This window comes from Mesorhizobium sp. M0184 (assembly GCF_040322215.1).
GTDB lineage: Bacteria > Pseudomonadota > Alphaproteobacteria > Rhizobiales > Rhizobiaceae > Mesorhizobium.
Genome location: NZ_JAMYSZ010000007.1, coordinates 55,103 through 107,983, shown reverse-complemented (window position 1 = coordinate 107,983; position 52,881 = coordinate 55,103). Strand labels below are relative to the sequence as shown.

Sequence of the window (52,881 nt, the reverse complement as noted above, 5' to 3'; positions counted from 1 at the left end):
GCTGTAAGACAGTTGTTCACATCGCCTGCACGGTCGGGCGGACCAGGATCTCGTTGAGGGACGTCCGCTTCGGCCGGCTGAGAGCAAAGGCTATGATTTCGGCGATGTCCTGAGCCGGAATTGCAACGTTGTCGCGGTAGTCCTGAGCAGACTTTTTGCTTTCCTCGTGTGTGATGTGGTCGGATAATTCTGTCGCCACCGCACCAGGCTCGATGACTATCACGCGGATGTCTGGCTGGAGTTCGACGCGAAGCGCCTCGGACCAGCCGTTGATCCCCCATTTGGTTGCCGAATAGGCAGCGAACCCGGCTGGAGCTACGCGACCTGCCACAGAAGAGATGTTCACCAGATCTCCCTTCTTGGCGCGGAGTTGGTCAAGGAAAACCTCAGTCACAGTCATGGCACCCAGGAGATTGGTTTCGACCATCTGCCGATGCTCGGATCGCTTGTCCGATCCAAACGGCGCTGTGAGCATCACGCCTGCGTTGTTGACTAGAACATCGGCGCCGCCGAACTCCTGGACGCGCGCGGCGGCTCCAGCGATGGAGTCCCGGTCGGTCACGTCAGCCTGGATCGCGATAGCGCCTTCGCCGAGTTCGTCTGCGAGTGCCGCGACACGCTCAAGGCGCCGCCCTAGAAGGGCTACGCGATATCCTTCTGAAAGAAGCTCACGTGCCAGCGCCTCACCGATTCCGGAGGATGCACCAGTGATTACAGCGACCCGATTGTTGTTATTCATGGTAGTCTCCTTCGTTGTGCTCTCTGGCTGGCCCTACCGATCCGGAAAGACCGGAGCGAGGACCACAGAGGTGGCAGCGCCTCGGACAAGAAGCGCCGCAGGTACCCGGCTAGACTTCAGCCCGTCGGTTCTTGTGGGTTGGTCACCTGACCGGTGACATGCCGGTTCCGCCCTTGGAACTCGTTCCAAGTTTTGCGCCGGTATCGATCATCGCGAGCATTGGTGGGCTCAGACGCGCGCCCTGGACCGTGATCCGGGCAAAGCCGTCATCGATCTCCTTGACATCGGCCGCACTCAACTGGACCTGCAGCGCGTCCATGTTCTGGTCCATCTGGTCCTCCGTTATCGGGCCGGGAATGGGCACGATCCACGGCTTGCGGGCGAGCAACCAGGCAAGGGCGACCTGGCCGGGCGCAGCCTGATGACGTGCGCCTACACGCTGTAGCAGTTCGACCACCGGCCAGTTGGCGCGGCGGGCTTCAGGCGTGAAGCGCGGCAGGTTGGCCCGTAGGTCGGCAGGGCCATGCACGAACATGGGGGTGACTGTACCGGTCAGGTATCCCATGCCGAGCGGGCTCCATGGCACGAACCCGATGCCAAGCTCCTCGCAGGTCGCCAGAACCTCCACCTCCGGATCGCGGGTCCAGACAGAGTATTCATTCTGCACCGCCGTGACTGGCTGCACTTTGTGGGCGCGGCGGATGGTCGCTTCGCCTGCAGCGGACAGGCCGAAGTGGCGGACCTTGCCTTCACGGATCAATTCCTGCACCGCTCCGGCCACGTCTTCGACGGGCACGGTCGGATCGACACGGTGTTGGTATTGAAGATCAATGTAGCCCGTCTTCAAGCGGCGGAGCTGTTGCTCGGTCACTCGCTTGATATTGTCAGGGCGGCTGTTGACGCCTGTGACCTGGCCTTCGGGCGTGATGTCGAAGCCGAACTTGGTCGCGATGATCACCTGGTCGCGGATCGGCGAAAGCGCCTCGCCAACAATATCCTCGCCCAGGAAGGGTCCATAGACTTCAGCGACGTCGAAAAAGGTCACGCCCCGGTCATGCGCCGCCCGGATGATCCGCACGGCCTCCTGCCTGTTCGTAGGCGGGCTGTACATCCCGGCAAAGTTTTGGCAGCCCATCCCCATGGCAGAGACTTCCAGCGAGCCGAGCATGCGACGCTGAAGGTTCGATGACCTTGCACCTGTGGCTGCGGCACCCGATGTTGCCGTTTGAGCTCTCGACTCGGAAAGAGGCAGCAGCGACGCTGCGGCGATGCCTAGCCCAGCGGCGAACAATTTACGGCGGCTTGGCATCTCGGGAGCGCCTGTTTCGAAATCGTCTGCATAGTTCTTCATGGTGCTGCACTGCACCTCCACTGGGTTTGATCAACCTCCGAAACACATCAGCGTTTGCGGCCGTGTCTTCGTGAGTGAGCGCAGAATACGATGGCCGTTCCTTTCAAAAAATGGCATTCGGGTTGATGCGACATTAACCAGAGGTTCATAATGGACAAGGATCAGCTTGATGGGCTTGTGGCGTTTGCGCTTGTCGCCGAGAAGCGGAACTTCACGGCGGCGGCAGAAGCACTCAGGGTTTCGCCGCCTGCGATAAGCAAGATGATCAGACACCTCGAAACTCGCCTGGGCGTCACCCTGCTTACAAGAACGACACGAGCTACGAGCTTGACCGAAGCCGGGGAGAAATTCCTGCAACAGGCGGGACCGGCGCTGGATGCGATCCTTTCCGCTATGAAGGACGCGGGAAGCGCAGCGGACAAGCCTGCCGGTCGTCTGCGCTTGAATGTCCCGCAGACCGTCTATCCGAACTTCCTTAGGCCGCTGATCGCGACCTTTATCGAAAAGTACCCGGATGTGACGGTTGAGATCTTCTTCGAGAACGCTGCCACCAACATATTCGAGCGCGGGTTCGATGCAGGAATACGGGTGTCAGACATCCTTGCCAAAGATGTCGTGGCGCTCAAACTCTTCGGTCCCGTCCGATGGGTTGTGGCTGCTGCACCGGCCTACCTTGACAAGCATGGGCACCCTGAACATCCAAAAGACCTGTTGGCCCATCCTTGCATCTGCGCGGGAGCTGGCAATCGTGTGTACGATCGGTGGGAGTTCGAGACCGACGGCAAGGAATTTGAGGTTCAGGTAAAGGGGCCGCTGATCCTCAATGATGTTCTGCTGGCGATCGATGCGGCCGTCGACGGCTTAGGGGTCGTTTACAGCCCTGAAGAAGCGATCAGCGACAAGTTGACGAGCGGCAAGCTCGAAGTCGTTCTGGACCACTTCACCGGGACAAGCTCGGGTGTGTACCTCTACTACCCGCAGCGGTCTCAAGTTCACCCCAAACTGCGGGCCTTCATCGAACATCTCAAAGGCCTGGAGAAGAGGTAGCGCGAGCTTCCTATTGGACGCAGCTTTCGCTTCCCACAGAACCGCTGTCAACGCGAAGAATATTGACGGCCTTCGTCACCTTGGTGCTGCGGATCGCAATCCAACAACGTCCGCTGTTGGCGCATTTGTTGCCATCTCCGTCACAGCGGCAGTCTTCGAAACGGCACAACGGCGTCGTGGTCAAGGTGCGAGGCAAACAGCGCTTACGATGCGCGTCGAGGAAGACGAACAGGTTTGCGGTGCCGTTGCGTTTGTACTCGCAGTCGTAGCGCTCCAGCCTTCCGGGCGCGGCCGGGATTGGCTGACGCACCTCGCCGATGAGTTGGGTCGGGCTTTCGTCGAAGCACACCACCGGCCGCTTCGGGTCCGGTGCCTCGGCATAGAGGTCGAGCACATCCTCCATGCGCGCGACATACTCCGCGTCAACCTTTGGAATGCGCCACATGTCCTTGCGCCACGGCTTGAGATCGTTCTCGGCCAGGCGCCGGCGCACCGTCTCGCGCGACAGCTGTTCGTGCTCGGTCAGCTTGACGAACGCATCGGCCAGCAGATCCAGTGTCCAACGGGCCCGACCCGGCGGCGGACTGGAGCAGGCGGTGGCCACCAGCAGGGCTTCTTCCTTGCCCGTCAGCTTGCGTTGCGCGGCTGCGCGTGGCTCTTCGCTGAGCGCCGCCTCCAGGCCCATCTCCACGAAGCGGCGCTTGGTGCGGTAGACAGTGGAGCCGCCGACCGCCACCGTTGTGGCAATGGTCTCGTCACTGCGGCCGGCATCGGCAGCAAGCAGGATCTGCGCCCGATTGAGCTTGCGCGCCGGATGCTTGCCGCCTGCCAGCATGGCTGTGAGTTCGTCGCGTTCGGGTTGGTCGAGATCGACGCGATAGCGTACATTCATCCGGAAGGCCTCCTTCGGTTGCGGAGGTTCCGGAAGAATCAGAAAATGTATCAATTAGTTGACGGACGGCCGCCAGACCGACCCTGCTTCACCTAAAAGCAGGGCCAGTACCTCGCCTTCTTCTGGACCTACGGCCTGCTCAACGGTCGCGCGCCGGCCGAACGCGACATGCAGCGCTTCTTCGGCGTCACCGCACCTTCCGTCCATCAGATGGTGCTCGCCCTTGAGCGCGCTGGATTGATCCGCAGGCAACCGGGCCTCGCGCACAGCATTGAACTGCTCGTCAAACCCGATATCTTACCCAGGCTACAACCCATCGAACCCGTCGAATCCTCTGTGCAGAGGTACTAGACGGAATGCTGTGATATCAGGACCACCCACTGCCAATGACCGAACAGGAAATGATCATCAACGCGTTGGGTGTCGCTCCCAGTGTTGACGTCGCGCTGGAGGCACGCCGGCGTATCGACTTTCTCGGCACGTATCTGCGTGCATCGGGGCTCAGCACCTATGTGCTGGGGATTAGCGGCGGGGTGGATTCACTTGCCGCGGCCCTTCTGGCTCAACGGGCCGTTGAGGAACTGCGAGCGGCTGGATACGACGCCAAATTCCTGGCCGTTCGGCTCCCGTATGGCAACCAGGCCGACGAGAGCGACGCCCAGCGGGCTTTGGACACCATAGGGGCGGACGAAGTGCATCGGGTCGACATCAAGCCGGCTGCCGACGCAATGCTAGATTCGATCAAGCGGGCTGGTGTCGAGTTCGGCGACGCAGGCCGCGAGGATTTCTTGCTTGGCAACATCAAGGCGCGTCAGCGCATGATTGCCCAGTTCGCGCTCGCCGGCGCCAGCCGAGGACTGGTCATCGGCACCGACCATGCGGCCGAGGCACTGATGGGCTTCTTCACCAAGTTCGGCGACGGCGCCGCCGATATCCTTCCTCTTTCGGGGCTAAACAAACGCAGGGTGCGAGCCTTGGCCGCGCATCTGGGCGCTCCGCCCGAACTCGTCGACAAGATCCCGACCGCCGACCTGGAGAACCTTGTCCCGCTTCGTCCTGACGAAGATGCCCATGGCGTCACGTATGAACAGATCGACGATTTCCTCGAAGGCAAGGAAATCGACGAGGCCGCGCGGACGCGGATTCTTCATGTGCATTCCAGCACGGCACATAAGCGCGCGCTTCCGGTGACAGCGATTGCGCTAACACTCTCGCCATGACGGCATTGGCAATAGTTCCATGATACCGTTTCGTGGTCAGCACCTCGTGGAGATTGCTTCCGCCATGTTGGCAACCGCATCGCTGAGCACTTTGACGGCATGAACAGCCGGACCCTCGATAACATTCCGCACTCGGGTTTGCTACCTTCGAGCGCCTGAGCAGGTTGGCCGATCCGACGTAGGCGGCGACGCCATCTGCAAGCACGATCCTCAGGTGAAAGGGCTCTTGCGTGAGGTCGCCGCCGCCATAGTCGATGATGCGCGTCGTCGCCTTTTCCAGGCGAAGTCTAGCCTCGGCGCACCCCGAGAGTTGGGAGGCATCCCTTATGGCGAGGACGCGCTCGATCGCTTCCGTCGTCTCGAATAGTTCTGCGGCCAACGCGACATGCAGCGCTTCTTCAGCGTCACCGCGCCTTCCGTCCATCAGATGGTGCTCACCCTCGAGCGGGCCGGATTGATCCGCAGGCAACCGGGCCTCGCGCGCAGCATTGAACTGCTCGTCAAACCCGATATCCTACCCAGGCTACAACCCATCGAACCCGTCGAATCCTCTGTGCAGGGGTACTAGACGATGTTAGCCTTTCCGGCTGCGCTCGACGAACTTGTTGAAGCGGCTGGTCTTTCCGCCGCTGGTCTCATCCTGGTAGAGGAACGCCAGTTCGTTCTCATCGAAGATCCTGAAGAACTCGTCCCATTCAACGGGCTCGAACGTCTCTTCAGGCTCGCCGAAGTCGATGCGCAGTATGCCGCCCTCGCCCTTGGTGCGCACCACCGCCGGCCGCCCGTCGCGATCCTCGGCCCAACGGCGGATTTCGTCGTGATCGGTGGTCGTCTTCGATTCAGACATCGCAATCTCCCTTCGATTCCACCGCAGACCGCGAGACCCCCGCGTTGCCGGTCTGCCTCCACACAACCAGCAGATGCATCTCTGCCCGGCATGTGCGCGCGGTTGGTCGAACATTGCTCCTAACACCAAGCAGCCTTCGATGTTCCCACGCCTGGTTGAACCTACCCCGGCGAGCCTCCTGAACTTTGTTGAAGCAAGGGAACAAACCTTTCGCCCGGAAGTTTGGGGCGGCAAAGCCATTCGTATGAGGAGTTGTCGTGAAACGTATACTGGTCACGGGAGGCTGCGGTTTTATCGGCCGCCACGTCGCCCAGGAACTCGTTGAACATGGCTATGGGGTTTCAATTCTCGATGCGCTGCTGGACCAGGTGCATGGCGGCGAGGCAATCAGCCTGCCGCCAGGCGCCAAGCTGATCAAAGGCGACGTTCGCGATCACGACGCCATCGCAGAGGCGGTCGACGATGTCGACGCGATCATTCACCTGGCGGCTGAAGTGGGCGTCGGCCAGTCCATGTACGAGATCGCCCGCTATGTCGGCGCCAACGACCTCGGCACCGCCACGTTGCTGGAGGCACTGATCAAACGGCCGATCGAACGGATCGTCGTTGCGTCGTCGATGAGCGTCTATGGCGAGGGTCTCTATGCCACGCCGGACGGCCGGCGCATCGACAATGCAAGACGGCAGCCGGACGACATCCGCAGCGGCCAATGGAATCCCCTGTCGCCGGAAGGTGAAGTCCTGTTGCCGCTGCCGACCGACGAGCAGAAACCGGTCGACCTCGCCTCGATCTACGCGCTGACGAAATACGCCCAGGAACGCGCCGTGCTGATCTTCGGCGAAGCCTATGGCGTCGATGCGGTGGCGCTGCGCCTGTTCAATGTCTTCGGTGCCGGACAGGCACTCTCCAACCCGTATACCGGCGTGTTGGCGAACTTCGCCTCGCGCATCGCCAATGGCCAGCGGCCGCTGATTTTCGAAGACGGCGAACAGCAGCGCGACTTCGTTCATGTACGCGATGTCGCCCTCGCCTTCCGGCTGGCGCTGGAACAGCCCCAGGCGCGCGGCCACGTCATCAACATCGGCAGCGGGCGGGCCTACGCGGTCAGCGAGGTCGCCCGGCTGCTCGCCGAAGCGATGGGCGTGCCTGGACGCCAGCCGGAAATCCTCGGCAAGGCACGCTCCGGCGATATCCGCAACTGCTTTGCCGACATCTCCAAGGCGCGCGAACTGCTCGGCTTCCAGCCGCAGCACCGGCTGGAGCATTCGCTCGGCGATTTCGTCGCCTGGGTGCGTAACACGGTCGCCATCGATCGCAGCGCCGAGATGAAGCGGGAACTCGAAGCGCGAGGGCTGGTATCATGAGACCGGATTCACGCAATTTTCGCGAAGCGCCCGTCGCCATTATCGGCGGCAGCGGCTTCATCGGCTCGAACCTCGCCGACAGCCTGTTGTCGGACGGCGAGCCGGTGCTGGTCATCGACAATCTGAGCCGTCCCGGCGTCGAGCAGAACCTAGAATGGCTGACGCAAAAGCACGGCAACCGCCTCGCCGTCGAAATCGCCGATGTCCGTGACGCCGAGGCGCTCGCGCCGTTGGTGGCAGGCTCGAGGGCGGTTTTCCACTTTGCCGCGCAGACCGCCGTCACCACGAGCCTGGTTCGGCCGGACGAGGATTTCGACATCAACCTGCGCGGGACGTTCAACGTCCTGGAAGCCGCTCGCCGCAGCGGCAAGCGCATCCCCGTCGTTTTCGCCAGCACCAACAAGGTCTATGGCCGCCTCGCCGACCTTGCTATGCGCGAAGAAGACGGCAGATACGCGCCTCGCGACGCGGGCGTCCGAGCGCACGGCGTCGACGAGACGCGCGGCCTCGATTTCTGCACGCCCTATGGCTGCTCCAAGGGCGCGGCGGACCAGTATGTCCTCGACTACGCCAAGTCATACGACCTGCCGACGGCGGTGCTGCGCATGAGCTGCATCTATGGACCGCGCCAGTTCGGGACGGAGGATCAGGGTTGGGTCGCCCATTTCCTGCTTAACGCGTTCTCCGACCGGCCGATCACCATCTACGGTGATGGCAAGCAGGTGCGCGACATCCTCCATGTTGCCGACGCGGTCGCGGCTTATCGCGCCGTGCTCGACCGCATCGAGGCGATCAAGGGCCAAGCATTCAATCTCGGCGGCGGACCGGCAAACGCCGTCAGCCTGCGCATGCTGCTGAAGGAGATTCGCGACATAACGAAACGGGACGTTCCGATTCGTTACGACCGCGAACGCACCGGCGACCAACCGTTCTTCGTCGCCGACACGCGCGCGATCGAGGCGGCGCTGGGGTGGAAAGCGCACGTCCCGTGGCAAAACGGCATCCGCGACCTCGCCGACTGGCTGCAGCGTCATCGCCTCGACCCGCATCCCGAACCGGCGAGGTACGTGGCATGAGGGTCGCTCTGGTCAATCCGTCCTGGACGTACCAGGACAGCATCTATTTCGGCTGCCGCCAGCCGCATCTGCCGCTCGAACTCGGCCATTCGAAAGCGCTGCTCGAAGCAGCCCGCCACGAGGTGCTGATGCTGGACGGGCAGATCCAGAAGCTCGACAACGCCGCGCTCGCCGATCGCGTCGCCGCATTCGAGCCTGACATGACCATCGTCAGCACCGCGCCGACCTACCTGTTCTGGCGCTGCGCACCGCCCGAGTTGCGCGTGCCGGCCGATTTCCTCAACCATCTTGCCGGGCGCGGCGGTCGCACCGTCGCCGTCGGGCCGCATGGCTCGGCGACGCCGACGCCGACTTTGCGCAAGCTTGGCGTCGACATCGTCGTGCGCGGCGAATGCGAGGAAGTGGTCGCGGAACTTGCCCGCCGCGACGACTGGAGTGCGGTGCCGTCCACCGCCCACTTCGAGGATGGAGAACTGGTCTCGAACGGCGGCGTGCATGCGAGCTCGTTCATCGATCACCCAGCGCTCGAATGGCCATCAGACTGGATTGCCGCCCATTCGCACCATCATCACCGCTTCGACGACGACCAGGTCGGCTTTGGAGCGGAGGTCGAGGCGTCGCGCGGCTGCCCGTATAATTGCAGTTTCTGCGCCAAGATCGATTTCCGCGATGCCTATCGCCGCCGGAACCACGAAGCAGTGATCGCCGAGATCGACCGGCTGATCGCACAGGGCGTCGGCTACATCTATTTCATCGACGAGATCTTCCTGCCGCAAAAGGCATTGCTGGAGGCGCTGGTCGATCGTGATGTGAAGTTCGGCGTGCAGACCCGTATCGACCTCTGGAAGCCGGAATTGCTGAAGCTGCTCGGTGCCGCCGGCTGCGTCTCGATCGAGGCGGGCCTCGAAAGCCTGACGGTGGAAGGCCGCGCCATGCTGGCAAAACGCTGCCGTTTGGGCACCGAGGAGCTGGCCGCGTTGCTGGTCGACGCAAGGCGCCACGTGCCGTTCGTGCAGGCCAATCTGATCGGCGTGGTCGAGGACGATCCCGCGCTCGTCGATTATTGGCGGAAGCACCTGATCGACAACGGCGTTTGGGCCAACGAACCGGTGCCGCTCTATCCTTATCCGAGTTCGCCGAGCTACCGCGAACTTTGGGGCGAGCCGGACGATCTCGCCTGGGAGCGCGCGCATGAACATTATCTCGCATCCTTCCGAACGTTCAGCGACATCCAGGAGAAGCGGCCGCGTCCGCTGGCCGAATTGGAGGCCACATGTTGCGGACACTGAGCCCGCGGCCGCGGCGTATCCTGATGACTGTCGATGCGGTTGGCGGCGTCTGGCGCTATGCGCTCGATCTGGCCAGGCAACTGGTCGCCGGCGGCGACAGCGTCGTGCTTGCCGGGCTTGGTCCGGAACCGTCCAGGCAGCAGGCCGAGGAGGCCCAGTCATTCGCAACGCTGACATGGCTCAACACGCCGCCCGACTGGATGACCCGCAACGAGCACGACCTCGACACATTGCAGCAGGAGCTGCACCCGCTCATACGTGACTACGCCGTCGAAATCGTCCATCTCAACGCGCCGACGCAGGCCGCGGGGCTCGACGTGCCCTGCCCCGTCGTGGCGGTGTCGCATTCCTGCGTGGTGACATGGTTCCACGCCGTCAAGGGACAGGCGGCGGACGGCGAATGGGCTTGGCAGAAGCACCGCAACCGGCGCGGTCTCGACAAAGCAGGAATGGTCGTTGCGCCCAGCCGCAGCCATGCCGACATGCTCGAAACCTGCTACGGGCCGATCGCGCGCCTGAGCGTCGTCGGCAACGGGGCGCGGCCCGGCGCGAAGAGCGAAAGACGGGAATCGGTCGTTTTCGCCGCCGCGCGCTGGTGGGACGAAGGAAAGAATGCGGCGGTGCTGGACCAGGCCGCCTCCCTGACGCAATGGCCGGTCTTCGTCGCCGGCTCGCAGCAAGGGCCGGACGGCCAGCATGTTGGCTTCAGTGGCGCCGTTCCCCTCGGGCCGGTGCCACATGAGGAAGTGCGCTCGCTGATGGGGCGGGCCGGTATCTTCGTATCGCCGTCGCTCTACGAACCGTTCGGCCTGGCCACGCTGGAAGCCGCAATGTCGGCAACGCCCTTGGTGCTCGCCGATATCGCGACCTACCGGGAACTGTGGGACGGCGCGGCCCTGTTCTACGACGTGCGCGATCCGGGCGATCTCGCCAGCTGCATCAATGGCCTTTGCGATGACGCGCAGCGCCGGCGAGAACTCGGTGAGGCGGCGGCGCGCCGAAGCCGCAGATTTTCACTGGCAAGGCAGGCGACCGCCATGCGCGGCGTCTACGACAAGGCGGCCCTGGCCACCATGGCGGATAATTGATTATGCGATTTTTATTCTACACCCATTCGATCGTTTCCGACTGGAACCACGGCAACGCACATTTCCTGCGCGGCATCATGCGCGAGCTGGTCGCGCGCGGGCACCAGGCGATCGCGCTGGAACCCGCCGACGGCTGGAGCCGGTCGAACCTGGTAGCCGAGAAAGGGTCCTTCGCGATCGAGCGATTCCGGAAGGATTTCCCCGAGTTGATGCCGGTGACCTACGATGCCGCTTTCGACCACGAAGCCTGGATATCCGATGCCGATGTGGTGATCGTGCATGAGTGGACCGAGCCGGACCTTGTTGCGCGGCTGGGCAAGGCGAAAGCAACTGGCGGCCGTTTCACGCTGCTGTTCCACGACACGCACCATCGCGCCATCTCGGCCACGCAAGCGATTTCTGCCTTGCAGCTTGAACATTACGACGGCGTGCTCGCCTTCGGCGAGGCGCTGCGGGAAAGCTATCTTCGCGCCGGATGGGGCAAGCGGGTCTTTACCTGGCACGAGGCAGCCGATGACCATCTGTTCGAGCCCCATCCTGAAATCGAGCGCTGCGCCGACCTGATCTGGATCGGCAATTGGGGCGACGACGAGCGCAGCGCCGAAATCAGGGAATTCCTGGTCGAGCCGGTGCGTGAGCTCGGATTGAGCGGCACTGTCCACGGCGTTCGCTATCCACGGCAAGCGCTCGCCGACCTTGCGGCCGCCGGCCTGCGCTACGAAGGTTGGATCGCCAACGCCGACGTGCCGAAGGCGTTTGCAGCAAACCGCATCACAGTGCACATCCCCAGGCGTCCATACCGCGAAAGCCTGCCCGGCATCCCGACCATCCGCATGTTCGAGGCGCTCGCCTGCGGCATCCCGCTCGTTTCGGCGCCGTGGTCCGATGTCGAACGCCTGTTCAGGCCCGGCGTAGATTTTCTGTTTGCAAACAACGGTTCCGAGATGCGGCGTCATCTTCGCGCCGTGCTGCACGACGCGGATCTCGCCGCTTCTCTGGCGACATCGGGCCTCGAGACCATCCGCTTGCGGCACACATGCCGGCACCGGGCGGATCAATTGTTCGGCGTGCTCGCCGAATGCGGGCGCCGCCAAGCCGCCGACACGATTCTTGCAACGGAGGCCGCCGAATGAAGATTGCATTTTACGGGTCAAGCCTGCTGTCGTCCTACTGGAACGGCGCGGCCACCTATTACCGCGGGCTGCTCAAGGCTCTGGCCAGGCTCGGCTATGACATCACCTTCTATGAGCCCGATGTCTACGATCGCCAGAAGAACCGCGACATCGAGGCGCCGGACTGGTGTGCCGTCGTCGTCTATGAGGCGACCCCACAGGCGCTGATGCAGGTGGCGGCGCGGGCGGCGGAGGCAGATATCGTCGTCAAGGCGAGCGGCGTCGGTTTCGCCGACGACGCGCTGTTGCGGGCGGTGCTCGATCACGCCCGTGCCGGTGCGCTCACCGTATTCTGGGATGTCGATGCGCCGGCGACGCTTGGCCAGTTGCGCGACGAGCCCGACCATCCGCTGCATCGCGCGCTGCAGGAAATCGACCTCGTGCTGACCTATGGCGGCGGCGACCCGGTGGTCTGGGCCTATCGGGCAATGGGGGCGGCCGAATGCGTGCCGATCTACAATGCGCTCGATCCGGAAACGCATCATCCGGTCGGCAAGGACATGCGCTTTGCCTGCGATCTCGCCTTTCTCGGCAACCGGCTGCCGGACCGCGAGGCGCGCGTCGAAGCCTTCTTCCTCGACCCGGCCGGCCGCTCCGCCGATCAGCGCTTCCTGCTCGGCGGATCGGGCTGGGGCGACAAGCAGATGCCCGCCAATGTCCGATGGCTCGGCCATGTCGGCACGCGCGACCACAATGCATTGAACGTCACGGCCAAGGCGGTGCTGAACATCAGCCGCGACAGCATGGCGGCCAATGGCTTTTCACCTGCGACGCGCGTTTTTGAGGCGGCGGGCGCCGGCGCATGCCTCATCACCGACGCCTGGCTCGGCGTGGACCTGTTCCTGAAACCCGGCGAGGAAATCCTGGTCGCGCGCGATGGCGAGGACGTCGCCGAGATCATGCAAAGCCTTAGTGCCGAACGGGCTAAGGCGATCGGGACATCGGCGCTTCGGCGCGTGCTTGGCGAACATACCTACACGACACGTGCCGTTTTAGCCGACGCCATCTTCAGGCGCCATTTCGAGCGTCCGACCGTGGAGGCGGCCGAATGACAAAGCCGCTCGACATCGTCTTTCTTGGCCTGTCGCTCTCCTCATCCTGGGGAAACGGCCACGCCACCACCTTTCGGGGGCTGCTTAAAGGTCTCCACGAACTCGGCCACCGCGTCACTTTTCTCGAACGCGACGTGCCGTGGTACGCAAGTCACCGGGATCTGCGCGATCCCGATTTCTGCGCCTTGCGCTACTATGAAACGATCGATGATCTTCGCCGCAATTTTGCGCGCTGTCTGCGCGATGCCGATATCGTGGTCGTCGGCTCCTTCGTTCCCGAAGCCCCTGAAATCATCGACGTCGTGGCATCGCTGTGCACGGGTCAGTTCTGCTTCTACGACATCGACACGCCGATCACGCTGGCAAAGCTTTCGACCGATGATTGCGAGTACATTGCCAGGCGGCAGGTCCCGTATTTCGACGTCTACTTCTCCTTCACCGGCGGGCCGACGCTTGCCCGTCTGACAGCGGAATTCGGCGCGAGGCGGGCCGAGCCACTCTACTGCTCCGTCGACCCGGAACGGCATCACGGAACCGGTGATCCAATCCGCTGGGATCTCGGCTATCTCGGCACCTACAGCCCCGATCGCCAGGCGACGCTGGAGGCCCTGCTGTTCGAACCGGCGCGTCGCATGCCGGAGCGCCGCTTCGTCGTGGCAGGCTCGCAATATCCGCGCGAAATCGCCTGGCCGGACAATGTGGATCGCATCGAACACCTGCCGCCGGCAGATCACGCCGCCTTTTACAGCCGCCAACGCTACACGTTGAACGTCACGCGCAGTTCCATGATCGCGGCCGGATGGTCGCCCAGCGTACGCCTCTTCGAGGCAGCCGCCTGCGGCACGGCGATCATCAGCGATAGCTGGGCCGGACTGGACAGCCTGTTTCCAGAGCGGACGATCCACACGGCGCGCAGGACCGAGGACGTAATCGGTATCCTGTCTGGGGAATCCGACGGCGCCCGGCTTGCCATGGCCAGGCAGGCGCGCGTGCTCATCCTCGCAGCTCACACAAGCATCGCAAGAGCCCGCGAATTCGTTTCGCTGCTGGCGCAGACCAAATCGCCACGTTCTGTTCTCGATCTGGACGTCGAGAGCGCAGCATGACCCGCAGACGGGAGAAGATAGAGATGCAGCTATCAAGAAAGGCGCAACGGACCAAGACCGTGCTTGTCGCCGGCGGCGCAGGTTTCCTCGGTTCGCATCTTTGCGAGACAATGCTCCAGGCCGGCTGGCGCGTGATCTGCGTCGACAATTTCCTTACCGGCCGCATGGAGAACATAGCATCGATCGCCGATCGTCCGGATTTTCGGCTGATCAAGCAAGACATTTGCCGACCGTTGGAGCTTGGCGAACCGGTTGACCGCATCTTCAACATGGCGTGCGCGGCCTCGCCACCACGCTATCAGGCCGACCCGGTCCACACGACACGGACTTGCGTCATCGGGACGCTCAATCTGCTGGAGCTCGCCGCCCGTAATGGCGCCCGCTTCCTGCAGGCGTCCACCAGCGAAATTTATGGCGATCCCGAACAGCATCCGCAGAAGGAAGACTATGTCGGCCACGTGAACTGCATCGGGCCCCGCGCCTGCTATGACGAAGGCAAGCGCACCGCCGAAACCTTATGCTTCGATTATTTGAGAATGGGAAAAGCCGATATCCGTGTCGCGCGCATCTTCAACACCTATGGTCCCAGGATGGACCCTGCGGACGGACGGATCGTTTCCAATCTGATCATGCAGGCACTCGAGAGACGGCCGCTGACGATATTCGGCGACGGGCTGCAGACCAGGTCGTTCTGCTACGTTTCCGATCTGGTCGACGGCTTGATCCGGTTGATGGAGGTCGATCCCAACCCGCGCCAGCCCGTCAATCTGGGCAATCCGGGGGAGTTCACCATCCTGCAATTGGCGGGCCTGGTGAGAGGCATGACCGCCACCAAGTCGGACTTGAAATTCCTGCCGCTGCCGCAAGACGATCCTCGCCGTCGGCAACCCGACATTTCCCGCGCAAGGAAGCTTCTCGGCTGGTCGCCCAAAGTGCCGCTCAGGCAAGGTTTGATGCGCACAATCGGCTATTTTGCCGAGCTTGAGACGGCGCAGATGGTCGACAGAAGACGTCGAATTGCCGCCACCGTGCGTTCTGCATCAGGCCGGCTGCAAAACCTGCCGGCCTGAAGGCAATATTTGCCACGTTCCCTTCGGAGATCACGGTCGTTTCGGGCCGGTCGTCGGTCACTTTTTCTCGTCGCGGGAACAACCCGTCCAGCTTTTGGTTCTGCCAAGGTACCGGCATGGAGACGATTGTGCATCCGAAGCGATCCGCCAAAGACATCGAACAAATGGCCGCAAAGGAGACGGCTGCCTTCCTGCGGCGCGCCTCCATCACCTATCTGGAATGTTGTGTGAGCCTGATGATGACGCACCTTCAGCGCGAGGAGGTAGCGGCCATCCTCGAAAAGGAAGCGGATATGCTGCGCCGGCTGGACTGATCCCGCTCGAGCGGCGGCAGGTCGCCTTGGCTTTCCAGGAAACGAATCAGCGCGGCAGCGTAACGTCTTGCCGCGGCCGCCAGCCGGATCTGTTCCCGATCATCGCCCGATCGCTCAGCCATGCTCCACAAGCCAAGCTGGAAGGCGAGATAGCAGGGCTCGTAGTAGTGGACCAGATTGGCATCGACGGGACGAGACGTAGTCGCCTCGACAGCTTTGCACAGTGCCGCAGTCGCTGCGTCGGCGAGGCTGTACTCGACACGGGCGCCGGCAATGTCCCAGGCGATGTCCTGGCAGCCGACCAGATCGTGCGACCGACAATGGTCGAGTGCGTCCGTCTTGATCAGCGTTCCGCCGCGCGAAAGGATGAACTCCCACGGATGAAGCCGCCCGTCGATTTCGACCCGCTGCATGGTCTTTGGTGGAGCCTGTTTCGAGAACCAGTTCCGCAGCTCCGCCGCGCGGCTTTCGCCCAAAGCCTCGCTTGTATTCTGCACGGCCATGTCGGCAAGCGCCTCCAGCGAGGCGCCCGGTTCGGAGGCGGGCAGATTGGCTGCGCGCCAGGACAGATAGCGCGCGAGATGAGCGACCATTTTTTCTTTCGAATGCCTTGCCCGCTCCAGCGTTGTACCGTCGATCCAGCGTTCAACGAGAAAGCCATGGCACAGCCCGGCGATGTCCGGGCCAAAGCCTGCGTCATTCAGGCTCCTGGCAGTCTCGGCCTTGTGCATTCCGATTTCACCGAGGCCGACGAATTTGACCGACCATTTTTCCCGGCCCGCAGAAGCAAGAAACTTTCGCCGCTCGAAGCTGCGGTGGACGGGTGGCCAACGATCCAGCGAGCCATAGTGCAAGCGACGCCACTCTCCGGCGGATGTTTCGGTCAGGCTGGCCGCTGTGCGGCCGATCGTCCTGGCCACCCAATCCCGCAACGTCGGGACAGCGGATCCAGCGGGGAAAGTCCGTTCGAAATCCACGCTGTGTTTTTGGCAAACCGTCCATGCCTCTCGACTGTCCGCCGATGCCTCGGGGCCCGGCCCACCCGAATGGCTGGGGAACAGATGGATGCGCCCGGCATCGATATCCAGCGCTTGCAGCCATGCGACGACTGCGTGAAACGAGCTGCCGGACAGGCCCGGGCCCTCATCGACGACAGCGAAATGGGCCGATGGCCTTGTCCTCCAGCCGCCGATCAGTTCCGGATCGGCGGCAAGCCGCCTGCGAAACGGATGGCCGGTTGGACGGACGCTGACGGGTGCCGGCGCGCCGATGGCTGCCGCCACCATCGCTGCCAGCCCCAGGCCGATGCTGCGGATGCCGATTAAGCATGTGTTCGCATCGAGACCCGACTGCCGTGCGGCGACGAAATAGCTCTCCGGATAGAGCGCGTAATGGGCGTAGCCCTCGGCCGTGCCGATGAGGATTTCGCCATCGCAATCGAGTTCGGCCAGCATTCGCGGCACGTCGGCATCGACCGGGCCGTCGATGGCGAATCCGGCCGCCCACGATCTGCCCACGTCCCGGGCCAAGCCGACCAGGAGATTTGCGCCCGCGATCCGCTGTCGGGAATTCCTGTCCATGCCGTTGGCCTCGAATTCAGCATCGGCAAGGCCCTGGACCAATTCCGAGATATTGATGAACAGGCCGACCAGGGCTGCGTGCCGTCCGATCCCGCTTGGCATATCCGCAATGTGCCCGGCTGCTTCGCAGGCCGAGCCGCGAACATATCGCGCGCTCTCAATTCGCTTGTGGTCGCCATAGACGATCATTGTCCCTTCCCGGTTGGCCTCACTGCACAACTCGGCGAGCGCTACTTTGATCCACCATCGGTTGCACGATTTTTGCAGCCGGCAAGGAACAATCAGCGAGGCAGACGGTTTGGCACGAAGAACTTACCTTCAACAGCATAGGCAGCGGTTTCGTGGGATCGAAGAAAGTTCGGATCGGAATAGTCGGCGTCGGCAACTGCGCCTCCTCCCTTGTTCAGGGCATCACCTATTACCGCGACGCAAGGAGCAATGAGCCCATACCCGGGCTGATGCATGCCGATCTTGGCGGCTATCATGTCAAGGACATCGAAGTGGTCTGCGCTTTCGACGTCGCCAAGGGCAAGGTCGGACGCGATGTGGCAGACGCGATCTACAGCGCGCCGAACAATACTTTCCGCTTTGCCGATGTGGCGGCTACCGGCGTTCGCGTCGAACGCGGGCCGACACTGGACGGCATCGGCAAATATCTGCGCGACGAGATCCAGGAGGCCGACGAACCCGTCGCCAACATCAGCAAGATCCTCGCCGAAAGCGGCGCCGAAATCCTGGTGTCCTATCTGCCTGTCGGTTCGGAGGAGGCAACGCGCTTTTATGCCGAGTGCGCGCTCGAGGCGGGCTGTGCCTTCGTCAACTGCATACCCGTCTTCATCGCCTCGCGGCCGGAGTGGCGCCGGCGCTTCGAGCAGCACGGCTTGCCGCTGATCGGCGACGACATCAAGAGCCAGGTCGGTGCGACGATCGTCCACCGGCTGCTCGCCAACCTGTTCCGCGAGCGCGGCGTGCGCATCGATCGCACCTACCAGCTCAATTTCGGCGGCAACACCGACTTCCTCAACATGCTGGAGCGCGAGCGGCTGGAATCGAAGAAGATCTCAAAGACGCAATCCGTCACCAGCCAGATCGACGTTCCCTTGGAGCCCGGCAACATTCATGTCGGGCCAAGCGACCACGTTCCATGGCTGACCGACCGAAAGTGGGCCTATATCCGGGTAGAAGGCACGACCTTCGGCGGCGTGCCGCTGAATGCCGAGCTCAAGCTGGAAGTGTGGGATTCGCCCAACTCGGCCGGCGTCGTCATCGATGCGGTGCGTTGCGCCAAGCTGGCGCTCGATCGCGGCATCGCGGGCGCGCTGACCGGTCCCTGCAGCTATTTCATGAAATCGCCGCCCGAGCAGTTCACCGACGCGGAAGCCCGCCAGCGCACGCTCTCTTTCATCGCGGGCAAGGACGAGCCGATGCTCGATGCCGCGGAATGACGACGACGTTCTTTCTGGTGCGCCACGCCGCGCACGACAATGTCGGCTGTTATCTTGCCGGACGGATGGCCGGCGTTTGCCTCGGCGAAGCCGGCAAGGCACAGGCCTCGCATCTGGCAGACCGCATGGCACGCGAGGCGATAGCGGCAATCTTCTGCAGCCCGCGCGAACGCACGCAGGAGACTGCCAATCCGATCGCGCTCGCCTGCAATGCCGGTGATATCGTGATCCGCGAGGAACTCGATGAGATCGACTTCGGCACCTGGTCGGGAAAGACCTTCGAAGAGCTGAACCAGGATGCCGACTGGCGGGTGTGGAACGACCAGCGTCAGCAGGCGAGAACACCGAGCGGCGAGACCATGCTGGACGTGCAGCAACGCGTCGTCTCATTGATCGAGCAGGTCCGCGGCACCTACCAGAACCAGGGCGTCGCACTGGTCAGCCATGCCGACGTCATCAAGGCCGCCGTGTGCAAGGTGCTCGGCCTGTCGCTGGGAAACTGCTTTCGCTTCGATATCGACCCAGCGTCGATCACCACGGTTGTTTGGGGGGACTGGGGGTCGAACCTGATCAGACTCAACGAAGCTGCCTGACGAGGAATTGCCGGATGCGCATGGTCATTTTCGGTCTTACCGTGACATCGTCGTGGGGCAATGGGCACGCCACGCTGTGGCGCGGATTGATCCGGGCGATGGCCGGGCTGGGCTGGTCTATCACCTTCTTCGAACGCAACACTCCCTATTATGCCGGGACGCGCGACCTCGACCAGTTGGATGGCGGCAACCTCGTCCTTTATCAGGATTGGGAGGACATCCAGCGCGTTGCCGAGCAGGCGATGAATGAGGCCGATGTGGTCATCGTCACCTCCTATTGCCCCGATGCCGTGAGCGCGTCGCGCCTTGCCCACCAGGCCTGCCGCGGGCTGAAGGTGTTCTACGATCTGGATACGCCGGTGACGCTGGCGCGGATCGAACAAGGTGAGCCTCCGGCCTATTTCGGGCCGGAAGGGCTTCGCGATTTCGATCTCGTGCTGAGCTACACGGGAGGAACCGCGATCGACGCATTGAGGTCGATGCTGGGTGCGCGCCGCGTCATGCCGCTCTACGGCCATGTCGATCCAGAGCGACACCGGCCCGCCCCGCCCAGGCCGGAGTTTGCCGGCGACCTTTCCTATCTCGGGACCTATGCGGCAGACCGCCAGGCCGGGGTCGAGAGGCTGCTGGTCAGTCCGGCTGCACGCCTGCCGGAGCGCCGCTTCATCATTGGCGGCGCACAATATCCGCAGGAATTCCCGTGGAGCGACAATATTTTCTTCGTCCGGCATCTGCCGCCGGCCGACCACCCCGCCTTCTTTTCATCATCACGGCTGACCCTGAACGTGACCCGCGAGGCGATGGCCGAAAGGGGCTGGTGTCCTTCCGGCCGGCTGTTCGAAGCCGCCGCTTGCGGTGCCGCGATGGTGAGCGACACATGGCCGGGACTGGAGGCCTTTTTCCGGCCCGGCGAAGAGATCGTCGTGGCGAACAGCACCGACGACGTGGTCGCCGCGCTCGACCTGTCCGACGCCGAGCTTGGCGCTATCCGCCGCCGAGCGCGCGAGCGGGTGCTGGACGAACACACCTCGGCGCGGCGCGCGAAGGAATTCGACCGCATCCTGTCCGATGCACTGCACGGCTCCACGCATGGCGAGCAGTTGAAGGAGGCAGTTTGATGTTGGGCATCGTGCCCGCAGCCGGACGGGGAAGCCGCATCCAGCCGCTCGGCTTTTCGAAGGAGCTTCTGCCGGTCGGCAGCCGCATCGACGGCAACACCGAGCGGCCTTGCGCGGTCAGCGAATACCTGGTGCGCCGCATGGTGCGCGCGGGGGCCGACAAGATCTGCTTCGTCATCGCCTCGGGTAAGTCGGATATCCTCGAATATTATTCTGCCGGCTATGCCGATGCGACTGCGCTGTTTGTGGTGCAGCCCTCTCCGGTCGGCCTTTGCGACGCCATCTTCCGTGCCGCGCCGCTCGTCACAGCCGATGAGACCGTTCTGGTCGGGTTGCCCGATACGATCTGGTTTCCCGAAGACGGCTTCCTGGCCCTCCCGGACGACGGCCTGTCCTTCCTGCTGTTTCCGGTGGACCAGCCGGAGTTCTTCGATGCCGTCGTTGTCGACCAGGAGGACCGGGTGAAGCAAATCCAGGTCAAGCAGCAGAATGCCCAATCGAACTGGATCTGGGGTGCGTTCAAGATGCCCGGCCGCACCCTTCACCAGCTCGCCGCGCTGTGGCGGGAACGGGACCGGTGCGACGAATATATCGGCACGCTGGTCAATGCCTATCTCGCCGCCGGAGGCGATGCCTATGGCATCAAGGCTGGCACCGCCTATGTCGACGTCGGCACCTTCAACGGCTACCGCACCGCACTTCGCCTGCTTGAAAGCGCCGCCGGTACCAAGGACGACCAAGTCGCCATTACGCTGCCCGGCCACCAGCACGTCCCTGTCCTCGCAGGCGAAGGAGGCTAGCCATGCTGCATTCCGATGCCGAAATCCGCCGCCGTATCGATGCGCTCGGCCCATGGTTCCACAATATGGAACTGGCCGGCATCGAAACCGCTCCCGACCATTTCCTCGGCAACTATCCGCTGATCAAATGGCGCAAATTCGCCGACGCGATTCCCACCGATCTTTCCGGCAAGGCGGTGCTCGACATAGGCTGCAATGCGGGTTTCTATTCGATCGAGATGAAACGCCGCGGCGCCGGTCGCGTGCTTGGCATCGATTTCGATGAGGCTTACCTGGCGCAGGCGCGCTTTGCCGCGGAGGTAGCAGACTGCGACATCGAATTCCGGCAGCTCTCGGTCTACGACGTCGGCGCCCTGCATGAGCGGTTCGACATCGTGCTGTTCATGGGCGTGCTCTACCATTTGCGCCATCCCTTGCTCGCACTCGATCTGATCCGGGAGCACGTCGCCCGGGACCTGATGATCTTCCAGTCGATGCAGCGCGGCAGCACCAACGTGCCGGCGCTCGAGCAGAATTATCATTTCTGGACCCACGACCTGTTCGACCGGCCGGAGTTCCCAAAGCTGCATTTCATCGAGCATCGCTATGCCGACGACCCGACCAACTGGTGGATTCCCAATCGCGCTTGCACCGAAGCCATGCTGCGCAGCGCCGGCTTCGAGATCGTCCTGCAACCGGAGCAGGAGGTCTATTTCTGCCGCACCGCCGACGTGCCGGCCGGTGGCGGCGTCGTCTACCCGTCGAAAGGACAAATAAATGATTGAAGCCGCGATGATCTGGAACGAGCCCAACAACAAATCCCACTGGGATCCCGAGCTCGACCCCGACTGGAGCCGCTTCGCCAACATGGCAATCCTGGCCGCCGACGCGATCGCGTCGGAGAATCCGGCCTTGACCAAGGTCCTTGGCGGCATCTCGCCGATCGATGCCGGTTTCATGACACGGATGAAGGAGTTCGACGTGCTCGATCATGTCGATGCTGTCGCCGTGCACGGTTTCCCGCTCGACTGGAACCTCTGGCAGATCCACGAATGGCCGCAGAAGATCGGGGAGATTTCGGCTGTCACCGATCTTCCGGTATGGGTCAGCGAGGTCGGCGTGTCGACCTTCGGCGCCGAGGAGGTACAGGTCTGGGGCCTGCGCCGGACCGCGGAATTGCTGATCGGCAACGCACCGCGCATCCAATGGTACAGCCTCTACGACCTGCCGCGCGAGTGGGAAGCGACGACGCGCCATCGCGAGGCGGAAGGCTCGTCTTACTACCGCCATTTCTACATGGGCCTGCTCCGCCAGGACGGCACGCCAAAGCCCGCGCTCGAGGAGTTCCTGCACCACACGCCGGCAATGGGACTGGTGCAGTGGTTCCATTTCGAAGATCACCGGCTGGACGACGCCGTTGCCTGGATGAAACGCCTCGGCGTCACCAATCTGCGCACCGGGCTTTCCTGGGCCGACAGTTTCAGGCCCAACGCACTTGACTGGTTCGACAGGCAGATGGAGGCGTTGGCCGACTTCGACGTGACGGTCACCTTCTGCTTCACGCCGGAACACCGCGGAATGATGCCGCACCACAGCAGTCCGCCGCTGGTGCCGGAGGAATTCGCCGACTTCTGCGCGGCAATGACGCGCCGATATGCCGGCAGCATCGCTGCCCCTTCGGTCGGCAGGCTGCGCGCCTCCGCAGCGTGAGGAGCTTCGGCTCTCCAGCCATGACGCTCACCGTCCTCAACGTCGCCTATCCCCTCGCCCCGGTCGGGCCGGATGCGGTCGGTGGTGCCGAGCAGGTGCTGTCGATGCTCGACCAGGCGCTCGTACAGGCCGGACACCGCTCGATCGTGATCGGCTGCCAGGGCTCGAGCGCTGCGGGTGTCCTCATCGAGACGCCGGCCGAACCGGGCGTGCTCGATGAAGCGGCGAAGCGCCGGGCACAGCGTGCTCATCGCGCCGCAATTGCTACCGCACGCGCTCGCTGGCCAATCGACGTGGTCCATTTGCACGGTATCGATTTCGATGCCTATCTGCCGGGCGACGGGCCGACATTGGTGACCCTGCATTTGCCGCTCGACTGGTATCCGGCCGACGCTCTCAATCCGGCGCGGGAGGATCTGTGGCTGCATGCGGTATCGGCGGCTCAGCAAAGAACCGCGCCGCCGGGAGCCAGGCTGATCGGGCCGATTCCCAACGGAGTGGACGTCGACGCGCTGAGCGAACCGCAGGCCAAACACGACTTTGCGCTCGTGCTCAGCCGCGTCTGCCCGGAAAAGGGCATCCATCTGGCGCTGGACGCAGCCAAGAAGGCCAGAGTGCCGCTGGTCATCGGTGGCAAGGTCTATCCCTACGAAACGCACACAGCGTATTTTCGCGACGAGGTCGAACCCCGGCTGGACGACCGGCGCCGCTTCCTTGGTCCGCTCGGCTTTGTCGCCAAGCGGCGCCTGCTGAACACGGCCCGCTGCCTAGTCATCCCGAGCCTTGCCGCGGAAACCAGTTCGCTCGTCGCCATGGAGGCGCTCGCCTGCGGCACCCCCGTGGTGGCCTTCCCGAATGGCGCACTGCCGGATGTGATCGAGCACGGCAAGACCGGGTATCTGGTCGGGGATGTCGACGAGATGGCCGAAGCCATCGCTGCCGCACCCAGCCTGGACCCCGAGACCTGCCGAGCCGAGGCGCGGCGGCGCTTTTCACTCGACCGCATGGTTTCCTCCTACATGGACGCCTATCGGGCGCTGGCACGGCTCGGCACAGACAGCGGGCAGCTCGCGACGGCAAAGTGAGCGCGACATGCTCCGCAGTGAGATCATCGACGATCCGGCGGACCTCGAAGCCCTCGAGCCGCACTGGTGGGAACTCTGGTCGCGCAGTCCCTCGGCGACGCCGTTCCAGTCTCCCGCATGGTTGCTGCCATGGTGGCGGACATTTGCTCCCGGCGAGCTAGCGACGGTCGCCATCTGGCGTGGCGACGATCTGGTCGGCCTGGCGCCACTCTATCTGGAACGCCACGACGCCGGCGCGCGATTGCTTCCGCTCGGCATTTCGTTGAGCGACTATCTGGATGTCCTTTGTCTTCCCGAGATCGCCGAACCGGTCGGCGCAGTCATCGGTGGCGCCGTTCTTTCCGTCGGCTGGTCACAGTGGATCTTGCAGGACCTGCCTCCCGGCGGCGCCGGCCTTGCCATCAGGCATGCCGCGCTCGAATCATGCCAAGCCGTCGGTCACGCCGCTTGCCCGGTGCTCGCCCTCGCCGGCGACCAGACGCTTCAAGGCTGTGTTCCGGCGCGGCGGAGGCGCCAATTGCGCCGCGCCCACAGGGCCGCGTCGAGACGCGGCAGTGTCTCCATCGAACCCGCTTTGTCCGATCCGCAGACATTCCTCGACCACCTGATCCGCCTTCACCGCGCGCGCTGGGCCGGACACGGCGACGGCGTTCTGTCCGATTCCCGCGTGGAAGCATTCCACCGTCAGGCGCTGCCGCAGCTGGTCGCACAGGTGCTTGCCCGATGCTGGCTTATCACGATCGGTAACGCGATCGTGGGCGCCTATTACGGGTTCCATCATCGTGGCCGCGCTTGCGCTTATCTCGGTGGCTTCGATCCGGCCTATGCCGAGGAAAGTCCCGGCGCGCTGCTCATCGGCCAAGCGATAAGGCAGGCGATCTGCGAAGGCGCGGAAGAGTTCGATTTTCTGCGCGGACAAGAGGCCTACAAGTACAGCTGGGGCGCCGTAGACCGGTGGACGATGCGCAAGATCTGGACGCGGAGCAAAGGGCGATGAGCGCGACCCAGCCGGAATCTCGGCGGTCGACATCAGCAAGGCGGGTGCTGGAGGAGTGCATGGCAGACGGTGCCGGCGTCGAAGCCGTCATCGCAAGGCTGGCTCTCCGTTTCGAGACAGGAATCGATGCTGCAGAATTGGCGAAGATTGCGCAAAACACGCACTCGGCTGACCCGCGAAACACGGCAAAACTGCAACGGATTGCGGACCTGCTTCGGCGCAGGCCCGAGATCTTCGCCACGCTGCGCAAAACAGGTGGTGCCGTTCGGCACGAGCGTGGCGAGGACGAGACCGACGATGCGGTCGTCAAGCGGCTGGCGGCCGGGTTTGACGCGGCGGCGGCGATCTCCCCGGCGGCAAGCGTCCAGCTGTCATCGCTGGGCAATGAGGAAAAGCTCTCTGCCGCTACGGCTGAGATCGTTGCATGGCTGGAGAGGCGAGGCTTTACCGGCACTGACCGCGACATACTGGATATCGGCTGTGGTATAGGTCGGTTCGAACAGGCGCTCTCCGCTCTGTCGCACCGGATCGTCGGCAGCGATATATCCCCAGCGATGATCTCGATCGCCCGCCGGCGATGCGCCGGGCTCGGCAATGTAGAATTCCGCCCTACGCGCGGTTTCGATCTTGCCGATTTTTGCGATGCCAGCTTCGACCGCGTGCTGGCCGTCGACAGCTTTCCCTATCTAGTGCTGGCCGGCCTTGCGGAGCGACATTTCGTGGAAATCGCGCGCGTGCTGAAGAGGCCGGGCATGGCCGCGCTTTTGAATTATTCATATCGCGGATCGCCGGCGCTGGATCGCGCCGATGTCCATAACTTCGCCAACGCAAATGGCATGCAAGTCCTCGTCGACGGCGAAAAGCCGTTCCGGCACTGGGACGGCGATGCCTTCCTGCTTACGATTTCCGGCGGAACATTGCGGCCCAACGCTGGTTCGGATGCCGAACGGGAAAAGCCGCTATTCGACGGTATGAAGGAGGACAAGATGGCGTCCGGAAGCAAGAAGCACATCGGTCGCGGCAGTCACGGCAAAGGCGCTGGCGCTGGCGCGATGACCGATCTTCCCAAGGACAAGATCGGAGAGAACGCCGTTCTGTCCAACAGAGACAAGAAGCAGCACACCAAGGAGCGTGGGCTCGACGGCAATCGGGTCAAGTCCGAGCAGTACCAGGATCATTCAGCGGATCGGCGGCCTGAAGACTGATCGTTGCGGCGGCATATGGCTTGCAGCCGGCGAGCAATTGAAACGCAGCGAGAGCCCAACCGCTGACGAAGCTGTGCAAGGACCGAAGCCGGTCGCATGGATGGCCTGCAAATTCTTGCAAACTCGCACTGTTGCCAGCAGAGTGAGGTGAAGGGACCAACATTTGCCAAGAGAACGCGATGTCTCGCTCAAGGGAAGATTCCGTCAGCACGCGTGCCGATCTGACGATAGACCGGGAAATCGCTTCCTTGCTTGCGGCCATCGAACAGGAAAGGGTTCCTGACCGGCTGACCAAACTTGCGATCGAGTTGCAGCATGCGCTTGTCGAAAGGCGCTTGCGAGACCAGCAACTAACGTGACGTGTATTAGCGGCGCCTCTCGGCTTCGAAGTCCAGTTGTCCTTCGGACAGATAGCTGCGCCTTTCCATCAGGGTTTGCGAGGAGCTTTCGCCAAGGTATTCCAGCACGCCGGCGCGTGCCCTGTTGAGCCGGCTCTTCACGGTTCCCACCGCGCAACCGCATATTTCGGCCGTTTCCTCATAGCTGACGCCCAGAACGCCTATCAACATCAGAACCTCGCGCTGGTGCTCAGGAAGGCTCTGGATGGCCTGGTGGACCTCCTTGCCCTGCACGGACCATTCCTGCGTCGCTTCCGAGATCGGCCGCAGCGAAGCGCAGTCGAGCAGGCCGGGCGCTTCCCTCACCGCGGCCCTGACACGCGTGTAGTAGGTGTTGCGCATGATCGTGAAGAGCCATGACTTCATGCGCGTTCCAGCTTCGAACTTGTCAATGTTAGCCAAGCCCTTGGTCAGCGTCTCCTGGACCAGGTCGTCGGCATCATCGGGGGTGCGGCAGAAGGTGCGGGCGAAAGCCCTCAAAGCGGGTATGAGGTCGACGATGGAAACTTCTTCGGTTTCGCGAGTCGCCAAGGCGTAGGCTGTAGGTGGCAATGGTCCAGCTCCCGTCCAGAATGAGTTCGTGAGCGCAGACCAGTTAAATGCATTGGGCGAAAGATCGTTCCGGCTGGCGAAAATCACCCGGTCCAGGAACCGGAGCGGCTTGGCTGGGCAATCCCGGCCGACGGCGATATTTTTGACGGAACAACCGTCGGGATCGCGGAGTTGGAATCTAGGCCGTCCGAAAATCCGGGGCGCCGCCATTGGCGTGTCGAAACGCGATTTTCGCAGCGAGCCTGGGCCGCCACCTCAAGGACAGTCCGCCACCTCAAAACAGGAGGAACCCATGGCAGGAAACAAGCACGCCAAAGGCAAAACGCCGGCCGATAGCGACCTTGCCAACGATCCCGGCATCGGCAGTTCCAAGGGCACGATCAAGGAGGGCGACCGGCTCGATCAGGGCGACAACACGTTCGAAGGCGATGTCGAGAACGACACCACGCCTCAAGGCGGTATCAATCCCCGGCAAAAGATGCGGACCAACAAATGACGCCAGCATCGGCCGGCGCACGATCGAACAAACCCTCTGCAACCCGTGCAGCAATCCCGCGTTAAAGAGCATGGGCCTCGCGTCCGCCCAGCGTTGATGCGACAGGCTCTTTCGCGGAGACACAGATGACAAAAAAATCGTTTGGCCGCCCCGTTCCAATTCTCGTCGGCCTTGGTTTCCCTCGCCATGTCGAAAATATCTGGCAGGCCTATGACGTCTTGAACGAATGGCCGAGTCGCGGCCCGGCGCACAAGGCGGCGTTCGACGCCTGTCGCGCCGGGCTGGCTGACGAGGTCGATGCCGAGACCGTGCGCGCGGCATTCGAAGCATTCGCCCGCAAGGCGGGCATTCTGGCGCACGATGTCGCCGCCGAAATACCAGCAGGCACCAATCCCACTGCGGTTCGCGACGTCGGCTAAAATGCCCAGCAGGCCATGTGACCCGCTGAGGCTAATTTATATCAAGGGTGGTTAAATCGGGAGGACCGCCATGCTGGAGATAAAGTTCGATGCTCCGGTTTGCATCTACTTCGGCAAGCCGGGACGATCGCGAATGGTCAGCTCCGTTTTCGAGGCTTCTTACTGCCTCAAAAGCGAGAAATGGCCTGCCCGCAATGCCCCGTTGTCGCTGATGGCGGGAGATGCATTGGATGGCGCCCAGATCGGCCAGATTACGGCAGCGGAAGCCCGCGAAGCATTTATCGACGCGGCTTTGGAAGCGAAGATTCTTGTCGAAGGCGAGCCGCATGACACACATGCCCGGACAGCCTTCATGCCGGACGGTGGGTGAACCGGCAGGCTGCTTCCCCGCAGAGCCGTTTATCGCGAATGGCTGGCTTCCTCGGCCTTTTTCTCCTGCTGCTGCCTGAGGACCTCGTCGGTTCCGACCAGCTTCTTCGATCCGCCGGGGATCGCGGTGGAAACAACGGCCGGCGGGTCGCTTGCGGGGAAAGAATCCTCCAGACCCGCCTGCAGCTGGTCTTCCAGCGTCTGCGGCTCTTCCGAGCGGCCAGGGGTCCTTCGGGTGTCTACATTCTCCAGCGGCTGTGTCATGTCCGGTGAAGACCTGACTTCTCGAATCCAGCCATAGAGCTGTTCGATGGCAAATTCCTTCATTGTGTCGAAATCGGCCTTTTCGTCACGCGATGCCTCGATTTGATCAACCATGGTCTTTTCGAACCGTTCGAGGCTCTCGCTTCCACACGCTCGGCAGAGACGCACCAGCGCCTCGCGCAGTATGAGTGGCGCAAAGTGCGCCGTCGCCTCAAGCCTGAGCTGCTGCAAACGCTCCGGGGTAGCGGCTTGGAACTTCGACATGTTCGACCTCTCGCCTTGTGGAGCATGTCAACGAAAATTGTCGGCGGATGTTCCATCGGTGGTGGCCGGTGCATCGCTTGATCCTCAGCGGTGCGCGCCACCACCGACTGCCATGCGGATACCGAGACCGACGACGAAGCAGCTGTGCCGGATGACCGTCCCGGCCGCCCGCTATGTAGAACCCATGCGGCTACTTCGGCCCGGATTCGCCAGATGCCTTGGTGCCATCGTTGGACCTGCCGGCATTTCGCATCATCTTGAGTGCTTCGTCCCTGGTCAGGCCGCACCTGCGGGCAAAGAAATTGACCTCATAGGCCTGCTCGGCCGACAGGCCGTCTTTGGCATGCACTCTGCGCTTGTGTTTGCGTCCGCTCATACAGGCTTGATCCCGTGAGACTTAGCCTCCCCAACTCACATCGGGCCAACCGGTTCCCCACTGCTTCGTCGCTGCGCAGGCTTTTCAGGCGCCGTCGGGCCGGCCGACCTTGTCCTTGAGTTCGTTCAGGAATGCGAGCAGCGCGTCCTCAGGATCGTCGGCCGCTTCGGTCAGCATATCGATGCCCCAGCGGCCGAGGACAGCCTCCTGGACGATGCTCGGCTGCGACATGAAGATGAAGGATTTCGGGCGATTCTTGTCATAGCCGGAGCGGCGCCAGGTCTGCCAAAGCCGGTGCAGCAGCAGACGGATGTTCATGTCGGACATGCTGTAGCCGATGAACAGGATGGTGCGCCCGAGCGCGTCGGCCCGAAATTTCACGTCGAGCGGCGAATCGAACGACAGCCGGTCGAAATAGTCGGTCTCCGCCAGGACCAAAGATTTGTCGTCGTCGAAATCGCCGTGGAATTTGATGATCTGCGTCACCTCGCCAGTGGCCTTGGGCAAATCCTTCGCATTGGCCACTTTCACAAAGGGCCGGCTATGGATCTCGAAGGCAACTTCGAGATTTCGGTCGTAGTTTGTCGTGTAGATGATCGGAAAATCGAGCGACACGATGAGCTTGTGGATCGCCGAGCCCTGCACTTTCTCCCGCGAGACGCTCCATTCACGATCCATCCAGCTGCGCAAAGGGCCGAGGCTCCCCTGCTTCAGCCGGTAGTATTCGGCAAGCGCCTGATAGCTGGCCTCCGGCGCACCGATCGTATCCTCGTCCAGACCGAGCTCTTTTTGCATGTGTTCGATGAGCTTTTGCCAGGACGGCAAGCCGACGCTCATCGACACCCCGGCTCCAACGAACAAGATCGCTCGCCGCTCTTTTACCGATTGAGCCAGTTGCTCGACTGCAGACAGCATTCGACACAACTGCGAAAAGCGCCGCTCCGTTCCAGCCGAACCCGGACCACCGGGAATAGATTTACTTCCAACGTGCGTGCGAACACTCGGATCGGCTGTTCCGAGCGCCCGGCCGCCGACTTTGGCCAACCGAACCCGACATTTATTTTCGTTGCATTTGGCACTTCTGCGCCGCTCACGCGTTGGAGAGTGTTCAACAAACACGGCGCAGCTGCAGCTAATGGAGCTCTGCGCCAACGTCGGCAAACTCGACAGCCAATGAGGCAAGCGCGACTGGTGGCGGCGAAAAATAGGGTGCCTGGCAAAACGGGAAAGAGGCCATTGGCTGCGATGCTGGGATGGACGCTGCTGGCAGGCTTCGCGCTGACTACCGCGGCGGTTGCTCAGTCAACGTCAAGTCCTGCGATAAATCCGCCTGCCGCAGCTGCTCCGCCCGACGACGGCCAGTGGGCGATGCCGGCAAAGAACTACGCCTCGACCCGCTACAGCGAACTTGCGGAGATCACCGAAGACAACGTCAAAAACCTGCAAGTGGCCTTCACCTTCTCGACCGGCGTCAACAAGGGCCAGGAGGCTGCGCCCCTCGTCGTCGGCAACACGATGTACATCGTGACGCCGTTTCCCAACATCCTCTATGCGCTTGACCTTACCAAGCCCGGCGCGCCGATGAAGTGGAAGTTCGAGCCCAATCCCGAGCCTGCGGCGCAGGGCGTTGCCTGTTGCGACGTGGTCAACCGCGGTGCAGCCTTCTTCGAAGGGCGCATCTATTTCAACACGCTCGATGGCCACACGATCGCCGTCGATGCGGCCACCGGCAAACCGCTCTGGAACACCCACATCGGCAACATCAACATCGGCGAGACCATCACCATGGCGCCGCTGGTGGTGAAGGGCAAAGTGCTGGTCGGCAATTCCGGCGGCGAAATGGGCGTACGCGGCTGGATCAAGGCGCTCGACGCCAGCGACGGGCACGTCGTCTGGACGGCCTACAATACCGGCCCGGACGCCGAGGTGCTGATCGGCCCCGATTTCAAGCCGCATTACGACATGGACAAGGGCAAGGATCTCGGCGTGACGTCGTGGCCGCCCGACGCCTGGAAGATCGGCGGCGGCAATGTGTGGGGCTGGATCTCCTATGACCCGGACCTAAACCTGATCTTCCATGGCACCGGAAATCCCGGTCCGTGGAATCCGGATCTGCGGCCCGGCGACAACAAATGGACCGCCGGAATCTTTGCCCGCGATCCCGACACCGGCGCAGCCAAATGGTTCTATCAATGGACCCCGCACGATCTGCACGACTACGACGGCATCAACGAACAGGTGCTGCTCGACATGACCTGGCAGGGCAAGCCCCGCAAGGTGCTGGTCCGACCGGAACGCAACGGCTACGTCTATCTGTTGGATCGCACCACCGGCGAGGTCCTGTCGGCAGTCCCCTTCGGGCCAGTCAATTCCAGCACGGGCGTCGACCTCAAGACCGGCCGGCTGATTGTAAATCCGGACAAGAAGACCGGCACCGGCAAGGTCGTGCGCGACATCTGCCCGACCGCATCGGGCCTCAAGGACTGGCAGCCTTCGGCATTCTCGCCCAAGACCGGTCTGCTCTACATCCCGCACAACAATCTCTGCATGGACGAAGAGGGCGTCGAGGTGAATTACATCGCCGGCACGCCCTATGTCGGCATGAACGTGCGCATGATCCCGGGGCCGGGCGGCAATCGCGGTGCTTTCACCGCCTGGGATGTCGCCGCCGCCAAGCCGGCGTGGAGCCTGAAGGAGAACTTTCCGGTGTGGAGCGGCGCCGTCGCCACCGCCGGCAACGTCGTGTTCTATGGCACTATGGAAGGCTGGTTCAAGGCGGTCAGCGCCAGGACCGGCGAACTGCTGTGGCAGTTCAAGACGTCGTCCGGCATCATCGGCCAGCCGATCACCTATCGCGGCCCGGACGGGCACCAATATGTCGCGATTCTTTCGGGCGTCGGCGGCTGGGCCGGCGCGATCGTATCCGGCGATCTCGATCCGCGCGACGCCACCGCCGCGCTCGGCTTCGTCAACGTCATGAAGGATCTGAAGGATGTAACCACGCCGGGAGGTACGCTGTATGTGTTCCGGCTCCCTTGAGAAGATCGGCCGAGTTGCGCGCGCACGGCGAAAATCTTCCCGGCGGTTTGGCGCCGCGGTCGGCGCACTGGCGCTCTCGCTCGTCGCCGCCGTTGCCGATGCGCGCGAATTGAGGATCTGCGCCGATCCCAACAACATGCCGTTCTCCAATGCCGCCAGGCAGGGCTTTGAAAACAAGATCGCCGAACTCGTCGCGACGGAGCTTGGTGCGACTGTTTCCTACACGTGGTGGGCACAGCGGCGCGGCTTCGTCCGCAACACGTTGAAAGCCGGCCTGTGCGATCTTGTGCCCGGCACGCCCGCCAATCTCGAGATGCTGCGCACGACCGCGCCCTACTATCGGTCTTCCTATGTGTTCGTGACACGCAAGGATGCGCCCGAAATCACGTCCTTCAACGATCCTCGCCTGCGCGATCTGCACATCGGCGTCCAGCTGATCGGCGATGATGGCGCCAACTCGCCCCCCGTCCAGGCGCTTGGCCGTCGTGGCATCGTCGGCCATCTCATCGGTTTCCCCGTCTATGGCAACTATTCGGCGCCGAACCCGCCAGCGCGCATCATTGAGGCGGTCGCGAATGGCGACATCGATATGGCCGTCGTCTGGGGGCCGTTGGCCGGCTACTTTGCATCCAGGCAGAAGGTGGCGCTGCGGATCACGCCGGTTTCGCCGCGCGTGGACGGCCCGCAACTGCCGATGATCTTCGACATCTCGATGGGCGTGCGCCGTGGCGACGATACGCTGCGCAGCGAGGTGAACGCCGCCCTGACCAGACACCGCGCCGAGATCGACGCGATCCTGGCGACCTACCAGGTGCCCCGCCTCGATCCTGTCGGAGCGCCTTGAAATGAAGCGAGGTCTTCTCTTGCTGGTGTTCGCAATCCTCGCGGTTGCCGCTTGCCAGCGTGAGGAACGCGACACGCGTCCACAGTCGGCGCTCGGCTCGGGCGATCAACCGGCAGCCGTGACTGCCCTCGAGCCGGGCGGCCAACGGCCGACCTCGTCCGACAGCAAGGCCGGCGTGTTCGAGGCCAACGCCTTCCACCTCAGCGAGGGCAAGCGTCTGTTCAACTGGTTCAACTGTTCCGGCTGCCATGCCAATGGCGGCGGTGGCATGGGCCCGGCGCTCATGGACCAGAAGTGGCTCTATGGCAGCTCGATCGAAAGCATCCACGCCACGATCAGGGACGGCCGGCCCAACGGCATGCCGAGCTTCCGCGACACGATCCCGGATGACCAGATCTGGGAGCTTGCTGCCTTCGTCCGGGCGCTGAGCGGCAACGCACCGTCCGCCGCCGCGCCGGGCCGCGACGACGACATGATGCCCCATCCGTCCGAAAATCGCCTGCCGGATGCCGCGACTCTGGGGAAGTCGCCGTGAACCGCCTTGTTTGCAGCGTGTGCTGCGGCGCAGCCTGCATGCTGCTCCTTGCAGGATGCAGCGGCTGGCAATCCGCGCTCGACCCAAAGGGCCCAGCCGCGGGCGAACTCGCATGGCTGATCTGGTTCTTCACCGCGCTGTGCACGGTGGTCTGGCTTCTGGTGATGGCCGTGCTGATCGTGCCATTGGCCCGGCGCGCGGCGCCGCTCGGCGACCCGCTTGTCCTCGACGCTGCCGCCGAGCGCAGCAAGATGCGAATTGTCGTCGCCGCACTCGCCGCTACCGCCCTGATCCTGGTCGGCCTGACGCTGCTGAGCTACTTCGCTAACCGGACGCTCGCCGCCATCGGCTCGGATGCGGCGCTGACGATCCGGGTGACCGGGCATCAATGGTGGTGGGAGGTGCGCTACGAAAACGATCAGCCGAACCGCATCCTGACGACCGCCAATGAAATCCACATCCCGGCGGGCGAGCCGGTGCGGCTTGTGGTGACCTCGACCGACGTTATCCATTCCTTCTGGGTGCCGAACCTCTCGGGCAAGCTGGACCTTATCCCCGGCCACGAGAACGTTCTCGATCTGAAGGCGGACAAGCCCGGCGTCTATCGCGGGCAATGCGCCGAGTTCTGCGGCGCGCAGCATGCCAATATGAGCACCTTCATCATCGCCGAACCTCGGCCCGTCTTCGATGCCTGGCTGAACGATCAGCTGCGGCCGGCGGCCGCCCCCGTGTCGGCCGAGGCCAAAACCGGCCACGACCTGTTCCTCAAACGGCCATGCGTGATGTGCCACAAGATCGGCGGCACCATCGCCGGCGGCACGGTCGCCCCAAACCTCACCCATATCGCAAGCCGGCAAACGCTCGCTGCCGGCACGCTGACAATGAGCCGCGGCAATCTCGCAGCCTGGATAGCCAATCCGCAGGGGATCAAGCCAGGCGCCCACATGCCCGTGGTGCGACTGGACGGGGACGAACTGAATGCGATCGTCGCCTATCTCGAGGGCCTGAAATGAGCAGCGCCGACCTGGCCCGTGAGCGTCGGCTCGCCGGCGAGCGAGCAGCGGCCGGCAAAGGAGACCTGGCCCCCGAGCGCGACGGTCCTCGCGATACCGGCCTCGACGACTCCAGCCTTGACCGCTGGCTGGCGCGGACATGGCAGACGGCGCCGGGCATCATCGGTGCGCTCTCGTGCGTCGACCACAAGATTGTCGCGCGGCGCTACCTGATCACCGCTTTCGCCTTCCTGTGCCTCGGTGGCCTCAGCGCCGTTGCCATGCGCATCCAACTGTCGGGCCCGGAGCGCGGGCTGATCGGGCCCGACCGCTACAACCAGCTGTTCACCATGCATGGCGTGACCATGATGTTCCTGTTTGCAGTGCCGATCGTCCAGGCTACCGGCATCTACCTCGTGCCGCTGATGGTCGGCACCCGCAACATCGCCTTTCCGCGCCTCAATGCATTCAGCTTCTGGATTTATCTCTCCGGTGGCCTCTTCGCCTGGGTGTCGTTTGCACTCGACATGGCGCCCGACGTCGGCTGGTTCTCCTACGTGCCGCTGTCCGGTCCTGAATTCGGGCCGGGCAAGCGTTCCGACGTGTGGGCGCAGATGATCACCTATACCGAAGTGTCATCGTTGGCGGTCGCGGTTGCCACCATCGTCACCGTGCTGAAGCAGCGTGCGCCGGGCATGTCGCTGGACAAGATTCCGCTCTATGTCTGGGCGATGCTGGTCACCTCCTTCGTCATCGTGTTCGCCATGCCGGCGGTCATGATCACGTCGACGTTCCTGATCCTCGACCGCCTGGTCGGCACCCATATCTTCAATCCCGCCGAGGGCGGCGACGTATTGCTGTTCCAGCACCTGTTCTGGTTCTTCGGCCACCCCGAAGTCTACATCATATTCCTGCCGGCTACCGGCATGGTGTCCTCGATCATCGCCGCTTTCGCCCGGCGTCCGGTATTCGGCTATCTGGGCATGGTACTGGCCTTGATCGCGGTCGGCTTTCTGTCGTTCGGCCTGTGGGTTCACCACATGTTCGCAACCGGTCTGCCCAAGCTCGGCGCGAGCTTCTTCACCGCCTCGAGCATGCTGATCGCCATCCCGAACGGGCTGCAGATCTTCTGCTGGCTGGCGACATTGTGGGACGGACGCCCGATAATCAGAACGCCGCTGCTGTTCGTGTTCGGTTTCTTCTTCACGTTCGTCGCGGGCGGCCTGACTGGGGTGATGCTGGCGTCGGTGCCATTGGACCTGCAAGTGCACGACACCTATTTCGTGGTCGCGCATTTCCATTACGTGCTGATCGGCGGGTCGGTGTTCCCGCTGCTCGGCGCGACCTATTTCTGGTTCCCCAAGATCACTGGCCGGATGATGAGCGAACGTCTCGGACGCTGGCACTTCTGGCTTGCCTTCCTAGGCTTCAATGCGGCGTTCTTTCCGATGCACATTGTCGGCCTGTGGGGCATGCCGCGGCGGGTCTACACCTATCCGGTGGAACTCGGCTGGGGCAACATCAACCTGTTCATCACAGCCGGCGCGGTCATCCTGTTCCTAAGCTTCGTTCTGTTCACTATAAACCTGGTGTACAGCGCCTCGAGGGGCGCCCCGGCCGGGGACAATCCCTGGAATGCCGGCACGCTGGAATGGGCGACGAGCTCTCCACCGCCGAGCTATAATTTCGCTCGGATCCCGGTGGTTACCCACGCCGAGCCGCTCTGGGCCGAGCGTGACACGCTGCCTGTCGCGACCGGGCTTCGCGTCGACGCGCGCGAACTTGTCATTTCGACCGTGGCAGAGGCGCATCCAGATGTGCGCGAGAAGTCGGCGACGCCGTCGATCTGGCCATTGTTCGCCGCGCTCGCCGTCGGCGCCACCTTTCTCTATTCGATCTTCAGCCCGTGGGCGGTGGTCTGGGGAGCCGGGCCGATCGCCATCACTTTGATCGGTTGGTTCTGGCCGAAAGGCGATCCGGAGGATGAGGAATGAAACAGCGTCCTGCCGCCGATCTTTCCAAACTCCCGACCTTCGGGATCGGACCGCGCAGCCCGACCTGGTGGGGCACTCTCGCCTTCATGGCGCTGGAGGGCACCGGCTTCGCGCTCGCCGCAGGCACCTATCTTTACCTCGCCTATCTGTCGCCCAAATGGCCATTGGGCGTGCCGCCGCCCAACCATTGGCCGGGCACCATCGTCACGCTGTTGCTGCTCGCCAGCGTGGTGCCCAATCACATACTGAACCGCTACGCCGAAGCCTGTGCCATGGTGCCCGTGCGCATCGGCCTGATCGTCATGTCGCTGCTGGGTATCGCACCGCTTGTCGTGCGGTGGTTCGAATTTCCGGCCCTCAACATTTATTGGGATACCAATGCGTACGGCTCGATGCTGTGGGTCCTGCTCGGCCTTCACACAACGCACCTGATTACCGACGTCGGCGACACGCTGGTGCTGACGGTCCTGATGTTCACGCGCCATGGCTATAGCGGCCGGCGTTTCGGGGACGTTGGCGACAACGTCTTCTACTGGGATTTCGTGGTCGCGACCTGGATCCCGATCTATCTGTTGATCTACTGGATGCCGAGGCTTGACTGAGATGCGTGCGCTTCGCTTGGGCACATCATGGGGCGGGCTGTTGTCCGGGCCTTTGGCCTGGGCGGTATCGACGCAGCTGAATTATGCGTTCGTGGAGTGGCAGTGCGCCCACGGTATTCCCGTCATACCGGTCATTGCGCTGGTGCTGACAGTGCTGGCCTCGCTCGGCGGCGTGCTTTCGTGGCGGGCGCGACAGCAAGGTGGCGCCGCCTTTAAACCGGATCGTACGCGCGGCACCGAGCATTTCGTCGCCAATATCGGCATTCTCAGCGCGGTACTGTTTGGGCTGGTAATCGTCATGCAAGGCGCGGCTTCGCTCATTGTTGACGGCTGCCTACGATGAGCTTCGACGCGCTCTTCTCGACCTCGATCTGCTACGGTGCCGGCGCCCCGCAGGCCGGCTGGACGCTGGCGTTGCCGATCACGCTGCCGCTAACCATGGTCGCACTGCTTTACGCGGCAGGCGCCTTTCGGCTGTGGCGGCGGAGTGCCCGCAGCCGCCCGTTGCGGTTGCGGCAAGCCCTGCTGTTTGCGACCGGCTGGGCCATTTTGGCGGCAGCACTGGTCAGTCCGCTCCACGCATTCGGTGAGCGCGTTTTCACCGCCCACATGATCGAGCACGAGCTGTTGATGGCGGTGGCGGCACCCCTGCTGGTCGCCTCCCGTCCGGCGGCGGCGATGATGTGGGCATTGCCGACCAAGCTGCGGCTGGCATTTGGCGCAGCCGGGCAGGCGAAGGTGCTTCGAACCGTTTGGGCCGCCGTCAGCCGCCCTCTAGCCGCGACCTTCCTGCACGGCGTCGCGATATGGGCGTGGCACGTTCCGGCGCTGTTCGAGGCGGCGCTTGCACAGGGTGTCCTGCATTATGCGCAACATGCCAGCTTCTTCGGTACGGGGCTGCTGTTCTGGTGGGTGCTGCTGCCGCGTTCAGGCCGCGAACAAGCCTACGGCAGCGCAGTCATGCACCTCTTTTTCACCTCGCTGCACACCGGCCTGCTCGGGGTGCTGCTGCTGGTCTCGCCAAGGCTGTGGTACCCGGTAAACGCAGCCGGCGCGGAATTGTGGAGCCTTAGCCCGCTCGAGGACCAACAGCTCGCCGGCTTGGTGATGTGGGTTCCGGCCGGCCTGATTTATGGCGGAGCCGCGTTGCTGCTGGCCGGTCTGTGGATTCGCTCAAGTGGACAGAGAAGACGGGAGGCGTCGCATGCGCTCCAGGCTGTCTAAGCTGGTCATTGGTGCCGGGACGGCGATTGCCGTGCTGGCCGCAGCTTGGGCGGCGCTGACGTTGTGGCCGGAGCGCCTCGTCAGGGTCGCGCATAAGACGGACAATGCCCCTAGCAGCATCGGCGTGCGCGCAACATCGCGCTTCACTCCGTCCGGACCCATCCTCGGCGCCGCGGCAATTGTCGTGCTTGTTGCAGCCCTGGCCGGGATCGCGTTGTACTTCGAGCAAAGCCGTCGAGTGGAGCAGAAGGCCGACAATGCAACCGGCGGTGTTGGCGCCCGCGCCATACCAATCATCATGGCCAATGGCTGTGCCGGATGCCACACGATCACCGGCGTGCCCGGCGCGCAGGGACTGGTCGGTCCACGCCTCGACGCCAGCTTGGCCACCCGGGTCTATATCGGCGGCGTATTGTCCAACAACCCGCGAAACATGGTCCGTTGGATACGCGCCGCAAGAGAGATCAATCCGCACACGGCAATGCCTTCGACCAGAATTTCCGAGCAGGAGGCGCGGGATATCGCGGCCTATCTCTATTCGCTGAAATGAAAGTCATCGCTCATCCCGGCAGCTGCACGCGGCCTGTCTTCACCAGTCGATCGCAGGCCGAGTGATCATCAGCCAGAAAATCCCGAGTACCGCAGCGAAGGCGGGGAAGCCGAAGGCGAACCACAGCCAGAAGAGCCGATGATAGCGCGGCGGCAACGGCGCGCCTGCAGCGGCGGCTTGCGATGCCAGCTTGCGCATCTCCATTTGCATCCAGACGACCGGGAGCCAGAACATTCCGGTGAAGATATAGAGCGCGATCGAAAGTACGATCCAGCTCTCCGACAGCGAGTAGCCTGCCTGCCAGGCGAGCGCAGCTCCGGTCAAAGGCTGCGCGACCACGGCCGTCGCGGTGAAAAGGAAGTCGGCGACGACGACGATACGCGCCACCGCCGCAACCGTCGCGGCATTGCCGGTCCTGTGGGCGAGCAGCATGAAGAAAGCGATACCGGCGCCGGTACCAAGCAGCACGGATGCGCCGATGACATGCAGAAATTTCAGCAGGAAATAGAGCATCAACGCTCCTCCAGCACTGCCAAGGCCACAAAGTGCAGCACCAGGATCGGCAACACCTTGAGGAACGGCCCGAGCGGGTCGTTCCACAGATCGGGGCTCAGGAAGCTTCCGACGACCAGGTAGAAGAGCGAGAGCGCGATGCCGCCATAGAGGCCTTTTCGCGTCGCTGGCCGCCAGGCTAGGAGCGCGCCGACGGCGATGTCGGCAAGAGCACCGGCTATCACGGTCGGCGCCGACAAGATGCCAGCCCCCGTGCTTTGCATCAGCTCGATGCCACCGTTATAGCCGGTGGTCAGCGACACAATACCCGTCACGATCCAGAAGAAGGGCAGGACGACGAAGATCGCAGGCTTGATGAAATACAGCCGGGCAAACCATTTTTCCTGCACCGTTGCCGGATTGAGCGCGAGGAAGCCCGCCAGGGTTTGCGGGCGTATGCCGGTCGCGGCGGTCCAGTCCGAGGGATCTCCAACCGCTCCTCGGGCGATCTCTCTGGCCGCGTTGGTGCGCATCGGTGGACGCCAGCCGAACATCGCGGCAAGGTCGCCGAGGCGGTAGAGAAGCCTTGCAACAGCCGCCGGCAAGACAAACCTGGCTGCAGGAGCCCAGCCGAGCCATCGGCGATAGCTGCCGACGACCTCGTCCATGCTCAGCTGTTCGGGACCGACAAGTTCCAACACGACGCGAGACGGACTGTCGGGATCGAGAAGGAAGACGACTGTTGAGACCACATCGTCGAGTAGTACCACCTGGAGCCGGCCGGTGCCGGGCATGGACGGCAGCACCGGCAGCGAGGCGAGACCCCTAAACAATGCGCTGGCCCCAAACACCGGCCGGCCGAGCACCACGGACGGGCGCAGGATCACCCAATCCAGATCAAGCGCCATAAGCGCTTGGTCGCCGGCCAGTTTCGTCGCCGAGAATGCCGAAGGCTGCGCCCGATCGACGCCTATCGCCGAGAAGTGGATTACCCGGGCAACCCCTGCCCGCGCACAGGCGAGGAAGAGTGCTGCCGCCGCATCGCGATGGACTTCGCGCGTCTTTTCGCGAGGGCTGTCCTGCAGGACGCCGGCACAATTCACGACGGCGTCGACACCCCTGAGATGCGGTAGCCAGTCTTCGGGCTGCAGCGCCGCCGCCATGTCCAGCACCAGCAATTGATAATTGCCGGCCCGGTTTGCGCGGGGGCTGCGGACCAATCCGATCACCTCATGCCTTTCGGAAAGAAGGCGTGCGACGACGGAGGCACCGATCAGGCCGGTGGCGCCGGTAACCAGGACTTTCACTGGACCCCATTCTCCGACGGCGGGAAAGTATCGTTCATTCCGGTTTATCGCCCTCGATACTCCCCTTCATACCGGAAAGTTCTTCCGTCGTGCATAACAACCGCGGCCGCGCCGGGTCGGAGATGTCGAGCTTGTCCCAGGGAATGCGGTACACGCTGTCGCGACCGCGCAATCGAAAGACGTCGAGGACCGCAATGCCGATAGCCGAAGCGGACAGACGCTCGAAGGCCGCGTAGATGCCGACATGGTACTCGGTAACCACCAGGTCGTCGCCATCCGGTTCGGCGCGTATCTCCTCGATACGGCCGATGCTTTTGCCGCGCTGCGAAAGCACATTCCTGCCAGCCAATTGCTCAAGATTGACGGTGGCCATCATCCAGCTCCCGGAATACGCCCAATGACATGATCGCGCAGCCAGTCCTGCCAGTCGAAAATCGCCGTTTCGCGGACGTCGATATCGAACTCGATGTCGACGCCGATGTCGCGCACCTTGTTCCAGGCGATGTGGTGCGGCTCGGCATGGCGCTTGCCGCCGAGCCTTGCCGCAACCCGCGCCATCCAGCGCCCGGGTCGCTCGCCAAGCCGACGCCCCAGCGTGATCGAGCCGAGCTCGACCGCAACGATTTTAGGCGGCTCGCCTGGCCTGAGCTCGGCCACCAGCCCGTCGACCTTGCCGATCTTGACCTGCTCGCGGTCGACCACTTGCTTGTCCAAGATGTCGCGCAGCAACTTCATCACGTGCCTCCGAATATCTGCAAAGGAATGGTCACGATCGCGAGCACGAAACCGAGCGCGATGATGAAGATGACCGCGGCATTCGCTATCATGCCATTGCGGTGCTCGCCGACATAACGCTCGTCATTCAGCAGGAAGAGGAACGGCACCACGGTCAGCGGCAGGCTGGCGGCCGTCAGCGCCATGGAAAAGATGGTGAGCTTCAGCGGATCGAGGCCCAGTGCGATCGGAATGGCGGCGAGAACCAACAAGATTGTATAGACGGTGCTGAAACCCGGGTCGTCGCGCGGTTTCAGGTTCTCGCCCCAGGTCCAGCCGAAACCCTGCGCCACAAGGTAGGCTTGCTGCAGGCCGATTTCGAGCACGGCACCGAAACAGGCAATGCCAAGTGAAGCGACGAACAGGACGAACCCCCAGAAACCGAAGATCTGGATCAGCATCAGCGGCAGTTGGTGGTAGTCGTCGACCCGCTCTATGCCGTGTGCTGCCAGAACGAGCGCCGCCACAATCAGCACACCCATAGCGATTGTGCCGCCAAAACTCATGCCCAGGCCGGCAATCGCCCGATTTGCTCCGAGATAGCTCTTGTCCCACTCGTCCTCGATCGCTCCCGACGAATAGAACATGAACAGATAGGGCGAGATCGACGCACCAAGAATGCTGACCGCCATGAACCAGTAGTTGGCCGCGTCGTGATCCGGCAGTGTGGGCACGGCCCCGGCCGCGACCTGCCCCCAATCGGGCTTCAGCATGACGGCGCCAACCACGAAGCACAGCGTGACCAGCCCGAGGATCGCGACGCCTTTTTCGATGAATCCGAACGTGCCTTTCCAAAGGAACAGCCATGCCAGAAAAGCGACCGGCAGCGCCCACCACTGAAAGCCGATGCCGGTGGCGAGCTCGAGCGCAATGGCAACACCGCCGATTTCGGCTGCCATGACCAGGAAGTTGACCAGCAAGGTCGCAAGCAACGGCCACAGAAAGGCGTTGAAGCCAAACCGTTCCCGGATCCCGTCGGCGATGGTGTGATGGCTAACTGCGGCGAAGCGTCCGGCCATTTCGACCAGGAAGATGATGCAGATCGTGCCCAGGACGACGGCCCATATCAGCTGAAACCTGAACGCCGCGCCGGCCTGAGCGGCGGTCGCCACTGATCCGACCTCAAGAAAGCCGCCAACGCTGGTGACGACGCCGAGCGATATTTCGAGCAGCTTCTTCATGATTTCGGCGCGAAATATTTCGCGTAGGACGTGCTCAGATCGGCGGCGGCGGCCCGCAGATCCTGCTGCGCGTGTTCCACTTCCGAGCGGTTGCCGTTCTGCACGGCCGTCGCCGCGCGCATTGCCGTTGCGGAAAGCCGTCCAACCGCCATCGTCAGACCGGCTTGCCCGCTGGGCTCAGGCGACTTGGCGGACTGGATTTGCGCACCGGCATCGGCGAGCGCCTTGCCGACCGATTGCAAAGTGCGCGACGTGTATTCCGACGGGGCTCCCCCAGCGATCCAGCTCTCCAGGACCAGCGATGCAGTCTGTGTGGCGGAAGCCGCGGTTTTCGACTGCTGCTCGACCTGGTCGGAAGGCGAGCATGCCGTCAATACAAATATTATCAGCAGCAAGCACGGGCGGTCTGGTCGAAGACCGACGGCTGTAACGGCATTTACAATACGTGCTTGTAGCGTTGCTGCCACACGATTGTTCTCCCCGCACTAAGCGACTTCGGCGCGAAGTTTGATCTAGAGCGCTGGGTGATCAGGTCAACTGAACCGCGATGAACGGCGCTGGCACCGCGGAACAAACCAGCGATCGCCGGATTAGGGGATGAGGAGGCAAAGGCCATGGACAGGGAAGAGCGTATCCGGCAGCGAGCCCATGAGATCTGGGAGCGCGAAGGCCGTCCGCAAGGACGTGAGCGCGAGCACTGGGATCAGGCCGTGCAGGAGATCGAAGCTGAGGGTTCCGAGGCCGAACGCGGCCCGGTCGTGCCCGATCCAACGGTCGAGGCCGGCTCCGATCCGGAGGCACGCGGCAGCAAGCGGCGGCGAGGGACATGAGGCCGATGCCTCGTTTCGTCGCCTGGATCGTGGTCGTACTGGTCGTGCTGTTCGCCGCCTGGCTGATGATCGGGCGCGACAGAACCGGCGGCGGAGGTCAGCCCACGCCGCACGCAATTGATCAAAATGGATAGGAGCCGACATGACGGGAACCGATACTCATCCTGAACAAGACCCGGCGGAAGGATCGCGATCGATAGTGGAAAAGCAGCTCCGCAAGGAGCAAGGCGGCGAGGGTCAAGATCGCAAAGCCGAGCCAGCTTCCGACAAATCCGGCAGCAAGACCAAGACGCCTTCGGAAGCGCGCAAGAAAGGCTCAGGCTTGGATTGAGCCGGCCGAAAGCGGGCTCACACTGCCGTTTGCCTCGAAATAATGGGGATAGCGCTCCCGGACGATTTCGAGCACCTCGAAGATGCGGCGAAGATGCGTTCGCATCGCCTCTTCCGCGGCAAGGGCGTCGGCCTGCTCGAGCGCATCGACGATCCGCCGATGTTGGCCGAGAACCACCGACATGCTGTCGAGGCGCGGGAAAGACAGGAAGCGGAAGCGGTCCATGTGCAGCTTCGCCGCGCTGATATCGGCCCAGATTCCGGGGAAGCCGGCATGGCTGGCGATGTGCTGATGGAACAGCTCGTCCGACTTGAAGAAGCGCCTGTCGTCCGCGATGGAGGCGAACGTCTCCTGGACCGCCAGTTCGCCTTTGAGCACGGCAAGCAGGTCGGCACGGCGCGGGCTCTCGACCGCGCGCTTGATCAGGCCGACTTCGAGCGCTTCGCGCAGAAACTGCGATTTCTCGAGATCGGCAATCCGCAGCGGTGCCACCATGCTGCCGCGCTGCGGATAAATGTCGATCAAGCCAAGACCGGCCAGCCGGGCGAGCGCCTCCCTGACCGGCGTGCGGCTCACGCCGAGGGCTTCCGACATCGCCTTTTCAGAAATCAGCTCGTGCGGCTTCAGGCGGAAGGTCAGGATCTGCTCGAGCAAAACCTCGAACGTCCTAGCCGCAACTGAAGCGCCAGGGGCGGTTTCGCCGAGCCGCCCCTCGGTGATGGTCCGCATTCCCAAAAGCCCTGCCATCGGCGACCCCTTATAGGCTCTGCAGCTTCAAGCCGTTCATGAAATGCCTGCGCAAGCAGCAGCGCCGACGTTATTCCTTGCGCGGAGAACCGCCGATGCGCGCCAGCAGGCCGCCATCGACGCGTACGACCTCGCCGGTGAGGAAGGAGGCATCGTCGGACAGCAGGAAGGCGACGACTGCGGCAATCTCTTGCGGCTGGGCGGTACGGCCGAGCGGATGCATATTGTCGAGGATGCGCAGGATCTCGTCGGGCTTATCGTTGAGCTTGACCGCATCCCGCAGCATCGGCGTGTCGACCGCACCCGGAGCGACGGCATTGACGCGCACGCCGAGCGGCGCATAGTCGACGGCCATCGATTTGACCAAGCCGATCAGGCCGTGCTTGGCCGTGCTGTAGGCCAGAACCCCTTCCTGGCTGGCCAGACCCTGCACCGAGCTCATATGGACGATGGCGCCGCGGCTTTGCCGCAGCAGCGGCATCGCCGCGCGGGAGAGCAGGTAGGCAGCCTTGAGGTTGACGTTCATCACCTCGTCCCAAAGCGCCTCGTCCGTGGTCTCCACCGTTCCGTAACGCTGGATGCCGGCATTGTGGGAGAGCATGTCGAGCCCGCCGAACGCGGACCGGGCAAGCTCGACGGCGCGGCCGCAGGCCTCAGTGTCGGCGGTCGAGCCGAGCACGGTGTGCACGGTCACGCCGCGCGCCGAAAGCTGCGCCGCGACCTCATCCAGCTGATCGCCCGCCCGGTCGAACAGGATCAGGTCGACGCCTTGCTCGGCCAGTCTTTCGGCGACAGCACGGCCGATGCCCATGGCCGCCCCCGTGACCAGTGCGCGTTTTTTGAACTCAGCCATTTATCCTCCCTCGAACAGTTGCGCAGGAACTGCCATGGTAGTCGACGGCCGCCACTTGACGTGCTCTTTCCACCGAGCCGGCCCAAGCGGGTTCGGCATCATGTCGATCCTTGCATGAAAGCCAGCGTTTCCGCGCGCGTCGGTGCGCCAAGACGTCCGCCAAAGCGCAGGCATTTCAGGGCGGCGGCGGCGCTGGCCACTGCTATCGCCCGCTCTTCGTCCCAACCTTCGGCCAGGCCGAGAGCGAAGGTGCCGTGGAACACGTCGCCTGCCGCCAGAGTGTCGACGGCTTCGACCCGCGGCGACGGCAGATGACGGACGTCATTGCTGCCCGAGTAGCGGAACACGGTGCCGTTCGCGCCATCGGTGACCGCCACGAAGGCGCCGGTCCGTTCGCCGAGAATGGCGACGGCAGAACCGGCGGATATCTCCGGACCGCAAAGGATGCGTGCCGCCGGCAGCGAAGCAACGACATGCGAGGCGAGCGGCAGCAGCCGGTCGAGCACCGGTCGCGACGCGACATCGGCGTCAAGGATCGCCGGGATGCCGCACTCGCGAGCCTTCGCCAGCGCCAGGGCCGCGGCTCCGGGCCAGCGGACATCAACCAGCACGGCGTCGAAGCGGGAAAAATCCGCGGGCGGAAGACGGTCAGGATCGGCTTGCGTGACTGCATCGTAGAAGGGCACAATCATACGCTCGCCGGCGGCATCGACCAGGATCGTGGCAATGGCCGAGCGGCCATCTTCAACCCTGCGCACCAGCGAACAGTCGACCCGCTCCGCCTCCATCTGGCCGATGACATCGCGGCCGACAGCATCGTCGCCGACGCTTGCCCATAGCCAGACCTGCCCGCCCTGGCGGCTGGCCGACGCGGCGGCACTTGCCGCCATGCCGGCCGCGATCTGCACGGCCTCGCTTGGCAGGAACTTGCCGGCGCCGGAGGGCAGGACATCGAGGCGCAAGATCGTGTCGTAGGTGAGCGCGCCGACGCAGAGCAGGCGGGGCGCCGTCATTGCAGCCGGTAGCCGCGCTGATGGGCAATCGCCGTCATCACGCCTCTCAATTCGGCAAGGCCGCGAAGACGGCCGATCACGGGGTAGCCGGGATGGGTGTGCCGCGCAGCGTCATCGATCAGCTCGTGGCCATGATCCGGGCGAAACGGCAGCAGCGCCGCCGGTTCGCCGGCGTCGCGGCGGCGTTGCTGCTCGTCGAGCAAGATCGAGACCACCGAGACCATGTCGACATCGCCGCTCAGATGCTCGGATTCCATGAACGAGCCGTCCGGGTCCTTGCTGACGTTGCGCAGATGCACGAAGTTTATCTTGTGCGCAAAGCGCCTGGCGATGGCGGGCACGTCATTGGCCGGGTTGGCGCCCAGCGACCCCGTGCACAAGGTGAGGCCGCTATGGGCCGATGGCACGGCGTCCAGGATAAGGGCGATGTCGTCGGCGTTCTTGACGATCCGGCACAGGCCGACGAGATCGCGCGGCGGATCGTCCGGGTGGATCGCCAACGTGACGCCCGCCTCTTCGGCCGCCGGCAGCACGTTTTCGAGAAAACGGACGAGGTTCTCGCGCAGCCGGTCGTGCGACAGGCCCGATTGCTCGGCCACCACTTCGCGCAATTCTGCTATGTCGTAGCGCTTGAAGGCGCCCGGCAGGCCGGCCATGATGTTGGCGAGCAGACGCTCTTTTGACGTATCCGGCGTCGTCTCGAACCATTCGCTCGCCCGCTGGAGAACATCGGACGCATAGTCGCGCTCCGATCCCTTGCGCTGCAGCATGTAGCAATCGAACGCGGCAAGCTCGTGCATGTTCATGCGGAGCGCCCGTCCACCGCCCGGCAGCGGCGCAGCCAGGTCGGTCCGGGTCCAGTCGAGGATCAGCATAAAGTTGTAGCAGACCGTGCGCACACCGCAGGCGCCGAGATTCCGTAAGGTCTGCCTGAAATTGTCGTAGAGCCGGTCGAGATCGCCGCGGCCGAGCTTGATGTCCTCGTGCACGGGCACACTCTCGACGACGCTCCATTTCAGGCCCATCGCCGGATCCGCCTCGATAAGCGCCTGGCGCTGCCTGATAGCGTGGATCGGCCAGACTTCGCCGTAAGGGATGTCGTGCAATGCTGTCACGATGCCGGTTGCGCCGGCCTGCCTTGCGTGGGCAAGCGTTGCCGCGTCGCTCGGACCAAACCATCGCCACGTCTGCTCCATTCGACCTCCAGCTGCGGAATTTCTCGATGAAGACCGCTGGTGTATTGGATACTACCATGGTAGTCAATTTTGCCTGTGTCAGCGTTCGGGCGGCCGCCCTTTAAAAGATTACAACGATACGTGGCGTTCAGATTGAACGGCTATTCAAGGTCCGAGTTTCGGCTGGCCCAAATCGCGCCGCGTTCGAACATCGTGCGCATTTGCGGCACGGCGAACTCGTCGGCGGTGTGCCCGAGCGCGCTGTAGAAGACGCGGCCCTTGCCGTAGCGGCGCTTCCAGACAACCGGCATGACGACGCCGGCGATGAAATCGAGATGCTCGCCGGTGAAAGTAGTCGTCGCCAGCACCTCGTTGGTCGGATCGACATGCATGTAATACTGCTCTGAATGGTAGGCGAAGCCGTCGATGCCCTGCATGACCGGATCGCCTGGCCTGGTGATGTCGACGTGATAGTCGATGATGTTGCCGGGATGGGCGACCCACTGGCCGCCGGTCATGAACTGGTATTCCGGCTCGTTGCGGAAGCTGTCGCACATGGTGCCGTGAAAGCCCGCAAGGCCGGTGCCGGCCCCGACGGCGCTGGTCAGGTTTTGCAGCTCCGGCTTTTCGATTGTCGACATGGTGATCACCGGGACAATGAGATCGAGCTTGCCCAGCTGCGGATCGGCAAGTGCCGAAGTCCCCTGCTCCAGCTGCACGTCGAAGCCGTTGCCGGCCAGCATCTCCTTGACGATTTCGGCGCTTCGGGCCGGGGTGTGACCTTCCCAGCCGCCCCAGAAAATCAGTGCCGTCTTGCTCATCGCATTATTCCCTATTCCAGAATTCCGAAAGGCAGGTCGGCCTGCATCGGCGCCGGCCGGGCGCAGCCATATCTCAGGTCGATACGCTGGCCTATCTCTGCTGAAGAGATGATCGATTCCATGATTTCCAAGACATGGAGGGAAAGATCGAGGCTGGCGCGGTGTTGCCTGCCGGAGACGATCGCCTGCGCCATGTCGGCAAGGCCGAGGCCCCGGTAGTTGCCGTCGCCATAGGAATGGATCTGATTGGCCACCTTCCAGTCGCCCTTGCGCTGGCTGGTCCTGATGTCGCCCTGGAACTGGTTGGGATCGGAGACGATCATCGAGCCCGTGGTTCCGTAAAGTTCGATGTGATTGTGTTCATGCTTCCAGACGTCGAAGCTGGTGGTGATCGAGACCGCGGCGCCATTCTCGAATGCGAGCAGGCCGGAAATATGGGTCGGCACCTCGACCCGGATGGTTTCGCCCTGGCGCGGTCCAGAACCGATGGTGCGGGTGGCGTAGGATGACTTCGCCTGCCCGGTCACGGATTTTACCGGACCCAGGAGATTGACCAGGCAGGTCAGATAGTACGGTCCCATGTCGAGCATCGGCCCACCGCCGGGCTGATAGTAGAAATCCGGATTGGGATGCCAGAGCTCGTGGCCGGGCACCTGCATGAAGGCAGAGCCGGCGACAATGGTCCCAGCCGTATCCTCATCGACCAGCCGCCGCGCCGTCTGGTGGGAGCCGCCAAGAAAGGTGTCGGGTGCGCAGCCGACGCGCACGCCCTGTTCGCGCGCGGCCGCGACCAGCCGCTCGGCGTCGCTGAGCGTCGTTGCCAGCGGCTTCTCGGAATAGACGTGCTTGCCATGCCCGACAGCCTGCAGGCCGACCGGCACATGATGCTGCGGCGTCGTCAGGTTGAGCACGATCTCGACGCGCGGATCGGCCAACAGCGCGTCGACCGGCATGGCAGCCAGGCCGTAGGCCGCTGCCTTGGCCTCGGCCGCCGTCCGGTTGACGTCGGCGACGCCGACAATGTCGAGCACCGGGAATTGTGGCGATGCCTTCAGATAGGCATCCGAAATGTTGCCGCAGCCGATAATGCCGACACCGATCCTCCGCATGGGCTTCTCCTCAAAAGGCGGCATTGATGAAACAGCAGAACTCGTTTGTCACCCCCCTTTCGGCCAGACGACGTTATCCCGTGACAAGGATATACCTCGAGAGCCTCAGAACCGCCGCCCGATCACAATCGCGCGCCTATGCGCGAGCCGCTTGCTTTCGAGGTCGAACGGCCGGTACTCAGCAACATTGCTTCATGTAGCTTGCTCGACATTTTTGATGCCGGCTTTAGAAGGACGCACATGATCCGCCCACAAGGAACCATCGCACCGATCCTGACGCCGTTCGAAAACGACGGCCGCATCGCCCGCGACCTCTGGATATCCCACGCCAAATGGGTGCTGGATCAGGGAGCGCATTTCCTGTCGCCGTTCGGCACCACGGGCGAGGCCTTGTCCGTCTCGTTGCGCGAGCGCATGCAAGCGCTGGAGTGGCTGGTCGAGGCCGGCATTTCGCCAAGCCATCTGATGCCCGGCACCGGTGTCACAGCACTTGCCGAGACCGTCGAGCTGACGGCGCATGCCGTCGGGCTCGGCTGTGCCGGGGTGATGGTGCTGCCGTCGTTCTTCTATACGGCCGCCGGCGACAACGGACAGGCCCGCTACTATGGCGAGCTGATCGAACGGGTGGCGAACCCGGCGATGAGGATGATCCTCTACCACATCCCGCAGAATTCCGGCGTACCGGTGAGCCCGGCGCTGACCGCCCGCTTGAGCCAAGCGTTTCCGGATGTCGTGGTGGCTTACAAGGACAGCGCCGGCGATTGGAACAACACCGCGGCGGTCATTGCGGCAGCTCCAGGGGTCGCGGTGTTCCCGAGCTCGGAAGCACAGCTGACGAAAGGCCTCGCCAACGGTGCTGCGGGGTGCATCTCGGCGACGGTCAATCTGAATGCCGCAGCGATCCGGGCCCTCTACGACGCAGCGCTGGCGGGAGAGGACATTACTGACGCGGATGCCGTCATCAAGGCGTTCCGCAAAATCATCCAGGACGCCGGCCTCATCTCCGCGATGAAGGCAGTGCTGGCGGTACGATCCGGCGACAGACGCTGGCTGAACCTGCGCGCGCCGCATGAGAACGCGACGCAAGCCACCGGCCAAGCTTTGCTCGCCGCTCTCGGCCCGCTAGCCGACCATATCGGCCGGAGCTGACTATCGGGCCGCGTTCAGGGCGGCAGCAGCGCGTATCAGCGCCTTGAACGCATTCTCATCGATGTCTTCGCCCTCACGGATATCGATGGCGCGCCTGGTGTTGCCTTCGAGACTGGAGTTGAACAGGCCTGAAGGATCCGGCAGGGAGGCGCCCTTTGCGAAGGTCACCTTCACGACGTTCTTGTAGGTCTCGCCGGTGCAGATTATTCCGGCGTGCGACCACACCGGAACGCCTCGCCACTTCCACTCCTCGACCACTTCCGGGTCAGCCTGCTTGACGAGAGCGCGGACATGGGAAAGCGTCTTGCCTCGCCAATCGCCCAGCTCACTGATCCTCGCATCTATCAGCTGAGAGGGAGAGCTCTCTGCATTTCCTTCCATAGAGCCACTCTTCATCATCATTGTCGCTTTCCCTAGGGTTGTTGCCGCTCGCCCGTCACATGAATACCGCTAGCACCGGGTTTGCGGGAATGACTCGCATTCCACTCACATTCGCTCGCCAGGCAACTGGCTGGCTTGCTTTACCCAGTCGGTGAGTTGAGCTTCGTCGAGCTGGTCGTCCTCGCGGATGTGGAGGTAGCGCACGTCCTTGTGCTTGGACTCGCCTGGAGGGACAGGATGCAGCGACGTGCCGCGGAAGAAAGCCAGCTTGATGTACTTTGTGAAGCAATGGAAGTTGAGGAACCAGCCTTGACCCTCTACGCCATAGAAGGGCGAGTTCCATTTGACGGCCTTGCGCAGGTTGGGAACGTTGCGCTCGATGAGTGCGTCGAGGCGGCGGCCGACGTCGCGTTTCCAGCCCGGCATGGCCGCGATGTAGGCCTGCACGGGAGCGTCACCATCACCCTTCGGGATCTGCGGGTTGCCGCCTGCGAGGAGGACCGGCTTGGCGGCTGCAGGCTTGGCGGCGGGCTTCTTCGCGACCGCCGCTGACTTGATGGACGTCTTGTTGGCCATGCGTTCACTCCAATGCGCCGGTGCCCCCTGCGTTGCGCCACTTGGGAGCGTAAGGCAGCAGGAACATGTACAGTCCGGTAAGCAGGAGCAAGCCGAGTGGAAACAGCGGCAAGAGGTATACCCAGTAGGCGGGTTCCTTGCCTGCTCCCAGGCTGATGAAGATGGCGGCGACGACCGCCGCAAAGATAATCGACAGCCAGCGGTGGATCTGCCGAACCCATTTGTTCCAATCCATTGAGACCTCCTCTGAAGACGAACCAAAGCGGATCGGGCGGCCCGTTTGGCGACTCCCGCCGGGCAGCCACGCCACTGAACGCAAGCTTTACCAGCGCGCCAGTTGGGTGATTTGAACGAGATTGCCGAAGTTGTCGTTCAGCTGGGCGATGGTCGAGCCGGTTACTTCGGTCGGCGGCATCGTGAACTCGGCGCCGCGCGCTTTTATGCGCTCGTAGTCGCCCTTGACGTTATCGGTGAAGAACATGACCGCGGGCTGGCCCTGCTGGAAAATGGCTTGCTGGTAGGCCTTGGCCGCGGGGTTGTCATTGAGCGCGAGTTGCAGCTCGGCACCGTCCGGCTCGTCGGGTGATGCGACGGTCAGCCAGCGAAACGGCCCATTGCTGAAATCGGCCTTCTTGGTAAAGCCGAGCGTTTCGGTGTAAAAGCCCAGTGCCTTTTCCTGGTCGTCCACGTATACTTTGGCCAACTTGATCTTCAATGGCTTGCCTCCATTATCGCCTCGTGATGTCGCTCTGTAACAGAGCCCTTGCTTGGATAGCCCAGCGGATCTCAGTCCGTCCGCGCCAGAACCTGCTCCAGGTCGTCAAAGAACCTCGGCCAGCCGACTTTGGCACCCCGGAAGTAAGGCTGCTGATCCGGCCGGAAGCCCGACTGTTCCATGCGCAAGCGGGCTCCGGTGCTCGTGGGGGTGAGGGTCCAGGAGACGACACTCTTGAGATCCTTGGTATCCCACGTGTAAGTCAGTGTTCTGTTTGGCTCGACCGTCTGCACCTGACATTCGACAGCGCCCCAGTCTGCGTGAAGATTGAAACGGTGGTCCGCGACAGGTTTGAAGTCATTTTTCATGA

General features: G+C 63.1%; 64 protein-coding genes and 2 pseudogenes (1 of these 66 running past the window's edge). 38 read left to right on the top strand and 28 right to left on the bottom strand.

Going from position 1 to position 52,881, the window contains the following annotated elements; translation table 11 throughout:
* Positions 1-16: 16 nt before the first annotated feature.
* Both NKJ23_RS11385 and NKJ23_RS11380 read right to left on the bottom strand, forming a co-directional pair.
* On the bottom strand, positions 17-739 hold the full coding sequence (locus NKJ23_RS11385) for an SDR family oxidoreductase (protein WP_023676116.1): 723 nt from the start codon (positions 737-739) through the stop codon (positions 17-19).
* 142 nt (positions 740-881) lie between these two features.
* Entirely contained in the window at positions 882-1,907 is a 1,026-nt protein-coding gene (locus NKJ23_RS11380; protein ID WP_352680447.1) for an aldo/keto reductase, read from the bottom strand.
* A 333-nt stretch (positions 1,908-2,240) separates the two neighbouring features.
* On the opposite strand from NKJ23_RS11380, the gene NKJ23_RS11375 reads away from it, so the two are divergent.
* Positions 2,241-3,137 carry a LysR substrate-binding domain-containing protein gene (locus NKJ23_RS11375; protein ID WP_352680356.1) on the top strand — a complete coding sequence of 299 codons (897 nt, stop codon included), beginning with the start codon at positions 2,241-2,243 and terminating at the stop codon, positions 3,135-3,137.
* A gap of 205 nt (positions 3,138-3,342) precedes the next feature.
* On the opposite strand, the pseudogene NKJ23_RS11370 reads toward NKJ23_RS11375, so the two are convergent.
* Together NKJ23_RS11370 and NKJ23_RS11365 are read right to left on the bottom strand one after the other, a co-directional pair.
* Positions 3,343-4,029, bottom strand: a pseudogene (locus NKJ23_RS11370) (IS630 family transposase); the annotation flags it as partial.
* A 54-nt stretch (positions 4,030-4,083) separates the two neighbouring features.
* Positions 4,084-4,281, bottom strand: coding sequence for a hypothetical protein (locus NKJ23_RS11365; RefSeq protein ID WP_352680355.1), 198 nt, complete (start codon positions 4,279-4,281; stop codon positions 4,084-4,086).
* Positions 4,282-4,415: 134 nt separating this feature from the next.
* Here NKJ23_RS11365 and nadE point away from each other — a divergent pair, with 134 nt between their 5' ends.
* Positions 4,416-5,249 carry an NAD(+) synthase gene (gene nadE, locus NKJ23_RS11360; protein ID WP_352680354.1) on the top strand — a complete coding sequence of 278 codons (834 nt, stop codon included), beginning with the start codon at positions 4,416-4,418 and terminating at the stop codon, positions 5,247-5,249.
* Between the two features lie 385 nt (positions 5,250-5,634).
* On the top strand, positions 5,635-5,817 hold the full coding sequence (locus NKJ23_RS11355; RefSeq protein WP_352451545.1) for a LexA family transcriptional regulator: 183 nt from the start codon (positions 5,635-5,637) through the stop codon (positions 5,815-5,817).
* Positions 5,818-5,823: 6 nt separating this feature from the next.
* Here the strand turns inward: NKJ23_RS11355 and NKJ23_RS11350 are convergent, their stop codons facing one another.
* Positions 5,824-6,096, bottom strand: a complete 273-nt coding sequence (locus tag NKJ23_RS11350) for a hypothetical protein (RefSeq protein WP_023676123.1) — start codon at positions 6,094-6,096, stop codon at positions 5,824-5,826.
* 257 nt (positions 6,097-6,353) lie between these two features.
* Here NKJ23_RS11350 and NKJ23_RS11345 point away from each other — a divergent pair, with 257 nt between their 5' ends.
* From NKJ23_RS11345 to NKJ23_RS11305, 9 genes are all read left to right on the top strand, one after another.
* Positions 6,354-7,460, top strand: a complete 1,107-nt coding sequence (locus NKJ23_RS11345) for an NAD-dependent epimerase/dehydratase family protein (RefSeq protein WP_352680353.1) — start codon at positions 6,354-6,356, stop codon at positions 7,458-7,460.
* Positions 7,457-8,536 carry an NAD-dependent epimerase/dehydratase family protein gene (locus NKJ23_RS11340; protein WP_352680352.1) on the top strand — a complete coding sequence of 360 codons (1,080 nt, stop codon included), beginning with the start codon at positions 7,457-7,459 and terminating at the stop codon, positions 8,534-8,536. The genes NKJ23_RS11345 and NKJ23_RS11340 overlap by 4 nt, the downstream gene beginning before the upstream one ends.
* Complete coding sequence (locus tag NKJ23_RS11335) at positions 8,533-9,825, top strand: TIGR04295 family B12-binding domain-containing radical SAM protein (RefSeq protein WP_352680351.1); 1,293 nt, start codon at positions 8,533-8,535, stop codon at positions 9,823-9,825. The genes NKJ23_RS11340 and NKJ23_RS11335 overlap by 4 nt, the downstream gene beginning before the upstream one ends.
* On the top strand, positions 9,810-10,913 hold the full coding sequence (locus NKJ23_RS11330) for a glycosyltransferase family 4 protein (RefSeq protein WP_352680350.1): 1,104 nt from the start codon (positions 9,810-9,812) through the stop codon (positions 10,911-10,913). The genes NKJ23_RS11335 and NKJ23_RS11330 overlap by 16 nt, the downstream gene beginning before the upstream one ends.
* 2 nt (positions 10,914-10,915) lie before the next feature.
* Positions 10,916-12,046 carry a CgeB family protein gene (locus NKJ23_RS11325; RefSeq protein ID WP_023676128.1) on the top strand — a complete coding sequence of 377 codons (1,131 nt, stop codon included), beginning with the start codon at positions 10,916-10,918 and terminating at the stop codon, positions 12,044-12,046.
* Positions 12,043-13,137: a CgeB family protein gene (locus tag NKJ23_RS11320; RefSeq protein WP_023676129.1), complete on the top strand. Its 1,095-nt coding sequence runs from the start codon at positions 12,043-12,045 to the stop codon at positions 13,135-13,137. The genes NKJ23_RS11325 and NKJ23_RS11320 overlap by 4 nt, the downstream gene beginning before the upstream one ends.
* On the top strand, positions 13,134-14,243 hold the full coding sequence (locus NKJ23_RS11315; RefSeq protein ID WP_352680349.1) for a CgeB family protein: 1,110 nt from the start codon (positions 13,134-13,136) through the stop codon (positions 14,241-14,243). The genes NKJ23_RS11320 and NKJ23_RS11315 overlap by 4 nt, the downstream gene beginning before the upstream one ends.
* A gap of 23 nt (positions 14,244-14,266) precedes the next feature.
* Positions 14,267-15,313 (top strand): UDP-glucuronic acid decarboxylase family protein, encoded by a 1,047-nt coding sequence (locus NKJ23_RS11310; RefSeq protein ID WP_352680348.1) that lies wholly within the window; start codon positions 14,267-14,269, stop codon positions 15,311-15,313.
* 116 nt (positions 15,314-15,429) lie between these two features.
* Complete coding sequence (locus NKJ23_RS11305; RefSeq protein ID WP_023676132.1) at positions 15,430-15,627, top strand: hypothetical protein; 198 nt, start codon at positions 15,430-15,432, stop codon at positions 15,625-15,627.
* Here NKJ23_RS11305 and NKJ23_RS11300 read toward each other — a convergent pair.
* Positions 15,564-17,396, bottom strand: a complete 1,833-nt coding sequence (locus NKJ23_RS11300; protein ID WP_352680347.1) for a hypothetical protein — start codon at positions 17,394-17,396, stop codon at positions 15,564-15,566. The genes NKJ23_RS11305 and NKJ23_RS11300 overlap by 64 nt on opposite strands.
* 152 nt (positions 17,397-17,548) lie before the next feature.
* Between NKJ23_RS11300 and NKJ23_RS11295 the strand changes: the two genes are divergently transcribed.
* The 10 genes and pseudogenes from NKJ23_RS11295 (at position 17,549) to NKJ23_RS11250 (ending at position 26,139) form a co-directional block, all read left to right on the top strand.
* A complete protein-coding gene (locus NKJ23_RS11295; protein WP_023676134.1) occupies positions 17,549-18,652 on the top strand; it encodes an inositol-3-phosphate synthase in 1,104 nt (367 codons plus the stop codon).
* Positions 18,649-19,245 (top strand): histidine phosphatase family protein, encoded by a 597-nt coding sequence (locus tag NKJ23_RS11290; RefSeq protein WP_352579598.1) that lies wholly within the window; start codon positions 18,649-18,651, stop codon positions 19,243-19,245. Before NKJ23_RS11295 ends, NKJ23_RS11290 begins: the two co-directional genes overlap by 4 nt.
* A 14-nt stretch (positions 19,246-19,259) precedes the next feature.
* Positions 19,260-20,363 carry a CgeB family protein gene (locus tag NKJ23_RS11285; RefSeq protein WP_352680346.1) on the top strand — a complete coding sequence of 368 codons (1,104 nt, stop codon included), beginning with the start codon at positions 19,260-19,262 and terminating at the stop codon, positions 20,361-20,363.
* The gene (locus NKJ23_RS11280; RefSeq protein ID WP_352680345.1) at positions 20,363-21,163 is read left to right on the top strand and encodes a nucleotidyltransferase family protein; all 801 of its coding nucleotides are present in this window, start codon (positions 20,363-20,365) and stop codon (positions 21,161-21,163) included. The genes NKJ23_RS11285 and NKJ23_RS11280 overlap by 1 nt, the downstream gene beginning before the upstream one ends.
* Positions 21,164-21,165: 2 nt before the next feature.
* Positions 21,166-21,927: a TIGR04290 family methyltransferase gene (locus NKJ23_RS11275; protein ID WP_352593697.1), complete on the top strand. Its 762-nt coding sequence runs from the start codon at positions 21,166-21,168 to the stop codon at positions 21,925-21,927.
* Complete coding sequence (locus NKJ23_RS11270) at positions 21,920-22,852, top strand: glycoside hydrolase 5 family protein (protein ID WP_352593699.1); 933 nt, start codon at positions 21,920-21,922, stop codon at positions 22,850-22,852. The genes NKJ23_RS11275 and NKJ23_RS11270 overlap by 8 nt, the downstream gene beginning before the upstream one ends.
* Before the next feature lie 20 nt (positions 22,853-22,872).
* The gene (locus NKJ23_RS11265) at positions 22,873-23,937 is read left to right on the top strand and encodes a glycosyltransferase family 4 protein (RefSeq protein WP_352593701.1); all 1,065 of its coding nucleotides are present in this window, start codon (positions 22,873-22,875) and stop codon (positions 23,935-23,937) included.
* A 7-nt stretch (positions 23,938-23,944) separates the two neighbouring features.
* Positions 23,945-24,934, top strand: coding sequence for a GNAT family N-acetyltransferase (locus tag NKJ23_RS11260; protein ID WP_031211613.1), 990 nt, complete (start codon positions 23,945-23,947; stop codon positions 24,932-24,934).
* Positions 24,931-25,695: pseudogene (locus NKJ23_RS11255) on the top strand (class I SAM-dependent methyltransferase); the annotation flags it as partial. The gene NKJ23_RS11260 and the pseudogene NKJ23_RS11255, both read left to right, overlap by 4 nt.
* Positions 25,696-25,920: 225 nt before the next feature.
* Positions 25,921-26,139 (top strand): hypothetical protein, encoded by a 219-nt coding sequence (locus NKJ23_RS11250; RefSeq protein WP_023676213.1) that lies wholly within the window; start codon positions 25,921-25,923, stop codon positions 26,137-26,139.
* A gap of 188 nt (positions 26,140-26,327) precedes the next feature.
* Here NKJ23_RS11250 and NKJ23_RS11245 read toward each other — a convergent pair whose 3' ends face one another.
* Together NKJ23_RS11245 and NKJ23_RS11240 are read right to left on the bottom strand one after the other, a co-directional pair.
* Positions 26,328-26,456, bottom strand: a complete 129-nt coding sequence (locus tag NKJ23_RS11245) for a hypothetical protein (protein ID WP_280952093.1) — start codon at positions 26,454-26,456, stop codon at positions 26,328-26,330.
* A gap of 48 nt (positions 26,457-26,504) precedes the next feature.
* The gene (locus tag NKJ23_RS11240; protein ID WP_352488584.1) at positions 26,505-27,068 is read right to left on the bottom strand and encodes a sigma-70 family RNA polymerase sigma factor; all 564 of its coding nucleotides are present in this window, start codon (positions 27,066-27,068) and stop codon (positions 26,505-26,507) included.
* A 313-nt stretch (positions 27,069-27,381) separates the two neighbouring features.
* Here NKJ23_RS11240 and NKJ23_RS11235 point away from each other — a divergent pair, with 313 nt between their 5' ends.
* From NKJ23_RS11235 to NKJ23_RS11225, 3 genes are all read left to right on the top strand, one after another.
* Entirely contained in the window at positions 27,382-27,585 is a 204-nt protein-coding gene (locus NKJ23_RS11235) for a hypothetical protein (protein WP_352680344.1), read from the top strand.
* A gap of 125 nt (positions 27,586-27,710) precedes the next feature.
* On the top strand, positions 27,711-28,004 hold the full coding sequence (locus NKJ23_RS11230; protein WP_023676145.1) for a DUF982 domain-containing protein: 294 nt from the start codon (positions 27,711-27,713) through the stop codon (positions 28,002-28,004).
* Positions 28,005-28,074: 70 nt separating this feature from the next.
* Positions 28,075-28,374 carry a DUF982 domain-containing protein gene (locus NKJ23_RS11225; RefSeq protein ID WP_023676146.1) on the top strand — a complete coding sequence of 100 codons (300 nt, stop codon included), beginning with the start codon at positions 28,075-28,077 and terminating at the stop codon, positions 28,372-28,374.
* Positions 28,375-28,403: 29 nt separating this feature from the next.
* Here the strand turns inward: NKJ23_RS11225 and NKJ23_RS11220 are convergent, their stop codons facing one another.
* The 3 genes from NKJ23_RS11220 to NKJ23_RS11210 all read right to left on the bottom strand — a co-directional run bounded on the left by NKJ23_RS11220 (position 28,404) and on the right by NKJ23_RS11210 (position 30,192).
* Positions 28,404-28,901, bottom strand: coding sequence for a hypothetical protein (locus tag NKJ23_RS11220; RefSeq protein ID WP_352680343.1), 498 nt, complete (start codon positions 28,899-28,901; stop codon positions 28,404-28,406).
* A 190-nt stretch (positions 28,902-29,091) separates the two neighbouring features.
* The gene (locus NKJ23_RS11215; protein ID WP_352451523.1) at positions 29,092-29,277 is read right to left on the bottom strand and encodes a hypothetical protein; all 186 of its coding nucleotides are present in this window, start codon (positions 29,275-29,277) and stop codon (positions 29,092-29,094) included.
* 84 nt (positions 29,278-29,361) lie between these two features.
* Positions 29,362-30,192, bottom strand: a complete 831-nt coding sequence (locus tag NKJ23_RS11210; RefSeq protein ID WP_502899027.1) for an SIR2 family NAD-dependent protein deacylase — start codon at positions 30,190-30,192, stop codon at positions 29,362-29,364.
* Positions 30,193-30,522: 330 nt separating this feature from the next.
* Between NKJ23_RS11210 and NKJ23_RS11205 the strand changes: the two genes are divergently transcribed.
* From NKJ23_RS11205 to NKJ23_RS11165, 9 genes are read left to right on the top strand one after another with little or no spacing between them, the layout of a single operon-like run.
* Positions 30,523-32,316 (top strand): methanol/ethanol family PQQ-dependent dehydrogenase, encoded by a 1,794-nt coding sequence (locus NKJ23_RS11205; RefSeq protein WP_352680446.1) that lies wholly within the window; start codon positions 30,523-30,525, stop codon positions 32,314-32,316.
* Positions 32,297-33,160: a substrate-binding domain-containing protein gene (locus tag NKJ23_RS11200; RefSeq protein ID WP_352680342.1), complete on the top strand. Its 864-nt coding sequence runs from the start codon at positions 32,297-32,299 to the stop codon at positions 33,158-33,160. Before NKJ23_RS11205 ends, NKJ23_RS11200 begins: the two co-directional genes overlap by 20 nt.
* A 1-nt stretch (position 33,161) precedes the next feature.
* Complete coding sequence (locus NKJ23_RS11195; RefSeq protein ID WP_352680341.1) at positions 33,162-33,695, top strand: c-type cytochrome; 534 nt, start codon at positions 33,162-33,164, stop codon at positions 33,693-33,695.
* A gap of 38 nt (positions 33,696-33,733) precedes the next feature.
* Positions 33,734-34,708: a cytochrome c oxidase subunit II gene (gene coxB, locus NKJ23_RS11190; protein WP_352680340.1), complete on the top strand. Its 975-nt coding sequence runs from the start codon at positions 33,734-33,736 to the stop codon at positions 34,706-34,708.
* Positions 34,705-36,681 (top strand): cytochrome c oxidase subunit I, encoded by a 1,977-nt coding sequence (ctaD, locus tag NKJ23_RS11185; protein ID WP_352680339.1) that lies wholly within the window; start codon positions 34,705-34,707, stop codon positions 36,679-36,681. Before coxB ends, ctaD begins: the two co-directional genes overlap by 4 nt.
* Positions 36,678-37,283: a cytochrome c oxidase subunit 3 gene (locus NKJ23_RS11180; protein ID WP_352457412.1), complete on the top strand. Its 606-nt coding sequence runs from the start codon at positions 36,678-36,680 to the stop codon at positions 37,281-37,283. The genes ctaD and NKJ23_RS11180 overlap by 4 nt, the downstream gene beginning before the upstream one ends.
* 1 nt (position 37,284) lies before the next feature.
* Positions 37,285-37,626, top strand: a complete 342-nt coding sequence (locus NKJ23_RS11175) for a hypothetical protein (RefSeq protein WP_352680445.1) — start codon at positions 37,285-37,287, stop codon at positions 37,624-37,626.
* The gene (locus tag NKJ23_RS11170; protein ID WP_352680338.1) at positions 37,623-38,507 is read left to right on the top strand and encodes a cytochrome c oxidase assembly protein; all 885 of its coding nucleotides are present in this window, start codon (positions 37,623-37,625) and stop codon (positions 38,505-38,507) included. The genes NKJ23_RS11175 and NKJ23_RS11170 overlap by 4 nt, the downstream gene beginning before the upstream one ends.
* On the top strand, positions 38,488-39,057 hold the full coding sequence (locus NKJ23_RS11165; RefSeq protein ID WP_352457410.1) for a c-type cytochrome: 570 nt from the start codon (positions 38,488-38,490) through the stop codon (positions 39,055-39,057). Before NKJ23_RS11170 ends, NKJ23_RS11165 begins: the two co-directional genes overlap by 20 nt.
* Before the next feature lie 39 nt (positions 39,058-39,096).
* Here NKJ23_RS11165 and NKJ23_RS11160 read toward each other — a convergent pair whose 3' ends face one another.
* From NKJ23_RS11160 to NKJ23_RS11135, 6 genes are read right to left on the bottom strand one after another with little or no spacing between them, the layout of a single operon-like run.
* Entirely contained in the window at positions 39,097-39,570 is a 474-nt protein-coding gene (locus NKJ23_RS11160; protein WP_352680337.1) for a DUF2269 family protein, read from the bottom strand.
* The gene (locus NKJ23_RS11155; RefSeq protein WP_352680336.1) at positions 39,570-40,856 is read right to left on the bottom strand and encodes an SDR family oxidoreductase; all 1,287 of its coding nucleotides are present in this window, start codon (positions 40,854-40,856) and stop codon (positions 39,570-39,572) included. Before NKJ23_RS11155 ends, NKJ23_RS11160 begins: the two co-directional genes overlap by 1 nt.
* A 34-nt stretch (positions 40,857-40,890) precedes the next feature.
* The gene (locus tag NKJ23_RS11150) at positions 40,891-41,229 is read right to left on the bottom strand and encodes a hypothetical protein (RefSeq protein WP_352680335.1); all 339 of its coding nucleotides are present in this window, start codon (positions 41,227-41,229) and stop codon (positions 40,891-40,893) included.
* A complete protein-coding gene (locus NKJ23_RS11145) occupies positions 41,229-41,591 on the bottom strand; it encodes a hypothetical protein (RefSeq protein ID WP_352680334.1) in 363 nt (120 codons plus the stop codon). The genes NKJ23_RS11150 and NKJ23_RS11145 overlap by 1 nt, the downstream gene beginning before the upstream one ends.
* Positions 41,591-42,811, bottom strand: a complete 1,221-nt coding sequence (locus tag NKJ23_RS11140) for an NRAMP family divalent metal transporter (RefSeq protein ID WP_352680333.1) — start codon at positions 42,809-42,811, stop codon at positions 41,591-41,593. The genes NKJ23_RS11145 and NKJ23_RS11140 overlap by 1 nt, the downstream gene beginning before the upstream one ends.
* The gene (locus NKJ23_RS11135; RefSeq protein ID WP_352634563.1) at positions 42,808-43,206 is read right to left on the bottom strand and encodes a hypothetical protein; all 399 of its coding nucleotides are present in this window, start codon (positions 43,204-43,206) and stop codon (positions 42,808-42,810) included. The genes NKJ23_RS11140 and NKJ23_RS11135 overlap by 4 nt, the downstream gene beginning before the upstream one ends.
* A gap of 219 nt (positions 43,207-43,425) precedes the next feature.
* On the opposite strand from NKJ23_RS11135, the gene NKJ23_RS11130 reads away from it, so the two are divergent.
* From NKJ23_RS11130 to NKJ23_RS11120, 3 genes are read left to right on the top strand one after another with little or no spacing between them, the layout of a single operon-like run.
* Positions 43,426-43,641, top strand: coding sequence for a DUF2934 domain-containing protein (locus NKJ23_RS11130; RefSeq protein WP_023676165.1), 216 nt, complete (start codon positions 43,426-43,428; stop codon positions 43,639-43,641).
* 5 nt (positions 43,642-43,646) lie between these two features.
* Positions 43,647-43,775, top strand: a complete 129-nt coding sequence (locus NKJ23_RS11125; RefSeq protein WP_280952094.1) for a hypothetical protein — start codon at positions 43,647-43,649, stop codon at positions 43,773-43,775.
* Between the two features lie 8 nt (positions 43,776-43,783).
* Complete coding sequence (locus tag NKJ23_RS11120; RefSeq protein WP_352457405.1) at positions 43,784-43,972, top strand: hypothetical protein; 189 nt, start codon at positions 43,784-43,786, stop codon at positions 43,970-43,972.
* Here NKJ23_RS11120 and NKJ23_RS11115 read toward each other — a convergent pair.
* The 6 genes from NKJ23_RS11115 to NKJ23_RS11090 all read right to left on the bottom strand — a co-directional run bounded on the left by NKJ23_RS11115 (position 43,958) and on the right by NKJ23_RS11090 (position 49,690).
* Entirely contained in the window at positions 43,958-44,719 is a 762-nt protein-coding gene (locus tag NKJ23_RS11115) for a GntR family transcriptional regulator (RefSeq protein ID WP_352680332.1), read from the bottom strand. The two genes, NKJ23_RS11120 and NKJ23_RS11115, sit on opposite strands and share 15 nt — an antisense overlap.
* A 70-nt stretch (positions 44,720-44,789) precedes the next feature.
* Positions 44,790-45,572: an SDR family NAD(P)-dependent oxidoreductase gene (locus NKJ23_RS11110; RefSeq protein ID WP_352680331.1), complete on the bottom strand. Its 783-nt coding sequence runs from the start codon at positions 45,570-45,572 to the stop codon at positions 44,790-44,792.
* Between the two features lie 98 nt (positions 45,573-45,670).
* Positions 45,671-46,585 carry a PfkB family carbohydrate kinase gene (locus tag NKJ23_RS11105; protein ID WP_352680330.1) on the bottom strand — a complete coding sequence of 305 codons (915 nt, stop codon included), beginning with the start codon at positions 46,583-46,585 and terminating at the stop codon, positions 45,671-45,673.
* Positions 46,582-47,781 carry a mannonate dehydratase gene (gene uxuA / locus NKJ23_RS11100; RefSeq protein ID WP_352680329.1) on the bottom strand — a complete coding sequence of 400 codons (1,200 nt, stop codon included), beginning with the start codon at positions 47,779-47,781 and terminating at the stop codon, positions 46,582-46,584. The genes NKJ23_RS11105 and uxuA overlap by 4 nt, the downstream gene beginning before the upstream one ends.
* Before the next feature lie 140 nt (positions 47,782-47,921).
* Positions 47,922-48,581 (bottom strand): ThuA domain-containing protein, encoded by a 660-nt coding sequence (locus NKJ23_RS11095; RefSeq protein ID WP_352680328.1) that lies wholly within the window; start codon positions 48,579-48,581, stop codon positions 47,922-47,924.
* Between the two features lie 11 nt (positions 48,582-48,592).
* Complete coding sequence (locus tag NKJ23_RS11090) at positions 48,593-49,690, bottom strand: Gfo/Idh/MocA family protein (protein WP_352680327.1); 1,098 nt, start codon at positions 49,688-49,690, stop codon at positions 48,593-48,595.
* Between the two features lie 240 nt (positions 49,691-49,930).
* Here NKJ23_RS11090 and NKJ23_RS11085 point away from each other — a divergent pair, with 240 nt between their 5' ends.
* Complete coding sequence (locus tag NKJ23_RS11085) at positions 49,931-50,839, top strand: dihydrodipicolinate synthase family protein (RefSeq protein WP_352680326.1); 909 nt, start codon at positions 49,931-49,933, stop codon at positions 50,837-50,839.
* Here NKJ23_RS11085 and NKJ23_RS11080 read toward each other — a convergent pair whose 3' ends face one another.
* From NKJ23_RS11080 to NKJ23_RS11060, 5 genes are all read right to left on the bottom strand, one after another.
* Entirely contained in the window at positions 50,840-51,238 is a 399-nt protein-coding gene (locus NKJ23_RS11080) for a DUF1801 domain-containing protein (RefSeq protein WP_352680444.1), read from the bottom strand.
* An 87-nt stretch (positions 51,239-51,325) separates the two neighbouring features.
* A complete protein-coding gene (locus tag NKJ23_RS11075) occupies positions 51,326-51,796 on the bottom strand; it encodes a DUF1801 domain-containing protein (RefSeq protein ID WP_352680325.1) in 471 nt (156 codons plus the stop codon).
* Positions 51,797-51,800: 4 nt separating this feature from the next.
* The gene (locus NKJ23_RS11070; protein WP_352638899.1) at positions 51,801-52,031 is read right to left on the bottom strand and encodes a hypothetical protein; all 231 of its coding nucleotides are present in this window, start codon (positions 52,029-52,031) and stop codon (positions 51,801-51,803) included.
* A gap of 87 nt (positions 52,032-52,118) precedes the next feature.
* Complete coding sequence (locus tag NKJ23_RS11065; RefSeq protein ID WP_352680324.1) at positions 52,119-52,511, bottom strand: VOC family protein; 393 nt, start codon at positions 52,509-52,511, stop codon at positions 52,119-52,121.
* A gap of 71 nt (positions 52,512-52,582) precedes the next feature.
* Positions 52,583-52,881 carry the 3' portion of an SRPBCC family protein gene (locus tag NKJ23_RS11060; RefSeq protein WP_352473443.1) on the bottom strand. The gene runs 112 nt beyond the window's last position, so only the last 299 of its 411 coding nucleotides appear in the window; its start codon lies off the right edge, out of view; it ends in the stop codon at positions 52,583-52,585.

Excerpts from the sequence above, each read along its gene's own strand:
- NKJ23_RS11280 (WP_352680345.1), top strand. The coding sequence starts at position 20,363 with ATGTTGGGCATCGTGCCCGCAGCCGGACGGGGAAGCCGCATCCAGCCG.
- NKJ23_RS11105 (WP_352680330.1), bottom strand. The coding sequence starts at position 46,585 with ATGACGGCGCCCCGCCTGCTCTGCGTCGGCGCGCTCACCTACGACACG.
- NKJ23_RS11335 (WP_352680351.1), top strand. The coding sequence starts at position 8,533 with ATGAGGGTCGCTCTGGTCAATCCGTCCTGGACGTACCAGGACAGCATC.
- NKJ23_RS11260 (WP_031211613.1), top strand. The coding sequence starts at position 23,945 with ATGCTCCGCAGTGAGATCATCGACGATCCGGCGGACCTCGAAGCCCTC.
- NKJ23_RS11145 (WP_352680334.1), bottom strand. The coding sequence starts at position 41,591 with ATGAAGTTGCTGCGCGACATCTTGGACAAGCAAGTGGTCGACCGCGAG.
- NKJ23_RS11305 (WP_023676132.1), top strand. The coding sequence starts at position 15,430 with ATGGAGACGATTGTGCATCCGAAGCGATCCGCCAAAGACATCGAACAA.
- NKJ23_RS11375 (WP_352680356.1), top strand. The coding sequence starts at position 2,241 with ATGGACAAGGATCAGCTTGATGGGCTTGTGGCGTTTGCGCTTGTCGCC.
- NKJ23_RS11315 (WP_352680349.1), top strand. The coding sequence starts at position 13,134 with ATGACAAAGCCGCTCGACATCGTCTTTCTTGGCCTGTCGCTCTCCTCA.
- NKJ23_RS11115 (WP_352680332.1), bottom strand. The coding sequence starts at position 44,719 with ATGGCAGGGCTTTTGGGAATGCGGACCATCACCGAGGGGCGGCTCGGC.
- NKJ23_RS11205 (WP_352680446.1), top strand. The coding sequence starts at position 30,523 with ATGCTGGGATGGACGCTGCTGGCAGGCTTCGCGCTGACTACCGCGGCG.
- NKJ23_RS11250 (WP_023676213.1), top strand. The coding sequence starts at position 25,921 with ATGGCGTCCGGAAGCAAGAAGCACATCGGTCGCGGCAGTCACGGCAAA.
- NKJ23_RS11270 (WP_352593699.1), top strand. The coding sequence starts at position 21,920 with ATGATTGAAGCCGCGATGATCTGGAACGAGCCCAACAACAAATCCCAC.
- NKJ23_RS11235 (WP_352680344.1), top strand. The coding sequence starts at position 27,382 with ATGGCAGGAAACAAGCACGCCAAAGGCAAAACGCCGGCCGATAGCGAC.
- NKJ23_RS11130 (WP_023676165.1), top strand. The coding sequence starts at position 43,426 with ATGGACAGGGAAGAGCGTATCCGGCAGCGAGCCCATGAGATCTGGGAG.
- NKJ23_RS11210 (WP_502899027.1), bottom strand. The coding sequence starts at position 30,192 with ATGCTGTCTGCAGTCGAGCAACTGGCTCAATCGGTAAAAGAGCGGCGA.
- NKJ23_RS11350 (WP_023676123.1), bottom strand. The coding sequence starts at position 6,096 with ATGTCTGAATCGAAGACGACCACCGATCACGACGAAATCCGCCGTTGG.
- NKJ23_RS11290 (WP_352579598.1), top strand. The coding sequence starts at position 18,649 with ATGACGACGACGTTCTTTCTGGTGCGCCACGCCGCGCACGACAATGTC.
- NKJ23_RS11245 (WP_280952093.1), bottom strand. The coding sequence starts at position 26,456 with ATGCTGCAACTCGATCGCAAGTTTGGTCAGCCGGTCAGGAACCCTTTC.
- NKJ23_RS11325 (WP_023676128.1), top strand. The coding sequence starts at position 10,916 with ATGCGATTTTTATTCTACACCCATTCGATCGTTTCCGACTGGAACCAC.
- NKJ23_RS11200 (WP_352680342.1), top strand. The coding sequence starts at position 32,297 with ATGTGTTCCGGCTCCCTTGAGAAGATCGGCCGAGTTGCGCGCGCACGG.
- NKJ23_RS11380 (WP_352680447.1), bottom strand. The coding sequence starts at position 1,907 with ATGCTCGGCTCGCTGGAAGTCTCTGCCATGGGGATGGGCTGCCAAAAC.
- NKJ23_RS11160 (WP_352680337.1), bottom strand. The coding sequence starts at position 39,570 with ATGCTCTATTTCCTGCTGAAATTTCTGCATGTCATCGGCGCATCCGTG.
- NKJ23_RS11355 (WP_352451545.1), top strand. The coding sequence starts at position 5,635 with ATGCAGCGCTTCTTCAGCGTCACCGCGCCTTCCGTCCATCAGATGGTG.
- NKJ23_RS11085 (WP_352680326.1), top strand. The coding sequence starts at position 49,931 with ATGATCCGCCCACAAGGAACCATCGCACCGATCCTGACGCCGTTCGAA.
- NKJ23_RS11385 (WP_023676116.1), bottom strand. The coding sequence starts at position 739 with ATGAATAACAACAATCGGGTCGCTGTAATCACTGGTGCATCCTCCGGA.
- NKJ23_RS11120 (WP_352457405.1), top strand. The coding sequence starts at position 43,784 with ATGACGGGAACCGATACTCATCCTGAACAAGACCCGGCGGAAGGATCG.
- NKJ23_RS11075 (WP_352680325.1), bottom strand. The coding sequence starts at position 51,796 with ATGGCCAACAAGACGTCCATCAAGTCAGCGGCGGTCGCGAAGAAGCCC.
- NKJ23_RS11140 (WP_352680333.1), bottom strand. The coding sequence starts at position 42,811 with ATGAAGAAGCTGCTCGAAATATCGCTCGGCGTCGTCACCAGCGTTGGC.
- NKJ23_RS11320 (WP_023676129.1), top strand. The coding sequence starts at position 12,043 with ATGAAGATTGCATTTTACGGGTCAAGCCTGCTGTCGTCCTACTGGAAC.
- coxB (WP_352680340.1), top strand. The coding sequence starts at position 33,734 with ATGCTGCTCCTTGCAGGATGCAGCGGCTGGCAATCCGCGCTCGACCCA.
- NKJ23_RS11310 (WP_352680348.1), top strand. The coding sequence starts at position 14,267 with ATGCAGCTATCAAGAAAGGCGCAACGGACCAAGACCGTGCTTGTCGCC.
- uxuA (WP_352680329.1), bottom strand. The coding sequence starts at position 47,781 with ATGGAGCAGACGTGGCGATGGTTTGGTCCGAGCGACGCGGCAACGCTT.
- NKJ23_RS11300 (WP_352680347.1), bottom strand. The coding sequence starts at position 17,396 with ATGATCGTCTATGGCGACCACAAGCGAATTGAGAGCGCGCGATATGTT.
- NKJ23_RS11195 (WP_352680341.1), top strand. The coding sequence starts at position 33,162 with ATGAAGCGAGGTCTTCTCTTGCTGGTGTTCGCAATCCTCGCGGTTGCC.
- NKJ23_RS11095 (WP_352680328.1), bottom strand. The coding sequence starts at position 48,581 with ATGAGCAAGACGGCACTGATTTTCTGGGGCGGCTGGGAAGGTCACACC.
- NKJ23_RS11275 (WP_352593697.1), top strand. The coding sequence starts at position 21,166 with ATGCTGCATTCCGATGCCGAAATCCGCCGCCGTATCGATGCGCTCGGC.
- NKJ23_RS11070 (WP_352638899.1), bottom strand. The coding sequence starts at position 52,031 with ATGGATTGGAACAAATGGGTTCGGCAGATCCACCGCTGGCTGTCGATT.
- NKJ23_RS11215 (WP_352451523.1), bottom strand. The coding sequence starts at position 29,277 with ATGAGCGGACGCAAACACAAGCGCAGAGTGCATGCCAAAGACGGCCTG.
- nadE (WP_352680354.1), top strand. The coding sequence starts at position 4,416 with ATGACCGAACAGGAAATGATCATCAACGCGTTGGGTGTCGCTCCCAGT.
- NKJ23_RS11150 (WP_352680335.1), bottom strand. The coding sequence starts at position 41,229 with ATGGCCACCGTCAATCTTGAGCAATTGGCTGGCAGGAATGTGCTTTCG.
- NKJ23_RS11225 (WP_023676146.1), top strand. The coding sequence starts at position 28,075 with ATGCTGGAGATAAAGTTCGATGCTCCGGTTTGCATCTACTTCGGCAAG.
- NKJ23_RS11175 (WP_352680445.1), top strand. The coding sequence starts at position 37,285 with ATGCGTGCGCTTCGCTTGGGCACATCATGGGGCGGGCTGTTGTCCGGG.
- NKJ23_RS11080 (WP_352680444.1), bottom strand. The coding sequence starts at position 51,238 with ATGATGAAGAGTGGCTCTATGGAAGGAAATGCAGAGAGCTCTCCCTCT.
- NKJ23_RS11110 (WP_352680331.1), bottom strand. The coding sequence starts at position 45,572 with ATGGCTGAGTTCAAAAAACGCGCACTGGTCACGGGGGCGGCCATGGGC.
- NKJ23_RS11180 (WP_352457412.1), top strand. The coding sequence starts at position 36,678 with ATGAAACAGCGTCCTGCCGCCGATCTTTCCAAACTCCCGACCTTCGGG.
- NKJ23_RS11340 (WP_352680352.1), top strand. The coding sequence starts at position 7,457 with ATGAGACCGGATTCACGCAATTTTCGCGAAGCGCCCGTCGCCATTATC.
- NKJ23_RS11285 (WP_352680346.1), top strand. The coding sequence starts at position 19,260 with ATGCGCATGGTCATTTTCGGTCTTACCGTGACATCGTCGTGGGGCAAT.
- NKJ23_RS11220 (WP_352680343.1), bottom strand. The coding sequence starts at position 28,901 with ATGTCGAAGTTCCAAGCCGCTACCCCGGAGCGTTTGCAGCAGCTCAGG.
- NKJ23_RS11230 (WP_023676145.1), top strand. The coding sequence starts at position 27,711 with ATGACAAAAAAATCGTTTGGCCGCCCCGTTCCAATTCTCGTCGGCCTT.
- NKJ23_RS11170 (WP_352680338.1), top strand. The coding sequence starts at position 37,623 with ATGAGCTTCGACGCGCTCTTCTCGACCTCGATCTGCTACGGTGCCGGC.
- NKJ23_RS11265 (WP_352593701.1), top strand. The coding sequence starts at position 22,873 with ATGACGCTCACCGTCCTCAACGTCGCCTATCCCCTCGCCCCGGTCGGG.
- NKJ23_RS11330 (WP_352680350.1), top strand. The coding sequence starts at position 9,810 with ATGTTGCGGACACTGAGCCCGCGGCCGCGGCGTATCCTGATGACTGTC.
- NKJ23_RS11090 (WP_352680327.1), bottom strand. The coding sequence starts at position 49,690 with ATGCGGAGGATCGGTGTCGGCATTATCGGCTGCGGCAACATTTCGGAT.
- NKJ23_RS11125 (WP_280952094.1), top strand. The coding sequence starts at position 43,647 with ATGCCTCGTTTCGTCGCCTGGATCGTGGTCGTACTGGTCGTGCTGTTC.
- NKJ23_RS11165 (WP_352457410.1), top strand. The coding sequence starts at position 38,488 with ATGCGCTCCAGGCTGTCTAAGCTGGTCATTGGTGCCGGGACGGCGATT.
- ctaD (WP_352680339.1), top strand. The coding sequence starts at position 34,705 with ATGAGCAGCGCCGACCTGGCCCGTGAGCGTCGGCTCGCCGGCGAGCGA.